Origin of the sequence: Candidatus Accumulibacter cognatus, from assembly GCF_000584975.1 — a bacterium.
Lineage (GTDB): Bacteria > Pseudomonadota > Gammaproteobacteria > Burkholderiales > Rhodocyclaceae > Accumulibacter > Accumulibacter cognatus.
On sequence record NZ_JDST02000031.1, the window covers coordinates 1 to 57,671 of the forward strand.

50 protein-coding genes (1 of these 50 running past the window's edge) are annotated in these 57,671 nt (G+C 61.2%); 26 read left to right on the forward strand and 24 right to left on the reverse strand.

Annotated features, from left to right (window positions below; genetic code table 11):
* The 5 genes from AW06_RS20040 to rpoS all read left to right on the forward strand — a co-directional run.
* Positions 1-200: hypothetical protein (locus AW06_RS20040; protein WP_273704447.1), on the forward strand; the 200-nt coding region annotated here is incomplete at its 5' end.
* Between the two features lie 157 nt (positions 201-357).
* Positions 358-1,101, forward strand: coding sequence for a 5'/3'-nucleotidase SurE (gene surE, locus AW06_RS06540; RefSeq protein ID WP_034947499.1), 744 nt, complete (start codon positions 358-360; stop codon positions 1,099-1,101).
* Positions 1,098-1,760, forward strand: coding sequence for a protein-L-isoaspartate(D-aspartate) O-methyltransferase (locus tag AW06_RS06545; RefSeq protein WP_273704448.1), 663 nt, complete (start codon positions 1,098-1,100; stop codon positions 1,758-1,760). Before surE ends, AW06_RS06545 begins: the two co-directional genes overlap by 4 nt.
* Positions 1,757-2,704, forward strand: a complete 948-nt coding sequence (locus AW06_RS06550) for a peptidoglycan DD-metalloendopeptidase family protein (protein ID WP_273704449.1) — start codon at positions 1,757-1,759, stop codon at positions 2,702-2,704. The genes AW06_RS06545 and AW06_RS06550 overlap by 4 nt, the downstream gene beginning before the upstream one ends.
* Before the next feature lie 2 nt (positions 2,705-2,706).
* The gene (gene rpoS, locus AW06_RS06555; RefSeq protein ID WP_273704450.1) at positions 2,707-3,663 is read left to right on the forward strand and encodes an RNA polymerase sigma factor RpoS; all 957 of its coding nucleotides are present in this window, start codon (positions 2,707-2,709) and stop codon (positions 3,661-3,663) included.
* 22 nt (positions 3,664-3,685) lie between these two features.
* Here rpoS and mltB read toward each other — a convergent pair whose 3' ends face one another.
* The 4 genes from mltB to AW06_RS06575 are packed head-to-tail and all read right to left on the reverse strand — an operon-like array spanning position 3,686 to position 8,605.
* Positions 3,686-4,681 carry a lytic murein transglycosylase B gene (gene mltB, locus AW06_RS06560; protein ID WP_034947502.1) on the reverse strand — a complete coding sequence of 332 codons (996 nt, stop codon included), beginning with the start codon at positions 4,679-4,681 and terminating at the stop codon, positions 3,686-3,688.
* Positions 4,682-4,727: 46 nt separating this feature from the next.
* The gene (locus tag AW06_RS06565; protein ID WP_034947505.1) at positions 4,728-6,692 is read right to left on the reverse strand and encodes a DUF3488 and transglutaminase-like domain-containing protein; all 1,965 of its coding nucleotides are present in this window, start codon (positions 6,690-6,692) and stop codon (positions 4,728-4,730) included.
* Entirely contained in the window at positions 6,689-7,651 is a 963-nt protein-coding gene (locus tag AW06_RS06570; RefSeq protein WP_034947508.1) for a DUF58 domain-containing protein, read from the reverse strand. The genes AW06_RS06565 and AW06_RS06570 overlap by 4 nt, the downstream gene beginning before the upstream one ends.
* 18 nt (positions 7,652-7,669) lie before the next feature.
* Positions 7,670-8,605, reverse strand: coding sequence for a MoxR family ATPase (locus AW06_RS06575; protein ID WP_273704451.1), 936 nt, complete (start codon positions 8,603-8,605; stop codon positions 7,670-7,672).
* Between the two features lie 110 nt (positions 8,606-8,715).
* Between AW06_RS06575 and AW06_RS06580 the strand changes: the two genes are divergently transcribed.
* The 4 genes from AW06_RS06580 to AW06_RS06595 all read left to right on the forward strand — a co-directional run bounded on the left by AW06_RS06580 (position 8,716) and on the right by AW06_RS06595 (position 12,673).
* The gene (locus AW06_RS06580; protein ID WP_034947512.1) at positions 8,716-9,642 is read left to right on the forward strand and encodes a histone deacetylase family protein; all 927 of its coding nucleotides are present in this window, start codon (positions 8,716-8,718) and stop codon (positions 9,640-9,642) included.
* 141 nt (positions 9,643-9,783) lie between these two features.
* The gene (gene dapA / locus AW06_RS06585; protein ID WP_034947514.1) at positions 9,784-10,662 is read left to right on the forward strand and encodes a 4-hydroxy-tetrahydrodipicolinate synthase; all 879 of its coding nucleotides are present in this window, start codon (positions 9,784-9,786) and stop codon (positions 10,660-10,662) included.
* Positions 10,663-10,674: 12 nt separating this feature from the next.
* The gene (gene bamC / locus AW06_RS06590; protein ID WP_034947517.1) at positions 10,675-11,811 is read left to right on the forward strand and encodes an outer membrane protein assembly factor BamC; all 1,137 of its coding nucleotides are present in this window, start codon (positions 10,675-10,677) and stop codon (positions 11,809-11,811) included.
* A gap of 94 nt (positions 11,812-11,905) precedes the next feature.
* The gene (locus AW06_RS06595) at positions 11,906-12,673 is read left to right on the forward strand and encodes an MBL fold metallo-hydrolase (protein ID WP_034947707.1); all 768 of its coding nucleotides are present in this window, start codon (positions 11,906-11,908) and stop codon (positions 12,671-12,673) included.
* A 65-nt stretch (positions 12,674-12,738) separates the two neighbouring features.
* On the opposite strand, the gene AW06_RS06600 is transcribed toward AW06_RS06595, so the two are convergent.
* From AW06_RS06600 to AW06_RS06640, 9 genes are all read right to left on the reverse strand, one after another.
* A complete protein-coding gene (locus AW06_RS06600) occupies positions 12,739-12,960 on the reverse strand; it encodes a hypothetical protein (RefSeq protein WP_034947523.1) in 222 nt (73 codons plus the stop codon).
* 214 nt (positions 12,961-13,174) lie between these two features.
* Entirely contained in the window at positions 13,175-14,380 is a 1,206-nt protein-coding gene (locus AW06_RS06605; protein WP_273704452.1) for an ABC transporter permease, read from the reverse strand.
* 12 nt (positions 14,381-14,392) lie between these two features.
* Positions 14,393-15,601, reverse strand: a complete 1,209-nt coding sequence (locus tag AW06_RS06610; RefSeq protein WP_034947526.1) for an ABC transporter permease — start codon at positions 15,599-15,601, stop codon at positions 14,393-14,395.
* 3 nt (positions 15,602-15,604) lie between these two features.
* Positions 15,605-16,306, reverse strand: a complete 702-nt coding sequence (locus AW06_RS06615; RefSeq protein WP_034947529.1) for an ABC transporter ATP-binding protein — start codon at positions 16,304-16,306, stop codon at positions 15,605-15,607.
* A gap of 3 nt (positions 16,307-16,309) precedes the next feature.
* The gene (locus tag AW06_RS06620) at positions 16,310-17,476 is read right to left on the reverse strand and encodes an efflux RND transporter periplasmic adaptor subunit (protein ID WP_034947532.1); all 1,167 of its coding nucleotides are present in this window, start codon (positions 17,474-17,476) and stop codon (positions 16,310-16,312) included.
* A 139-nt stretch (positions 17,477-17,615) separates the two neighbouring features.
* Complete coding sequence (locus AW06_RS20045) at positions 17,616-18,764, reverse strand: tetratricopeptide repeat protein (protein WP_273704453.1); 1,149 nt, start codon at positions 18,762-18,764, stop codon at positions 17,616-17,618.
* Positions 18,765-19,036: 272 nt separating this feature from the next.
* Positions 19,037-19,633, reverse strand: a complete 597-nt coding sequence (locus AW06_RS06630) for a hypothetical protein (protein WP_034947537.1) — start codon at positions 19,631-19,633, stop codon at positions 19,037-19,039.
* A 127-nt stretch (positions 19,634-19,760) separates the two neighbouring features.
* Positions 19,761-20,999: a pyridoxal-dependent decarboxylase, exosortase A system-associated gene (locus tag AW06_RS06635; protein ID WP_034947540.1), complete on the reverse strand. Its 1,239-nt coding sequence runs from the start codon at positions 20,997-20,999 to the stop codon at positions 19,761-19,763.
* Positions 20,992-22,599 carry an acyl-CoA ligase (AMP-forming), exosortase A system-associated gene (locus tag AW06_RS06640; RefSeq protein WP_034947543.1) on the reverse strand — a complete coding sequence of 536 codons (1,608 nt, stop codon included), beginning with the start codon at positions 22,597-22,599 and terminating at the stop codon, positions 20,992-20,994. Before AW06_RS06640 ends, AW06_RS06635 begins: the two co-directional genes overlap by 8 nt.
* A gap of 169 nt (positions 22,600-22,768) precedes the next feature.
* On the opposite strand from AW06_RS06640, the gene AW06_RS06645 reads away from it, so the two are divergent.
* Both AW06_RS06645 and AW06_RS06650 read left to right on the forward strand, forming a co-directional pair.
* Positions 22,769-23,083, forward strand: coding sequence for a DUF485 domain-containing protein (locus AW06_RS06645; RefSeq protein ID WP_034947546.1), 315 nt, complete (start codon positions 22,769-22,771; stop codon positions 23,081-23,083).
* A complete protein-coding gene (locus AW06_RS06650) occupies positions 23,080-24,807 on the forward strand; it encodes a cation acetate symporter (protein WP_034947549.1) in 1,728 nt (575 codons plus the stop codon). Before AW06_RS06645 ends, AW06_RS06650 begins: the two co-directional genes overlap by 4 nt.
* A 299-nt stretch (positions 24,808-25,106) precedes the next feature.
* Here AW06_RS06650 and AW06_RS06655 read toward each other — a convergent pair whose 3' ends face one another.
* The 6 genes from AW06_RS06655 to gap form a co-directional block, all read right to left on the reverse strand.
* A complete protein-coding gene (locus tag AW06_RS06655) occupies positions 25,107-25,625 on the reverse strand; it encodes a glutaredoxin family protein (RefSeq protein ID WP_273704454.1) in 519 nt (172 codons plus the stop codon).
* A gap of 19 nt (positions 25,626-25,644) precedes the next feature.
* A complete protein-coding gene (locus tag AW06_RS06660; RefSeq protein WP_273704455.1) occupies positions 25,645-27,738 on the reverse strand; it encodes a M3 family metallopeptidase in 2,094 nt (697 codons plus the stop codon).
* 56 nt (positions 27,739-27,794) lie between these two features.
* Positions 27,795-28,571 carry a DUF2189 domain-containing protein gene (locus tag AW06_RS06665; protein ID WP_273704456.1) on the reverse strand — a complete coding sequence of 259 codons (777 nt, stop codon included), beginning with the start codon at positions 28,569-28,571 and terminating at the stop codon, positions 27,795-27,797.
* Between the two features lie 62 nt (positions 28,572-28,633).
* A complete protein-coding gene (locus AW06_RS06670; RefSeq protein ID WP_034947729.1) occupies positions 28,634-29,572 on the reverse strand; it encodes a phosphoribosylaminoimidazolesuccinocarboxamide synthase in 939 nt (312 codons plus the stop codon).
* A gap of 144 nt (positions 29,573-29,716) precedes the next feature.
* The gene (pyk, locus tag AW06_RS06675; RefSeq protein WP_034947742.1) at positions 29,717-31,156 is read right to left on the reverse strand and encodes a pyruvate kinase; all 1,440 of its coding nucleotides are present in this window, start codon (positions 31,154-31,156) and stop codon (positions 29,717-29,719) included.
* 50 nt (positions 31,157-31,206) lie between these two features.
* Positions 31,207-32,205, reverse strand: a complete 999-nt coding sequence (gap, locus tag AW06_RS06680; protein WP_034947552.1) for a type I glyceraldehyde-3-phosphate dehydrogenase — start codon at positions 32,203-32,205, stop codon at positions 31,207-31,209.
* Positions 32,206-32,827: 622 nt separating this feature from the next.
* On the opposite strand from gap, the gene AW06_RS06690 reads away from it, so the two are divergent.
* The 4 genes from AW06_RS06690 to AW06_RS06705 all read left to right on the forward strand — a co-directional run bounded on the left by AW06_RS06690 (position 32,828) and on the right by AW06_RS06705 (position 40,165).
* Positions 32,828-34,207: a ribulose-bisphosphate carboxylase gene (locus AW06_RS06690; RefSeq protein WP_034947558.1), complete on the forward strand. Its 1,380-nt coding sequence runs from the start codon at positions 32,828-32,830 to the stop codon at positions 34,205-34,207.
* Positions 34,208-34,237: 30 nt separating this feature from the next.
* A complete protein-coding gene (locus AW06_RS06695) occupies positions 34,238-35,041 on the forward strand; it encodes a CbbQ/NirQ/NorQ/GpvN family protein (protein ID WP_034947745.1) in 804 nt (267 codons plus the stop codon).
* A gap of 20 nt (positions 35,042-35,061) precedes the next feature.
* Positions 35,062-37,359, forward strand: coding sequence for a nitric oxide reductase activation protein NorD (locus tag AW06_RS06700; RefSeq protein WP_273704457.1), 2,298 nt, complete (start codon positions 35,062-35,064; stop codon positions 37,357-37,359).
* Positions 37,360-37,828: 469 nt separating this feature from the next.
* Positions 37,829-40,165, forward strand: coding sequence for a S8 family serine peptidase (locus AW06_RS06705; protein ID WP_034947562.1), 2,337 nt, complete (start codon positions 37,829-37,831; stop codon positions 40,163-40,165).
* Between the two features lie 798 nt (positions 40,166-40,963).
* On the opposite strand, the gene AW06_RS06715 is transcribed toward AW06_RS06705, so the two are convergent.
* Positions 40,964-41,752 carry an IS982 family transposase gene (locus AW06_RS06715; RefSeq protein WP_273704458.1) on the reverse strand — a complete coding sequence of 263 codons (789 nt, stop codon included), beginning with the start codon at positions 41,750-41,752 and terminating at the stop codon, positions 40,964-40,966.
* Between the two features lie 191 nt (positions 41,753-41,943).
* Between AW06_RS06715 and AW06_RS06720 the strand changes: the two genes are divergently transcribed.
* The 4 genes from AW06_RS06720 (at position 41,944) to AW06_RS06730 (ending at position 47,390) form a co-directional block, all read left to right on the forward strand.
* On the forward strand, positions 41,944-43,059 hold the full coding sequence (locus AW06_RS06720; protein ID WP_034947568.1) for a phosphoserine transaminase: 1,116 nt from the start codon (positions 41,944-41,946) through the stop codon (positions 43,057-43,059).
* Positions 43,060-43,100: 41 nt separating this feature from the next.
* Positions 43,101-44,273 (forward strand): phosphoglycerate dehydrogenase, encoded by a 1,173-nt coding sequence (locus AW06_RS06725; protein WP_034947748.1) that lies wholly within the window; start codon positions 43,101-43,103, stop codon positions 44,271-44,273.
* A 166-nt stretch (positions 44,274-44,439) separates the two neighbouring features.
* Positions 44,440-44,598, forward strand: a complete 159-nt coding sequence (locus tag AW06_RS20050; RefSeq protein WP_273704459.1) for a hypothetical protein — start codon at positions 44,440-44,442, stop codon at positions 44,596-44,598.
* Positions 44,599-44,822: 224 nt separating this feature from the next.
* Positions 44,823-47,390 carry a glycogen/starch/alpha-glucan phosphorylase gene (locus AW06_RS06730; RefSeq protein WP_034947571.1) on the forward strand — a complete coding sequence of 856 codons (2,568 nt, stop codon included), beginning with the start codon at positions 44,823-44,825 and terminating at the stop codon, positions 47,388-47,390.
* 262 nt (positions 47,391-47,652) lie between these two features.
* On the opposite strand, the gene AW06_RS06735 is transcribed toward AW06_RS06730, so the two are convergent.
* Complete coding sequence (locus tag AW06_RS06735) at positions 47,653-49,614, reverse strand: alpha-1,4-glucan--maltose-1-phosphate maltosyltransferase (protein WP_273704460.1); 1,962 nt, start codon at positions 49,612-49,614, stop codon at positions 47,653-47,655.
* A gap of 145 nt (positions 49,615-49,759) precedes the next feature.
* Positions 49,760-50,971, reverse strand: coding sequence for a glycogen synthase (gene glgA, locus AW06_RS06740; protein WP_034947575.1), 1,212 nt, complete (start codon positions 50,969-50,971; stop codon positions 49,760-49,762).
* A 234-nt stretch (positions 50,972-51,205) separates the two neighbouring features.
* Between glgA and tsaB the strand changes: the two genes are divergently transcribed.
* The 6 genes from tsaB (at position 51,206) to AW06_RS06770 (ending at position 55,336) form a co-directional block, all read left to right on the forward strand.
* Positions 51,206-51,883 carry a tRNA (adenosine(37)-N6)-threonylcarbamoyltransferase complex dimerization subunit type 1 TsaB gene (gene tsaB / locus AW06_RS06745; protein WP_034947578.1) on the forward strand — a complete coding sequence of 226 codons (678 nt, stop codon included), beginning with the start codon at positions 51,206-51,208 and terminating at the stop codon, positions 51,881-51,883.
* Positions 51,880-52,359: a ribosomal protein S18-alanine N-acetyltransferase gene (rimI, locus tag AW06_RS06750; protein WP_034947581.1), complete on the forward strand. Its 480-nt coding sequence runs from the start codon at positions 51,880-51,882 to the stop codon at positions 52,357-52,359. Before tsaB ends, rimI begins: the two co-directional genes overlap by 4 nt.
* Positions 52,356-53,216: a uracil-DNA glycosylase gene (locus AW06_RS06755; RefSeq protein WP_034947584.1), complete on the forward strand. Its 861-nt coding sequence runs from the start codon at positions 52,356-52,358 to the stop codon at positions 53,214-53,216. The genes rimI and AW06_RS06755 overlap by 4 nt, the downstream gene beginning before the upstream one ends.
* An 87-nt stretch (positions 53,217-53,303) precedes the next feature.
* Positions 53,304-53,954, forward strand: a complete 651-nt coding sequence (locus AW06_RS06760) for a LemA family protein (RefSeq protein WP_034947587.1) — start codon at positions 53,304-53,306, stop codon at positions 53,952-53,954.
* Positions 53,955-53,960: 6 nt separating this feature from the next.
* Positions 53,961-54,839, forward strand: a complete 879-nt coding sequence (locus AW06_RS06765) for a TPM domain-containing protein (protein WP_273704461.1) — start codon at positions 53,961-53,963, stop codon at positions 54,837-54,839.
* A complete protein-coding gene (locus AW06_RS06770) occupies positions 54,839-55,336 on the forward strand; it encodes a TPM domain-containing protein (protein WP_034947593.1) in 498 nt (165 codons plus the stop codon). The genes AW06_RS06765 and AW06_RS06770 overlap by 1 nt, the downstream gene beginning before the upstream one ends.
* Positions 55,337-55,417: 81 nt before the next feature.
* On the opposite strand, the gene AW06_RS06775 is transcribed toward AW06_RS06770, so the two are convergent.
* Positions 55,418-55,939 carry an Lrp/AsnC family transcriptional regulator gene (locus AW06_RS06775; protein ID WP_034947596.1) on the reverse strand — a complete coding sequence of 174 codons (522 nt, stop codon included), beginning with the start codon at positions 55,937-55,939 and terminating at the stop codon, positions 55,418-55,420.
* A gap of 84 nt (positions 55,940-56,023) precedes the next feature.
* Positions 56,024-57,286 (reverse strand): lysophospholipid transporter LplT, encoded by a 1,263-nt coding sequence (lplT, locus tag AW06_RS06780; protein ID WP_034947599.1) that lies wholly within the window; start codon positions 57,284-57,286, stop codon positions 56,024-56,026.
* A 167-nt stretch (positions 57,287-57,453) separates the two neighbouring features.
* Here lplT and AW06_RS06785 point away from each other — a divergent pair, with 167 nt between their 5' ends.
* On the forward strand, positions 57,454-57,671 hold the 5' portion of the coding sequence (locus tag AW06_RS06785; protein WP_034947601.1) for a LysR substrate-binding domain-containing protein. It continues 685 nt past the right edge of the window; only the first 218 of its 903 coding nucleotides appear in the window; the start codon lies at positions 57,454-57,456; the stop codon falls past the right edge of the window.

Consider the following 57,671-nt stretch of genomic DNA (forward strand, 5'->3'; position numbering starts at 1 on the left):
AGGCAGCTCCCGGAAGGTGGCACGAATCCGTTCAATTAGGACGCTCGTCGTCAAGAGCGGCCATTCACTCGTCACTCCAGCAACCAACGGGGCTCTCCAGTCAAATCCAAAAGACCTTTCATATCATGACGGGCTTAAATTTGGAATTGCTGACTGTGTGCGCTGAAGTGTTCAGCGAGGTGCCGGGCGGTTATAATTGACGCCTGCTTGGCCATGCCAGGAGTTCTGGCGGCAGGTGCCGCAAGGCACTGTTTGCCGGCAGACTGGTGAGGAGCTGCAGCGCAGTTCCATCGATGCTGAAAAGGCCTGCCCCTAGCCGGGTTATTTCCCCGTGTTCGTTGATGTTCGTGGAGTGCCATGCGGATCCTGCTCTGTAACGATGACGGTTATTTTGCTCCGGGGATCGAGCATCTGGCGCACGTTCTGGCGGATGTCGCTGAAATTACCGTCGTCGCTCCCGAGCGCGACCGCAGCGGGGCGAGCAATTCGCTGACGCTTGATCGACCCCTGTCGCTCAAACGCGCTGCCAATGGCTTCTATCACGTGAACGGCACTCCCACCGACTGTGTTCACCTTGCGGTTACCGGCATGCTCGACGGGCTTCCGGACATGGTGGTGTCGGGAATCAACATGGGCGCCAACATGGGCGACGACACCATATATTCTGGTACCGTCGCAGCAGCGACCGAGGGTTTTCTGCTGGGCATTCCGTCCCTGGCAATTTCGCTGTGCGGAACACCCGGCGAGTATTTCGCGAGTGCGGCGCGGGTCGCCCGCGAACTGGTCGAAATGCTGCGGCGACAGGCGCTGAGAGAGCCGGTCTTGCTCAACGTCAATGTTCCCGATATACCCTACGCACAACTGCGCGGCACCGTTGTCACCCGCCTCGGCAAGCGCCACAAGGCCGAACCGGTGGTGCGCACGCTGTCGCCGCGCAACGAAACCGTGTTCTGGGTCGGTGCCGCTGGTGCCGCGGCGGATGCCGGCGAGGGCACCGATTTTCACGCGGTGCGCAACCATCTGGTGTCGGTGACGCCGCTGCAGGTCGATCTGACCCACAACGCGCAGTTGCCACTGCTGCGTGGGTGGCTGGCACGATGAACAAGCCAGGGACTCATACCGGTTTTGGCATGACCTCGCAGCGCACGCGCACGCGCATGATCGAGCGTCTCCGCGAACAGGGAATTGTTGACGAAGAGGTGCTGGCGGCGATCGCCGCCGTGCCACGGCATGTTTTTGTCGAAGAAGCGCTGGCCTCAAGGGCTTATGAGGACACGGCATTGCCGCTGGGCTACTCGCAGACGATCTCGCAACCCTATGTGGTGGCGCGGATGATCGAAGCGTTGCGCGCCGGTCGCGAACTTGGCAGGACGCTGGAGGTCGGCGCTGGCTGCGGCTACCAGGCCGCGGTGCTCGCGCAACTGACCAAGGAGGTCTATGCGGTCGAGCGGATCGCGCCGCTGCTCGACAGGGCCAGGCTCAATCTACGCGCGATCAAGGAACTCAAGGTGCGCTTGAAGCACGCCGACGGGCAACTCGGCCTGCCCGAGGCCGCCCCTTTTGATTCGATCATCGTCGCGGCCGCCGCGGCCAGGGTGCCGCGCGCACTGTTGCAGCAACTCGCCCCTCAAGGCAGGCTGATTCTGCCCTTGGGTGCGGCGACACAGCAACTGGCCCTGATCGAATTCAGACCGGAGGGTTTTGTCGAAACCCGCCTGGATGCCGTGCGTTTCGTCCCGTTGCTATCAGGAGTCGAATGAAGGATCAAGGGATTTTCCGTTGTCACGCTGCTGCTCTGGCCTTGCTGCTCGTTCTCGCTGGTTGTGCCAGCATCACGCCAGCGCCGCTGGATGAACGCAGTACCGCCGCCAAGCCACAGGTGGCCATTGCCAGCAAGGACATGTACCTCGTCAAGAAGGGGGACACGCTGTATTCCATCGCGCTCGATCATGGGTTGGACTACAGGGATCTGGTAACGTGGAATGCAATCGAGAATCCGAATCGCATCCTGATCGGACAAGCGTTACGGGTCAGGGCGCCAGGTTCTGCCGTGGCGGGCGAAACGGCCGTGGTGCGGCCGATTGGTACCGTCGCAGTGGTCGAGCAGCGCCCGCTTGGTGCGGGTGCTGCTGCGGTCTCTGCGGCTGGCGACGCCGTCGTTCTCAAGCGAGAACCGAAGGCGGGCAAGGAAGCTTACTCGGAGCAGGCGCTGGCGCGGGCGCAAGCGCAGCCGAAACCGGCCGAGCCGGCCGTGGCCATGGCTACCGTGACCAAGGCCGAAGCCAAACCGGAAGCTCAAGGTGAGGCCAGGCCCGGCGATACGGTTGCCGGCGGCGAGGAAATCACCTGGACATGGCCGGCCAGCGGCAAGCTGATCGGCACTTTCAGCGAGGGCGGCAACAAGGGGATCGATATCAACGGCAAGGCCGGGGATGCCGTGCTCGCTGCCGGTGGCGGCAAGGTCGTGTATAGCGGTACCGGGTTGCGCGGTTACGGCAAGCTGGTGATCGTCAAGCACAACAACACCTACCTGACCGCTTACGCGCATAACCAGAGTGTGCTGGTGAAGGAAGGCCAGAGTGTCAGCAAGGGACAGAAGATCGCCGAAATGGGCAATACCGACGCCGATCAGGTCAAGCTGCACTTTGAAATCCGGCGCCAGGGCAAGCCGGTCGACCCGCTCAAACACTTGCCGCAGCGTTGACCATGTCCGGCGCTTTCGATTCTGATGCTGATTCCTTCGGCGACGATCTGGAGCAGCCGGATTTCTTTTTGGAGGAACCGGTATTGGCGCCCGACCTCGTATCGGAGGGAACATCGCCCGAGGCCGAGTTGCTCAATGACGTCACCCAGCATTACCTCAACGAGATCGGTGCCAAGCCTCTGTTTTCTCCGGCCGAAGAGGCGGTCTGGGCGCGGCGGGCACGCGCGGGTGATTTCCTGGCCCGCCAGAAAATGATCGAGCACAATCTGCGGTTGGTGGTCAATATTGCCAAGCACTATTTCAACCGCGGCCTGCCCTTGCTCGACATGATCGAGGAGGGAAATCTCGGCCTGATCCACGCAATCGAAAAATTCGACCCCGAGCGCGGCTTCCGTTTTTCGACGTATGCCACCTGGTGGATCCGGCAAAGCATCGAGCGCGCGATCATGAATCAGTCACGAACGATTCGCCTGCCGGTGCATGTGGTCAAGGAAATCAACCTCGTGCTGCGTGCCATTCGCCATCTGGAGTCGGCCAATGGGCGGGAAATCTGCGTCGAGCAGATCGCCCATCTGATCGATCGGCCGAGCGACGATGTGCGCCGCGTGATGGCCCTCAACGAGCGTATTGCTTCGCTCGACGCCCCCTTGCAAGTCGACCCGAGCCGATCGTATGGTGATGCGTTGGCCGACGAGAGCCTGCTCGACCCGGATGAACTGTTGCAGTCCAACGAGCTTGGCGACTTGTTGAACAAGTGGGTCGGGCAGCTCTCCGAGAAGCAGCGACAGGTTCTGCAACGTCGTTATGGGCTTGCCGGCAAGGAGGCCTGCACCCTTGAAGAAATTGCCTTCGACCTGAATCTGACACGCGAGCGCGTTCGTCAGATCCAGATCGAGGCACTCGATCACCTGCGCCGTGTCATACGGCGCGAAGGCGGCACCGCCGACAACCTGCTCTGATCGTATGGTTAAGGCCCGCAGATCAGCGCGTGCCGATCAGTTTATCGTGCGCCGTACGTAGCGCCTCGGCGAGTTGAAAGACCGACATCGCGTAGAAGCTCGATCGGTTGTACCGGGTGATTACGTAGAAATTGTCGAAGCCGAGCCAGTATTCGGTGGTCGCTCCCGGAGTCACCAGGTCGATCAGAGCCGCCGTGCGATCGCCGTCAACCGTGGTGACTGCGACCACCCCCTCGGCGGCCATCTCGCGTACCGTCAGCGCGGGTTTGATCCCGGCCGCGAGCAATCCCGCCGGATCGCCGCTGACACTTGCCGGTACGGCAACCGGAGCGCCGCTCTGCCAGCCATGCTGCTGCAGAAAACGGGCAACACTGCCGATGGCGTCACTGCTGCTGCTGCGCAGGTCGATGCGGTCGTCACCGTCGAAGTCGACGGCAAAGCGCCGCTGGCTGCTGGGCATGAACTGCGGGATGCCGATGGCCCCGGCGTAGGAACCCTTGATATCGAGCGGGCTGACGCCGTTCTCACGCGCCAGCAGCAGAAACTGCTCTAGTTCACCGCGGAAGAACTCTGCGCGCGGTGGGTAATGGAAGGCGAGCGAAGCGAGCGCTTCGAAGACGCCAAAACTGCCCATGTTCTGGCCATACACGGTCTCGACGCCGATGATCGACACGATCACTTCAGCCGGTACGCCGTAGGTCGCTTGTGCGCGTTGCAGGGTGGCGGCATGTTTTTGCCAGAACGAGAGGCCGCCACCGATGCGTGAGCTGTTCAGAAAGCGCTCGCGATAGCGTTGCCAGGAGCGCTGCTTTTCGGGAAAGGCCGGCGGGCGGATGGCGCGCAGCACCGTAGCATTCGGACGGATGACGGCGAACTGCCGTGTCAGGTGGGCGACATCAAAACCGTGCTGTTCGTGCATGCCGATAATGAAAGCCTGGACCTCCGGTTCCTGGCTGAACCCGGTGCCCGACTGACCGTGGCCAGGCAGGGACAGCAGGCAGCCGAGCAGCCCGAACATCGCGAATGATTTGTTCAAATCTCATTTCTCCTTGCGCCAGGCATCATCATGACCGTTGTGGTGGCAGGCGGCGCACGCATTGCTGCAGCTGCTCCAGCAGATCTTCGCCGCCATGGCGGCCATAGCGCAGTTGGGCATAGCAGCCGGCGGCTTCGCTGGTGAGTGCGGCCAGGTCGGGGCGTTCGCGCGCGACCCTTCGTGCGAAGGCCAGTGGCCCTTCCCATGCCGCTCGGCCGACGCCCCGGCGCGCCAGCTGCGTGCAATAGCGTTGCCAGGCGCGCTGTGCCGGATCGGCGCGACGCCGCCGGGGCAGCGTCCACCACGTGATGATCAGAAGCGCCAGACCACAGAGTATCGCCAGCGTCGCCGTCATGCTCTGCCAGTCGGGATCGCTCAAGCCGGCCCGTGACAGCAGTTCGCGCTGGCGTTGCGGATTGTAACCGAGCACCCACTGATTCCAGCTATTGTTTGCCGCCTCCCAACGATTGCGTAACTGGCGCAACCAGGTCGCGTCGAGCCGGACAATGCCTGGCAGAGGCTCACCTTCAGGCAGTGCGGCGACGATTCCCTGTTCAATGCGCGATGGTGCGACGGCAGCCGTTGGGTCGATACGCACCCAGCCCTTGCCGGCCAGCCAGATTTCGCTCCAGGCGTGGGCGTCGGACTGGCGGACGGTAAGATAGCCATCGACCGGATTGATTTCGCCGCCCTGGTAACCGGCGACCACCCGTGCCGGAACCCCGGCCGCGCGCATCAGGAATACGAACGCCGATGCGTAGTGCTCGCAGAAGCCGCGCCGGGTGACGAACAGGAATTCATCGACGGCGTCTGCGCCGAGCAGCGGCGGGCGCAGGGTGTAGTGGAAATCTTCCTGGCGGAACATCGAGAGCGCGGCCGCGGCGATTTTTTCCGCGGGCAGCGATTGCCAGCTGCTGGCCAGGGCGCGCGTGCGCGGATTGATCCGTGCCGGCAGTGCCAGTGCCTGTTGCAGAATGGCCGGCGCCTCGATGCGGTTGGCATGGTAATCAACCGCAGAAACAAACGACATGCGGGTGCGGACACGCAGCGGTTCGCGGGCCAGGACTTCGAGGGTGGGTGCCAGCGAACTTTCGGGCGGCAGGCTGGTCGCCACATCGAGCGCCAGCAGCCAGCGCTGGTTGTGCGCTTCGAGAATGCTGGTGTAGGCGTAGGCCGTACCACTGGCCTCGATCACCGGTGCCGGCCTCGGTAGCCTGGCGGGCGGCGTTGCGGTTCGCCAGGTGACTCCGTCATAGCTGTCGAAGACCGGGCCACGCCAGTAGAGATCGGCCTTATCCGGCGTCTCACCAGCAAAGTGGCTGCGAAAGGCGATTGCGCCCGACTGGATCAGATGGCTGATCGATCCCGGCGACATCTGCTCGGACAAGCCGCTCAGACTGGCGCGGGATTCTTCCGGCAAGCCCCATAGCGGCCCCGTGACACGCGGGAAAAGCAGATAGAGAATACACATGAAAGGCAGGGCCTGCAGCAGCAACAGGGCGGCTTGCCGGGCAATCGTCATGACTGGCTGGGCACCGCCGCCATGCAAGCCGATCAGGGCGCCCGTCAGTAGGGTCGTGGCGACCAGCAGCCAGAGGCCGGTGGGGATGCTCTGCGAGTAGAAATAGTGGGTCAGCAGGAGGAAATAACCGAGCATGACGATGACCAGAGCATCACGCTGGTGGTGCGTTTCCATCGGTTTGAGAGCCATGAACAGGACCAGCATGGCAACACCGGATTCCTTGCCGAAGAGGCTGTGGAATTGCCAGGCGATGCCCGCGACGCCAGCCATCACCAGCAAGGCCAGCGACCAGCGTGGCGGCAGCGGGCGACGTTGTTGCCACAACCAGGCGCGCCAGAGCAGGCTGCTGGCGACCAGCAGCGACAGCCACGGCGGCAGGTGTTCGGCGTGCGGGCCGGCGGTCGCCAGCGCACCGGTCAGCAGCCAGGGTACGGCGCCGTGTTCGAGTGCGCGTGGCGGTTGGCGGCTCATGATGCCGTTTCACCGTACAGCGCCAGCGCTTGCAGGCAGTGGGTGCGGTGCAGGCTCCCCTGCGCTGGCGCGATCCGCTGCCCCGGCAGCGTCAGACCGTAGCGTGCCTGCTGTTCGTCGGCGGCCATCACCCAGCCGGCCAGGATCGACAAGCGGTCTTCGTGGCTGCGCTCGGGTGGTGTCAGAGACCAGTCGAGCCACAGTTCATCGCTGGCCCCACCGGCGAACTGCTTGACCAGCAGCCTCTGTTCATCGGCGCAGCGGGCGACCGCTTTCCAGGCAATGTGCCGGGTCGGATCGCTTGGCTGGCGTGGCCGCAAACCGGCGAAGTCCTCCTGGCCGCTATCGCCGTGGTGGTGATCAGCTTGCGCACCCGGCGATGGCCTTGGCAGGGGGGTGCGTAATGGCCTGGGGTAGACCACGCACGACCAGCACGGGTGCGGGTAGCTCCAGGCCTGAAACAGGCCTAGCGGATAGCGTGTGGCGAGCGTTACTCGCCCCGGGTCGAGGCGGCCACGTTTGCTCGTGGTGTAGGGGATGGCCACGGTCACGTCCCCCCGCGCCGGGACGTCAATCGTGACCAGCGGCTGCCCGTCAAAGGAAAACTCGAGGGCACGACGCGGCTCCTTGCGGGCGTTATCCAGTTGCAGCGGAAAACTCGCCAGATCGCCGGCAAAAACCGCTTCGGTGCGTCCCGGAGTCAAACGCAGGCCGAACAGATTGTGAAAGGTGTATACCATGGCCACCAGACCGAGGCCGGCTAGCAGAAAGATCAGCGCGTGTCCGAGGCTCAGGTTGTAGTTGATGGCGCCGATCAGCATCACCGCGAGCACGCCGGCAAACAGGATGCCGGCGCCCGTCGGCACGATGAAGATTCGGCGTTGCCCGAGCACGATCGGCAACTGCTCGTCACGCGCCAGGCGGAACAACCAGCGCTGCAAGGCGGCGAACAGAGGCATCTTGGTGACCCGTGGCCGTCAGGCAAGCGGTAGTGATCGAATCAGGGCGGCGATATCTTCGTTCCCCGCGTAGCCGCCGCTGACCAGTCGCAGGCGATGGCGGGCGACGGCCGGCAGCACCGCCTGCACGTCTTCCGGCAGGACCATCTGGCGACCATCGCTGAATGCCCAGGCGCGCGCCACCGCGAGCAGTGACAGGGCAGCGCGCGGGCTCAGGCCATGCACCAGCCGGACGTCCTGGCGCGTTGCCTCGACCAGCGATTGCAGGTAATCGAGCAAAGCCGGCGAACTGTAGACCGCGGCCACCTCTTGCTGCATTGCGGCAAAGTCGCCGGGGCCAAGACAGGTCGCCAGCGTCGGCAACTGTTCGCGCCGGCCACCGCTTTCAAGCAGCGCCCGTTCGGCGTCGTGGTCCGGGTAGCCGAGTTCGATGCGCAGCAGAAAGCGGTCGAGTTGTGATTCGGGCAAGGGGAACGTGCCGATCTGGGTTGAAGGGTTCTGCGTGGCGATCACGAAGAAGGGTTCGGGCAGCGGCCGCGTTTCTCCCTCGGTCGTGACCTGTCCCTCTTCCATGGCTTCGAGCAGGGCACTCTGCGTCTTCGGAGTGGCGCGATTGATTTCGTCGGCAAGCAGAACCTGCGAGAATACCGGGCCGGGAAGAAACTGGAAATGGCCGCTCTCACGGTTGAAGATCGAGACGCCGAGGATGTCGGCTGGCAGCATATCGCTTGTGAACTGGATGCGCGAAAACTGGAATCCGAGTACCCGCGCCAGGGTGTGCGCCAGGGTGGTCTTGCCGACGCCCGGCAGATCTTCGATCAGCAAATGACCTTTCGCCAGAAGACAGCACAGTGCGAGGCGGGTTTGCACATTCTTGCCGAGGATCACCGCGTTGGCGGCGGCAAGAATTCTGGCGACCGGGGAGGGTCTCGTCGTCGGGAGCATGGGTGGCATGGCTTGTCGTAGTAGCGCAATTGGGATGATAATAAACCATCAGCCGACAACTCGATTTCCCACAGTATCCATCGCCCGTGGCGGGGATCCTCTGCGGCAGAAAGGCCATAGTGACCAGCACTGCATATATCACCCATCGCGACTGCCAATTGCACGACATGGGTTCGTATCACCCGGAAGCTCCCGACCGGCTGACCGCGATCAGCGACCACATGATCGCGCAAGGTCTGGATTCATATTTCGTTTATCACGATGCGCCGTTGGCCACTTTCCAGCAACTTCATCGGGTTCATTCTGCCGCACATCTGGAACGGTTGAAGCGGGCCTCGCCCGAGTTGGGCATCGTGCATCTCGACCCGGATACGGCCATGAACCGGCATACCTGGCAAGCGGCACTGCGTGCTGCCGGGGCAGGGATCAAGGCGGTCGACCTGGTGATGGCCGGAGAGGTCGAGAATGCCTTTTGTGCCGTGCGTCCGCCAGGACACCATGCCGAACGGGCGGCGGCGATGGGCTTCTGTTTCTTCAACAATATCGCCGTGGCAGCCGCCCATGCGCTGGTAGCGCATCAATTGTCGCGCATCGCGATCGTTGATTTTGACGTCCACCACGGCAATGGGACCGAGGACTGCTTCAAGGGCGATTCGCGCGTGCTGATGGTCGGCACCTTTCAGCATCCGTTCTACCCCTACAGCGGTACCGAACGGCCGGCCTTCAACATGGTGAATGTGCCCCTCAGCCGGGGAACCGACGGTGAGGAATTCCGCAGTGTGGTGAGTGATATCTGGATGCCGCGCCTGCGCGAGTTCCAGCCGGAGATGATCCTGATCTCGGCGGGTTTTGATGCCCACTACGAGGATGAGATGGGCGGCTTGAAATTTCTCGAAAAAGATTACGCCTGGGTTACCGTACAACTGAAGCAGCTTGCCGAAGAATGCGCCCAGAAGCGGATCGTGTCGATGCTTGAAGGAGGTTACTCGCTGTCGGCGCTGGCGCGCAGCGTGGTCGCTCATCTTCGGGTTCTGGCCGAGATCTGAGAACGGCGTGCAAGTCGTGGGGCATGCTGTGTGCGGCTATTGTTTTTCATCGCCAAGGCCTTTCCTTTCGGTTAAAATCGAATGTTCTATTTCCACCGGGAAGACTTCCCGGTAAGTAATTGTCAGGGCGCCCCAAAGACCATGATTACCGGATCGATTGTAGCGATTGTCACCCCCATGCATGCCGACGGGAGTCTTGACCTGCCCGGCCTGCGCCGTCTGATCGATTTCCATGTCCAGCAAGGTACCGACGCCATTGTCATTGTCGGTACGACCGGAGAGTCGCCGACGGTCAACTTTGAGGAACACTGTGAACTGATCCGTATCGCCGTTGACCAGGCTGCCGGTCGTATCCCGATGATTGCTGGCACGGGCGCCAATTCGACCGCTGAAGCGATTGAACTGACGCGTTTTGCCCGCCAGGCCGGCGTCGATGCCGCGTTGTCGGTAGTACCGTATTACAACAAGCCGACCCAGGAAGGGCTGTATCGCCATTTTCGGGCGATAGCCGAGGCCGTTGATCTCCCGGTGATTCTCTATAACGTACCGGGTCGGACGGTCGCCGATCTGAGCAATGAAACCGCGCTGCGCCTCGCTGAAATACCGAATATCGTCGGTATCAAGGATGCTACGGGTAACATGGATCGTGGCTGCGAGTTGATCGCCCGCGCGCCTGCCGGTTTTGCCGTCTATAGTGGTGATGATGCAAGTGCCTGTGCCCTGATTCTGATGGGTGCAAGCGGCGACATCTCGGTGGTCGCCAATATTGCTCCACGCCTGATGCACGAGATGTGCGCTGCTGCGCTGGCTGGCGATGCCATCCAGGCGCGTACCCTGAATGCCCGCCTGCTCGATCTGCATCGACAACTGTTCTGCGAAGCGAACCCGATCCCTGTCAAGTGGGCGTGCCAGCAACTGGGCTTGATTGACGGTGGGCTGCGGCTGCCGCTGACGCCACTTTCGCCGGATTTTCACGCACGTGTCCGTGCCGCCATGCAGCAGGCGGGCGTATTGGTCTAGTCAGGTGGTCAAATGAGTCCTGCCGTATCGCGCTGCCTCGCCGCGCTTCTGCTGCTGGCTGGTTGCAGCGGTTCCCTGCTTGAACCCAAGCGAATCGAGTACAAGACGGCGTCGGCCACCAATGTGCCGTCGCTGGAAGTACCTCCTGACCTGACTTCACCTGCGCGTGATGACCGTTATGCCGTACCGGATACCCTGGGCAAGGGGACGGCTACCTACTCGGCATACTCCGCCGAGCGTTCACCACAGGCCCGCGCGCAGCAGAAGAGCGAGGTCCTGCCGGCAGTCGACCGGGCGCGCATCGAGCGTTCCGGCAATCAGCGCTGGCTGGTGGTCGCAGGGGCGCCGGACAAACTCTGGGGGCAGGTCAAGGACTTCTGGCAGGAAACCGGTTTTGTGATCAAACTTGAACTGCCAGATGCCGGGGTGATGGAAACCGACTGGGCCGAGAACCGTGCCAAGATCGAGCAGGATTTCATCCGCAACCTGCTCGGCAAGCTGATCGACTCGGTCTATTCGACGGCCGAGCGCGACAAGTTCCGAACTCGCCTGGAGCCGGGGAGCATCCCGGGGACTACCGACATCTTTGTCAGTCATCGCGGCATGTACGAGATTTACGTGACCGAGGGCAGGGATCAGACCAAGTGGCAGCCACGTCCGGCTGATCCGGAACTCGAAGCGGAGATGCTGCGTCGTTTGATGATTCGTCTTGGAAGCGACGAGAAGCGTGCTACCGAGGCCATGCGGGTTGCGCAGGAGAAACCCGTCGAGCGAGCCCGTCTGACTCGCGGTGCCGACGGTGCCGGAACCCTAGAGGTCGAGGAAGCGTTTGATCGTGCCTGGCGTCGAGTCGGTCTGGCGCTGGACAGGGTTGGTTTCACGGTTGAAGATCGGGATCGTTCCAGGGGCCTTTACTTCGTGCGTTATGTCGACCCAGAAAGTGACAATCAGAAGAAGGAAGACACCTTCTTGTCGAGGCTCAACCCTTTCAAAAGCAGTTCTGTCAACAAGACACAAATCCAGTACCGCATCTTCATTCGTGAAGCCGGCAGCCTGTCGACAGTCCAGGTGCTTTCGCCCGAGGGGGGGGGCGACCAGTCCGAGACGGCGAAGAAGATCCTTAATCTGCTTTACGATCAGTTGAAGTAGGGGTCAGTATCATCGCATACTGACCTGGATTCCTCCGAGCAATAGCGAATGTTGGACATCATCATGTCGCGAGGCTCCGTGACCCGTGCAAATGATCCGTTTCGCATCGCTGGGTAGCGGCAGTCGGGGTAACGCCCTGCTGGTCGAGGCTGGCAAGACGAAAGTGTTGCTCGACTGCGGCTTTTCAGCACGCATGACGACCGCCAGGTTGGCCAGACTGGGTACTGTTCCCGATGATCTGGCCGCGATCGTGGTGACGCACGAGCATGCTGATCATGTGGCGGGTGTTTTCGCCCTTGCCCGCCACTACCAGCTCACGGTTTATCTGACGCACGGCACCTATGCCGCGGCGTCGCAAGGCAGGGCCACCTTACCCGCATGCAGGCTGATCAACGGCCATACCTGCTTTGCAATCGGCGGCCTTGAAGTGTGGCCCTTCCCGGTGCCGCACGATGCTCGCGAACCCGTTCAGTATGCGTTCAGAGATGGTCAGCACTGCCTTGGCGTGCTCACCGATAGTGGCTCGATTACGCCCCACATCGTTGAGGTTCTGGGTGCCTGCGACGGGCTGGTACTGGAATGCAACCACGATCATGCGCTGCTGGCTGCATCGAGATATCCGGTGCGGCTCAAGCAGCGCATCGCCGGGCGCTTCGGTCATCTGGAGAACGGCCAGGCGGCAGCCTTCTTGCGGCAGGTCGATACCCGGCGCTTGCAGCATCTGGTCGCGGCACACCTGAGCCAGGAGAATAACCGGCCAGAACTGGCTGCCAGAGCCCTGGCATCGGCTCTGGGCTGCAGCGAGGATTGGATCGCTGTGGCCGACCAGGATGCCGGTTTCGACTGGCGGCAACTGCGCTGATCGTGTTCTGTCCGGGCAAGAAAAAGCCGGCGCAAGCCGGCTTTTTCTTGCCCGGACAGAACAGATTACTTCTTCATTGCGTCCTTGGCTGCATCGGCAGCACCCTGAGCGGCGGCGCCAGCCACTTCCTTGGCCTTGTCTGCGGCGGCTTCGGCTGCTGGTTTGGCCGCATCTGCCGGTTTGGCTGCATCGGCAGCCGGAGCAGCAGCCGGCTTGGCTTCTTCCTTCTTGCCACAGGCGGTAACAGCGAGAGCGATCAGCGCAGCAACGAGGAGGGAATTTTTCATAATGGGGGTTCCTTATCGACAATAAAAAGATTACAACGAGCCAGAAGCTTAAGGGTTGACCGGCGAGCACGTCGACCAACTCATAATTTTAACATCGATCCGCCGGGCTAACGCCCAATCTTCCAAAAACGCATTCAGTGTCACTCATACCGTCGATACGTCGGATAAGGAGTGGAATTCGCCGCGCGGCAGCTGATCCGATGGTCAGATGATTTCATTCCGCACGCAGCGCATCTACAGCGTTCAGCCGTGCTGCGCGCCGGGCCGGCAACACGCCGGCGAGCAGGCCAATTGCGATCGCGATGTTTTCGGCGAGGACGATGAAACTGAGTGGCGTATGCACAGGCAGTGTCGGCAGCAGCAGGTGCAGCAACTGCGCGCCCCCGATGCCGATGAGCAGTCCGAACAGCCCGCCGAGTGCCGAGAGCATGACCGCCTCGCCCAGAAACAGGCTGAGGATGGTGCGGCGTGGTGCCCCAAGAGCGACCAGCAGGCCGATTTCGCCGGTACGTTCGGAGACCGCGATGGTCATGATGGTGACGATGCCCACGCCGCCGACGAGCAGCGAAATGCTGCCCAATGCACCAACCGCCATGGTCAGGACATCAAGGATGTTCGACAGCGTCTGCAGCATATCTTCCTGTGTCGTAATGGTGAAATCCTCGCGTCCGTGACGTGCCGTGAGTGTTGCCTTGACCAGTGCGCTGACACTAGCGGCTGGCATCCCTTCATCGTATGACATGTCGATCTTCATCAACCCGTCGCGGTTGTAGAGTTCGAGCGCGCGGGCCGTCGGGATGTAGGCAGCGTCGTCAAGATCGATACCGAGAAATTGCCCCTTGGCCTCAAGGATACCGATGACGCGAAAGGTCAGGCCGCCCACGCGGACCCGCGCACCCAGGGGATTACCGTTGCCAAATAATTCTTCCTTGAGCTTCGCACCAAGAACGATGAAGGCGCGTGCGTGATCGGCATCCTCGGCCGGCAGGAACTGGCCGCTGCTGACCCGGATGCTGAACACCTTCAGCATTTCGGCGCTGACTCCGTTGACGGTGGTGCGGCGCAGGCGGCCGTTGGCATTAATCTCGGTGTTGCCCCATACGGTTGCGGTCATGCCTGTGATATGTGGCAGGCGTCCAAGAGCGTGGGCATCCTCCAGGGTCAGCGGCCGCACCGAGGTCGGGATGCCGGTCGGCGCAGGGCCGGAGGTCTTGACCTTGCCCGGCGCAACGCTGATCACGTTGGTGCCGAACTGCGTGAATTCGGCCAGAACAAATCGATGGATTCCTTCTCCGATCGAGGTCAGCAGGATCACCGCGGCGATCCCGACGGCGATCTCGAGGAGGGTCAGAAAGCTGCGCAGGCGGTGTGCAGTCATGGCACGCAAAGCGAGTTGTAGTCCGTCACCAGGGCGAATCATGCCTGCAGCAGCTCAGCGTTTCGACAGCGACTGTACGGGATCGAGCCGCGCCGCTTGCCGTGCCGGCAGTACACCAAACAGGATGCCGGTAGCAAGCGCGGTGCCGAGTCCGGCCAGTACCGCCCAGTCTGGCGGAAAGGCAGGAAATTCGGGATAGAGCTGGCGGATGATCGCCGCCATGGCCAGCCCAAGCACGCAGCCGAGCAGGGCACCTGTTACCGACAACATCGCCGCCTCGGTCAGAAAGGCGTTGCGGATCGTTGCGCCAGTGGCACCGAGTGCCTTGAGCAGGCCGATTTCCGTGGTGCGCTGGGTAACCGAGACGAGCATCACGTTCATCACCAGGATGCCGGCAACGGCCAGGCTGATCGCTGCAATTCCGGCAACGGCGATGGTCATGGTTCCGAGCAGGCGGTCGAAGGTGGCGAGAACGGCATCCTGGGTGATGATCGTGACGTCCTGTTCGCCCTCGTGGCGGAGTTGGATGATTTCAGCCAACTGTGCCTTGGCCTGGTCGATACTGTCCCGGCTGCTGGCCTCGACGAGGATGCGGAACAGGGTGTTGCTGTTGAACATGGCTTGCGCCAGTGACACCGGTACGATCACCAACTCGTCGGTGTTCATGCCCAGCCCCTGGCCGGTCGACGCGAGAACGCCGACGATGCGGAAACGCCGGTCACCGATACGTACCATCTGGCCGAGCGCCTCCTCGCGAGCAAACATTTCATTGCGTATCTTGGCTCCGATGACAGCTTCGGATACTCCCCGCCGCCAGTCGCCCTGTGGCAGGAAACGCCCTTGCGCGAGCGTCAGGCGGCGAACCTCGATGAATTCGGCGGTGGTTCCGGCCACCATGACTTCGCGCAGCTTGCCGCCGAAGCTGATCTCGGAAGTGCCGACCGTCAGTGGCGCCACGCGGTGCACGGCGCTGGCGCGCCGCAGTGCCTGGGCATCGTCGATGGTCAGATCGCGTGGCGTGCTGGTGATGGCGTTACCGGGGTTGAAGCCGCCGGTTTGCGAGCGGCCGGGCAGGACGATCACCAGATTGCTGCCAATCGAGGCGAATTGGTTCAACACGTAGCGGCGTGCGCCATCGCCGAGCGCCGTCAACACCACCACGGCGGCGACGCCGATGGCCATGGCCAGCACCAGGAGAGAGGTGCGTAGAGGGTTACCGGTGGCTGCGTCGCGGGCGAAACGGATCAGGTCGGGAGCACGCATGCGTCAGTCAACCCTGGGGCTGCGCCATCGATCCTGTTCCAGGACACCATCCGCCATCAACAATTGGCGTCGCGCGCGTGCGCCAAGGTCGCCATCGTGGGTGACGACGATCAGCGTGACGCCCTGATCGTTGAGTCCTTCGAGCAGACGCATCACTTCTTCTCCGGTGTTGCGATCGAGGTTCCCGGTTGGTTCGTCGGCGAGGATCAGCGCCGGTTGCATGATCGTCGCACGGGCAATCGCGACGCGCTGGCGCTGTCCACCCGAGAGTTGATCCGGACGATGGTTGGCACGGTTCTCCAGGCCGTAGTCTCGCAGTGCGCGGGCGACACGCTCGGCACGCCGGGGGGGGGCGATGCCCGCCAGGATCATTGGCAGCGCGATGTTTTCAGCGGCGGTAAGGCGTGGCACCAGATGAAAGCTCTGAAAGACGAAGCCGATCCGCTCGCTGCGCACGCGTGCCTGTTCTTTGGCGGAGAGTGTGGTGACGTCGCAACCCTCAAGACGATAAGTCCCTGCATTTGGGCGGTCGAGGAGGCCAAGCAGGTTGAGCAACGTCGATTTGCCCGAGCCGGATGGACCCATCACGGCCACGTATTCGCTCGCAGCAACGCGGATGTCGAGATGGCGCAAGGCGTGCACTTCACTATCGCCGAGGTGAAAAACCCGCTCGATCCCGGAGAGTTCGATCAGCGCCGCGCTCATCAATTACTTGCCGGCTGCGGCTGGCCTGGTTTCGACCGAGTAATGCGCACCTGCCTTGACGCCCGCACGCTCGAGCGAGGTCACCACGCGTTCGCCGGTCGCCAGGCCTTCGATGACCTCGGTAAACTCCCAGTTGGCGAGACCGGTCCTGATCCGGCGTTCATGGAGCGTGCCGTCTGCGTCCGCGACCAGCACCCGACTGCCTTCGAACAGCGCCGGGGTGGGAACGCGCACGGCCTGATCGCGAACCGCCAGAATCACTTCGACATCGGCGCTATAGCCGACCAGAAGCTTTCCCGGTGCGCTCGGGTCATCGAGGGTGGCCTCGATATCGACGGTACGTGCCTGTTTTTCAACGGCTGAGACGTACGGTGCGACGCGCCTGACCCGGCCTGGAAAGGATTGCCGCGGCAGCGCGTCGAGACTGATGCGAACCGGCTGCCCAGCGCTGATCCTGGGCGCATCGACTTCGTCCATCGGGGCCTTGATGTACAGGCAGGAATCGTCGATCAGGTCAATCGCCGGTGGTGTCGGCACGCCGGGCGGCGATGGCGTCGAGAACTCACCGACCTCGCCGACAATCTTGGCGATGGTACCGGCAAATGGCGCATAGAGTACCGTCCGCCCCTGCTCGACGCGCGTCAGGTTGACCCTGGTCTCGGCTTGTGCCAGGTCGGCGCGGGCGGCCTCGCAGCCGGCACGTCGGGCGAGCGCTTCGGTGCGCGCGCTGTCCTCCCTGGCGCCCGAGACAAAACCTTTGGCGTGCAGTGCCGACTGCCGTTCGGCTTCGCGTTCGGCATTGATGGCTACGGCGCAGGCCTCGTTGATGCGGTGGCGGGCCGTCGCGGCCTGCGCGACGGCCAATGCGCTCTGCGCCTGCTGGTCGTCGTTCCACAGCTTCATTAGCAGTTGGCCCTTGTTGACACGGTCTCCCTCCTTGACCGCCAAAATCTCGATGCGGCCACCGGTAATCGTCGATAGGCGGGTGCGCTGACAGGCTTCAATCGTTCCGGCGCGGGTATTGGCGATCGTCGATTCAACCAGGCCGCGCTCGATCTCCTTGAGCACCACGGCAACCGGTTTGGGGCGGTTTGCCCACCAGATACCGGACGCAAACAGCAGCAATATCAGAAGCGCGATCAGTAGGCGGCGGAGCAAGGGTGACAGCATGGCAAGACTCAAGATCGGGAAGCGAACGCGATTACCAGGCAGACTGGGGAGCGACTAAAGCATTGGACTGGCAAAGGCAACGAGCATTTTCGCACCAGGTCTTGAGGTCTTGTGCTACAGGCGCAGCATCGGCGATGGCTCAGGGCCAGTCCTTCGGCAGCGGGGCGACCACGGTGAACATCAGTCCCGCAGCGCCCAGGATGTCGAGTTCGCCATACACGTACTTGTTGAACCGGTAGCCGATACTGGGCACCAATCCCGGTGAGAAGCCCTTGTAGTTCAGCGGTACCTTGTCCTCGTACTCTCCGACATAACCGTAAAGGAGACCCGCTGTCCACTGCAGGTACCAGTTCTCGAAGCCGAAGGGCTCGACGTAGCGTTGCCCGGCGTAGATGTAGGTGCTTGGTTGCCCGAAGGAGTTGGAGAACACGACTCCACCGGCAAACCAGCGCCCTTCCAGTGCTTTGTTGAGGCCCAGCATGACTACTGGTTTATGATCCTTGTCGGGATTGTAATGGAGCGTGTAGGGGCTGAACAGCAAATCCCAACCCCCGGCCTCGACCCCTCGTCCCGAGTCCTGGCGCACAGAAGTCCGCTCGGTGATGACAGCGGTCGAGGAGTGCTGGGGAGGATCGACTTTAGCCTCCGCAGGTTTCTGTGCCGGCCTTTCCGGCAGTATTTCGGCCGTGGCGATTGGTGTTACCTTTGTCACGGGCTTGGTTGCGGCCGTGTTGGAGGTGGGCAGCGGCGCAGCAGACCCTCTGCTTGGCGCGGCGCCGGTCGTTCTCGATGATCCAGCGGCTGGTTGCAACGTCGTGCCCGGTCTGCCGGTATCGCTGCCTGACGCGCTGAGGTTGAGTTCCCGCAGTCTGGACAGCTTGGACTTCGCCAGTTTGTTGGCAGGATCAAGTTGCAGCGCCTGACCATAAGATTCGCTGGCAAGCCTGGCGTAGACGTCACCGAGGTTTTCGCGGGCGATCGCATAGCCTGGATCGGTCCTGATCGCCATCTCGAGTGCTGTACGAGCTTTGTCGTACTGCTTTTCCCGGGCGTACAGAACAGCCAGGTTGTTATAGGGCTCCGGCAGTTCCGGATAGTCCTCGTTGAGCTCGCTGAACACGACAAAGGCTTCGCTCGGACGGTCCATCTCCACGAGGATCAGTCCCTTCAGGAATCGCCCCTGTGCCTCTCTCGGCCGGCTTGCAAGGTAGGCATCAACCTTTGCGAGGGCTTCTGCCGGCTGCCCCTGTTTCAATAGACGCCGCACATCAGAGATCTCGTCTGCCATGGCCGGGACGACTGTGCAGGCCAGGAGGAAGCCGGTCATCAAGACAGAGAAGGGCGCCCGTAAAGGCTTGGGAGAGTTCGAGCGCATGGTTATGGTTTGCCTTGCCGCGGTTGGGTGTCACTTAACCGGTCGATTCTAACAAGAAGTGCGTGCAAACCAAACAGATACCGTACTCCGGGCAATTCAGATCGATCCTGGTCCGTACGGACAGCTGGCCGGAGCCGGGCCACCTGTACGGCGAGGTTCTTCTCCAGCCAGTCAGCCAGTACGTCTCATGCTGGAAACAGTGGTCGCCGCTTTTGTGGCTTGCCTGGCCTGCCCTGCAGTTGCGCGTATCCCAGGCCGCCAAGGAGTAGCACGACGATGGCCAACGCTGTTGCAGACGAGGATTCGCCGTCCTGACCACTGCCCGGGATGACCTGGTGCTGCATGGTGATGTCGAGGGTGTTGTGGAGGCCGACATATTCCGCATGCGAACTGTCGATGTGGCCCGGCGCTGGCGTCGAGAAGTCGGCCTGACTTGGTTCGATATCGCTCTGCCGGGTGTGCACGCGCTGTCCGTCGGTGGCATTATCGTCTCCCTGCCCAGGTTTGCTGTCGAAGGGTACGCTCTCACGGTTGATCTGGGTGGAGACGGGTTCGCTGGCCAGCAGGGAGAGCTGACCGAGGAAGTTGGCACGGTCGCCCGCTATGTGGGTGCCGGAGGGGATAGCAGCGGCTTTCACAGGACTGGGCAGATAGAGCGTCAGTCCTTTGTCTACACGCGCACTGCTCGGCAGGAAACTGGCCGCAGCGACGCTGTTGACCACGAGGAGGGTGGTTCCGACAATCATCAGTCGCTGGCAAAGAGAAGCGAGAGCGGATTTCATGAGCGTTTCTCCTGTTTATCCTGATCGGGTAAACGTCGCCTGGAGCCGTTTCTTGAGGGTCTCCCTGAATATTTCGATAAGAAATACGTTCTTGATTGACGGATTGCCGAGCTTCTCTCACGGGTTCTCAGACCAGCAATTCGATACCGGCGGGATGCCCGAGAAAGGCCTGCGGGCTGGCCGTAATCCCATAGGCGCCCGACTGGAAGATCACGACCAGATCTCCGGCTTGTGCTGTGGCCAGTGCCATTCGGTCAGCCAGCAGGTCGAGTGGCGTGCACAACGGACCTACCACCGATACCGTTTCGAGTTCGGTCGGCGTCATCCGGTTGCCAATGGCGACGGGGTAGTTCTTGCGGATCACCTGGCCGAAGTTGCCCGATGCAGAGAGATGGTGGTGCAGTCCGCCGTCGCAGACGAGGAAGGTGTGACCGCGCGAGACCTTGCGATCGACGATGCGGGTGACGTAGATGCCGGCCTCCCCCACCAGATAACGCCCCAGTTCGACGACCAGCTCGGCCGCCGGCAATTCATGGCCTGCGCGTTCGACGATATTGGCGAGATTGGCGCCGATTGGTGCCAAGTCGAGCGGCTGCTCGCCCGGGAAGTAGGGGATGCCAAACCCGCCGCCGAGGTTGAGGAATCGAACCGTTGATGGCGCAGCCTGTGCCAGGCGCAATGCCAGCTCATAGCTCTTGCCCTGCGCTTCGACGATGGCTTCCGGTCTGAGGTTTTGTGAGCCGGCAAAGAGGTGGAAGCCTTCAAAGGCCAGGCCGCTGCGGCCGATCTCGGCCAGGAGTCCGGGGACTTGTTCGGCATCCACACCAAATTGCTTGGCGCCGCCGCCCATTTTCATTCCCGAACTCTTGAGTTCGAAATCGGGATTGACGCGTACGGCAATGCGTGCCGTGTAACCCGTCGCGTCGCCAATGGCTGCCAGTTCCACAACCTCACGAAACGATTCGATATTGATCAGGATGCCGGCCGCAACCGCCTGTTGCAACTCGCTGCGCCGTTTGCCCGGGCCGGCAAAGCTGATGTCGCGCGGATTGGCCCCGGCGTCGAGAGCGACCTGTAGTTCGCCGGCCGATGCCACGTCGATGCCATCGACCAGGCCGGCCATATGGCAGACTAGCGCCGGCATCGGGTTGGCCTTCATCGCGTAGTGCAGTTTCAGGGTTGTCGGCAGAGCAGCCCGCAGTTCGCCGACTCGTTGCGTCAGCAAATGCCGGTCGTAAACGTAAAACGGCGTTTGCCCGACACGCGCGGCGAGTCGCGACAGCGGCAGGCCACCGACGATGAGTTCACCGTTTTGTACCGGGAACGGATTGATCACTGCATGTACCGGAGAGCTTCGATTATTCATCTGCAGCCACTTTCATCGCGAGAAACTCACTGGCCAGCGCCTTGCGGTCGATCTTGCCGTTGGGGTTGCGCGGCAAGGGGCCCGACCGCACGATGATGCCTGCCGGCACCATGTACGCGGGCATGCGGTTACGGCATTCGGCAAGCAGGGCGGTGGTATCGAGGCTGTCGCCAGCGGCGGGCGTGGCAATCACCTGGATGGCTTGCCCGAGCGTTGCGTGCTCGACGCCAAAGGCAACGCATTCGCCGACCAGGCGAGTGGCGTAGATCACTTCCTCGACCTCGGTGGGACTGACCCGGTAGCCCGACGTTTTCATCATTTCGTCGCGGCGACCGATGAAATAGAGAAAACCCTCTTCATCCCTGCGCACGGTGTCACCCGAGAACACGGCGATCTCGGGCAGCACCAGACCGGCATCGCGACCCGGCGTATTCGTGGGAAGCGGTTTGTAACGCTCGGCGGTTTTTTCGTGGTCGTTCCAGTAACCCATGCCCACCAGTGCGCCGCGATGGACGAGTTCGCCTGGTTCGTTGGCCGCGCAGGACGAGCCATCTTCGCGCAGGACGAGAATTTCGGCGTTTGGGATGGCTTTGCCGATCGAATCCGGGCGTCGGTCCACCTCCTCCGGCGGCAGGTAGGTCGAACGGAAGGCTTCCGTCAGGCCGTACATCAGATAGGGCTTGCTTGCTGGCAGGCGTGCGCGCAAGGCGGCCAGCGTTTCGCGTGGCATGCGCCCACCGGTATTGGCGAAATATCGCAGGTGCTGGTTAATGGTCGCTGGCCAGGCGAGCTGCGAGAGCTGAATGTAGAGCGGCGGTACCGCGGTCAGTCCGGTCACCCTTTCTTTCGCCAGAGCCTTGAGCACATCCTGGGGCAGAAGGTAATTGAGCAGCACGACGCGCGCACCGGCGTGAAATGCCGTCGTCAACTGGCTGAAGCCGGCATCGAAAGAGAGTGGCAGGGCAGCCAGCAGCGTGTCGGCAGCGCTGTTTTCGAGATAGCTCGCAACGCTTTTGGCACCGGCGACCATGTTGCGGTGCGAGAGAACCACCCCTTTCGGTTTGCCCGTACTCCCCGAGGTGTAGAGGATGGCCGCCATGTCGGTGTCGATGACCCGGTGGCCGGCGGCAGAAGACGCCTGCAGCAGATCGTCCCAGCCCAGGCAGGCGAGTGGGCCGGTACTGGTTGGCCAGGAGTCGGCGTTGACCAGGATGACATGCCGCAGATCATGGCATGCAGAGAGCGTTGCAGTCAGCAGCGGCAGGCGTTCGGGCGAGGTGACAAGCGCTCGTACATTGCAGTCGCGCATGATGTAGGCCACCTGCTCCGCCTTGAGCAGGGGGTTCAGCGGTACGAAGACGCAACCGGCAGCAGTGGTGCCAAAACTCGCAACGACGGTCTCCATCCGCTTCTCGAGGTAGATCGCCACCCGCTCGCCGCGTTGCAGGCCGAGAGCGATCAGACCGCCGACGAAACCAGCGATCGCTTGCTGGAGCTTGGAGTAGCTCATCGACTGTTTGCCGTAGGTCAGCGCGACGGCGTCTGGTTGGCGATTTGCCGAGTTGGCGATCAGTTCGGGGAGCAGGCTTGCATCAATCATTCTTATTCAGGAGGGCCGGGTCAGGGGGATGGGGACGGATTTTAACAAGCTCTCGTGGTTTCGGGGTTCCTTTGCTGGCGTAAGCAGGAAGTAAGTATTGACCATTATGATGTGCTGGAAGTCATGATAAGTGACTCGATAGTAGGAACTTTTTGAGGAGGAGACAATAGTGAGCGAAGACGTCGTTGCACGGATTGAGGCCAATCCGAAGTATCACGATCTGGTACATAAGCGCAATTCATTCGGCTATATCCTGTCTGTTTTGATGGTCATTGCCTACTACGGCTACATCCTGTTGATTGCTTTCAACAAGGAATGGCTGGCTGGCAAGCTGGGTGCCGGGATGGTCACGTCGATCGGAATTCCACTGGGGGTAGGCGTGATCATCTTCACGATCATCCTGACCAACATCTATGTTCGCCGTGCCAACACTGAATTTGACGACATGAATGCCGAGATCCTCAGGGAGGCCAACAAGAGATGAGCAGCCAATCCATACGCAACATTTTCGGCCTAACCTTGGGCCTGCTCGCCACTGGCGGCGTTCTCGCGGCGGGTGCCGACCTTGGCAATACCACGAAGCAGGCCACCAACTGGGTGGCGATTGCCATGTTCGTCGTCTTCGTCCTGATTACCCTGGGGATCACCCGCTGGGCGGCGATGAAAACCAAGACGGCTGCCGACTTCTATACGGCCGGCGGCGGCATTACCGGCTTTCAGAACGGTCTGGCGATCGCCGGTGACTACATGTCCGCGGCGTCCTTCCTCGGCATCTCCGGGCTGGTCTTCGCCAACGGCTTTGACGGGCTGATCTTCTCGATCGGCTGGCTGGTCGGCTGGCCGGTGATCACCTTCCTGATGGCCGAGCGGCTGCGCAATCTGGGCAAGTTCACTTTTGCCGATGTGGCTTCCTATCGCTTCGCACAAACACCGACGCGGACCTTTGCCGCTTGCGGGACGCTGGTTGTCGTGGCTTTCTACATGATTGCCCAGATGGTCGGCGCCGGTCAATTGATCAAGGTGCTGTTCGGCCTCGAGTACATCTATGCGGTGATGATCGTCGGTGTTCTGATGATGTGTTATGTGCTCTTCGGCGGCATGACGGCCACCACCTGGGTGCAGATCATCAAGGCCATCATGCTGCTCTCCGGTGCCACCTTCATGGCGCTGGCCGTGCTCTGGCAGTTCAATTTCAACCCCGAGGCACTGTTTGCCAAGGCCGTCGAAATACACGCCAAGCACGACGCGATCATGTCTCCGGGGGTGCTGATCAAGGACCCGATCTCCGCGATTTCGGTCGGTATGGCCCTGATGTTCGGAACGGCGGGCCTGCCGCACATCCTGATGCGCTTCTTCACCGTTCCGAGTGCCAAGGAAGCACGCAAGTCGGTCGGTTGGGCGACGACCTGGATCGGCTACTTCTACATCCTGACCTTCATCATCGGCTTTGGCGCCATCGTCATGCTGACGCAGGACCCAGTAGCCTACTACGTGCCGAAGATGGTCGATGGGGTGCAGGCGGTCGGACCTGATGGCAAGCTGGTCTGGGATGGCCTGCGGGGCGGCGGCAACATGGCGGCCATCCACCTGTCGAACGCCGTCGGTGGCAATGTCTTCCTCGGCTTCATCTCGGCGGTGGCTTTCGCGACCATCCTGGCGGTGGTTTCCGGCTTGACGCTGTCGGGTGCCTCAGCCGTGTCGCATGACCTCTATGCGACGGTGTTCAAGAAGGGCAAGGCCGATTCGGCGCACGAACTGCGGGTTTCCAAGATCACCACGATCTGTCTCGGCATCGTTGCGGTGGGTCTCGGGATCGCATTCGAGAAGGAAAACGTCGCCTATATGGTGATGTTGGCCTTCGTGATCGCCTGTTCGGCAAATTTCCCGATCCTCTTCATGTCGGTGCTCTGGAAGGACTGCACGACCAAGGGGGCCGTGGCCGGTGGCGTCGTAGGCCTGATCAGCTCGGTTGTCCTGACCATCTTGTCGGCATCGGTGTGGGAAGCCGTCCTGAAGAATCCCAAAGGCAGCGCATGGTTCCCGTACTCTTCACCGGCCATCTTCTCGATGACCGCGGCGTTCGTGGTGATCTATGTGGTTTCCAAGCTGGACAACAGCAAGCAGGCTCAGCTTGAGCGTTCGCTGTATCCGGCTCAGAAAGTTCGTTCGGAAACCGGATTTGGCGCGTCTTCGGCATCGGGTCACTAAGGGCTGCTTCGGCAGCAGCAAGTAGTATCAGTATCGGCCAATCGGCCCGGGAGTCTCAGCACTCCCGGGCCGTTTTATTGTGGCCATCAGTCGCCGGAGATGTTGAGGGGAGGATGGGGAATTCGCAGGAGCGCATGCCATGCCCATCGAGCGATGCCGGTGTGCCAGCCGGAATGCACACTCCGCAAGGGAAGGCGCTCCTCGCTTGCAGGATCGAGGGCGCGGTGCCTGTCTGCAACAGCCATGACCGTGTTGGGGTCGGGCGTCCGCGCGAGATTCCTGTCAGATTGCGCTTCGCCTCATTCGGCCGCGGCACCGCTGGAGGGCTTGATGCGCTGGGGATTATTGGCCGGATAACCGGCGGCGTCGAGCAATTCGTTCCAGGTGGTCGGGGCAAAACCCCGCGCGCTTTGCCGGCCGACGCTGATGCTGGGTAACAAGGATTCTCCACCGAGTTGACGGCCGAGTTCGGCGATTTCTTCTTCGCTGGTGAGCATCTTTTCAGTGAATGGAATGCCGCGACCATTGAGCAGACCGCGTGCCTGCTTGCAGGTAACACAGCCGGTGCTGGTATACAGGATGACCGGGAATTTTTCACTTGCCTGGCGAACCGCATAGGGCAGCTGCTGTTCATCCACTCCGGTCGTACTGGAATATTTCATGACCTGACGGGCTCCCGGCGGCGGGGGAAGATCAGAGATGATGGTGCCGCCGCTTTTCGGATCGATCCAGCGGTAGGTGGTCTGGGCACTGGCCGTGCCGGCGATCAGCAGCACGATGGCGGTGGCGCGACCAAGGCGCCGGGCGGTGGTGGGCATGTTCCAGGTCCTCAAAGTCTTACGTCGCGATCATGCCACGGTGCCGCAGCAGGGCGTCGACCTGCGGTTCGCGGCCGCGGAAAGCGCGGAAATTGTCGATCGCCGAACGGCTGCCGCCGGTCGACAGGATTTCGTTGAGGAAACGCTGTCCGGTGGCCTGGTCAAAAGGGTTGCCGGTTTCTTCGAAAGCGCCGTAGCAATCGGCCGAAAGCACCTCGGCCCATTTGTAGCTGTAGTAGCCGGCACCGTAACCGCCGGCGAAGATGTGCGCGAAGCTGTTCGGGAATCGATGCCACTCGGGTGGGACGAACACTGCTACTTCGCGGCGCACCTCGTGCAGCAGTTCGAGCACGCTGCCACCAACAGCCGGGTCAAAGTCGCTGTGCAGCAACAGGTCGAACAGCGAAAACTCTATCTGCCGCAGGGTCTGCATGCCGCTCTGGAAGTTTCTTGCCGCCAGCATCTTGTCGAACAGCGCGCGTGGCAATGGCTCGCCGGTGTCGACATGGGCGCTCATTCCCTGCAGCACGCTCCATTCCCAGCAATAGTTCTCCATGAACTGCGATGGCAACTCGACTGCATCCCATTCGACGCCATGGATGCCGGCGACGCCGATCTCGTCAACGCGAGTCAATAGATGGTGCAGGCCATGACCGGTCTCGTGGAAGAGGGTGGTCACATCGTCATGGGTGAAGGTTGCCGGCCGCAGTTTTCCATCCTGGTCGCAGACTGGTCGGGGAAAGTTGCAGTTGAGGTAGGCGACGGGCTTCTGGATGCCGTCACGGGTCAGCGTTGGCGACACCTTTGGCAGCCTGCGGCGGCTGATTGCCTCGTCCATCCAGGCGCCACCGCGTTTGGTCTCGCGCGCGTAGAGGTCGAGGTAGAACTGGCCGATCAGTTCACCCGCCGGCGTCTCGATCCGGTAGAAGCGCACATCCGCGTGCCATCGCGGTGCACTGTCGGGTTGGATGCGAACGCCGAACAGCGTTTCGATGACCGTGATCAGACCGGCGAGAACCTTGTCCTCGGTAAAATACTGCTTCACTTCGTGTTCCGAGAAAGCATAACGCGCTTGCAACAACTTTTCGGAAACGTAGGCGACGTCCCAGGCTTCCATGCGATCGAGACCGAGTTCGGTGCGGGCAAAGGCGCGCAGGTCGGCAACATCCTGCTCGGCAAAAGGCCTGGCCTTGACCGCCAGATCGCGCAGGAAGTCGAGCACCCGGGACACCGATTCGGCCATTTTCGGTACCAGTGAAACCTCGGCGTAGTTCTGGTAGCCGAGCAGTTGCGCCTGCTCGCGGCGGAGTTCGAGGATGCGTCGAATCAGTGGCGTATTGTCGAGTTCGGCGGCACCGAATTCGGCGGCGCGTGTGGCGTAGGCGCGATACATCACGGCACGCAGGCGGCGGCTGTCGGCGTATTGCACCACCGGCAGGTAGGAGGGCATGTGCAGGGTGAACTTCCAGCCGCTCTTGCCGTCTCGTTCAGCGGCTTCGCGGGCAGCTTGTCGAGCGTCGTCAGGCAGTCCGGCTAGTTCGCTCTCGTCGCTCAGTACTTCGGCAAAGGCGTTGGTGGCGTCGAGAAGATTCTGCGAAAACTTTGCCGAGAGCTGTGCGAGTTCCTCGGCAATCGCCTTGAAGCGCGGCTTGTCCTCTGCCGCCAGCTCCGCACCGCCGAGACGAAAATCGCGAATTTCGTGGTCGACGATTCGCCGCTGCGCCACTGACAGGCGCGCGTATTCGTCGCTGGCGGCGATTGCTTTGTACTTGTTGAAGAGCTGGAGGTTCTGCCCGACTTCGGCATAAAAACGTGAAACCTCGGGCAGCATGCCGTTGTAGGCGTCACGCCAGGCAGAGATGTCATTGACCGAGTGGACATGTCCGACCACTCCCCAGGCCCGTGACAGTTGTTCGAAACCGTCGAAGAGCGGTGCGGCGAAATCGGTCCAGGTGGCGGCGATGTCGTCGGTGGTCAGTCGCTCGATCAGCGTCCGGCAGCGCCCGAGCAGCGTACTGATCGCGGGTTGCACATCGGCCGGCTTCAGCACATCGAAGCGAGGCAGGCCGGAGAAGTCGAGCAGCGGGTTGTCTTGCAGGGTATGGTCAGGCATCCGGGATTCCGTGGTGATAAGGGGGAACGCGGTTTACAGTGAAGTGCTCAGCATGGCTAATATTCTACAAGGTCCCGATATGCATGCCACGAGGCATGGCCGAGCAGCGGCATGAAAACGATCAGACCGAAGAAGAGGGTGAGAAAACCGAGCCCGGTCAGTATGACCACAATCGTACCCCAGAGGATCATCAGCAGCAGATTGGCATCGACGCTTCGCAGACTGGTTCGGATGGCAATGCCGCAGGGGAGCTGGCGATCGAGCAGCATCGGTACCGAGACGACGGTGATGGAAAATACGAACAGGGCCAGCGCTCCGCCGATCATGATCCAGATCAACAGCAGATCGCGATGGTCGGCCGACAGGTGGATTTCTGCCAGCAATTCGAGAAGATCCGGGGTAATCGTCGGCGCCAGCAAGGCGAACAGCCAGGTCGTGATTCGTTCCCAGGTCAGCCCGATCATTGTCAGAAGCAGGCCCATCATGGCGAGTTCAGGCGCATTGCGCCGGCCACCGGCGAATGAACTGAAGAAAGTCGAAGTCTGGCCGGCTGCGCGGCGGCGGCTGATCTCGTACAACCCACCAGCGAGAAACGGGCCGACCAGAAAGAAGCCGGAAGTTGCGATGATGAACAGTTGCCCTTTGTGCCACGCAAAAATCGTGATCACGTCGCCAGCAATCGCAAACAACAGACCATAGGCAAGGCTGGCGATCGGGTTGGCGCAGAGGTCGGCCCAACCCGCCTCCAGCCAGGCGAACGGTCGGCCGACGGAGACGCTGCGGACTTGCGGCAGGATGTGGCTGCAGTCAGGGGGGCTTGGCTCCAGATACATGCGTTCTCCTCGCTGAGGTGGGCGTAGACGGACGTGTCTTGCTGCGGGTCTCCGTGCTTCGGTCAATCGACAAATGCTTCGCCGGTCAGGCGCTCGCATGCCTCTACGTATCTGGCGCGAGTGGCGGCGAGCACCGCTGGTGGCAGGCGGGGACCCGGCGCCTGCTTGTTCCAGGCCAAGGTTTCAAGATAGTCGCGGACGTACTGCTTGTCGTAGGACGGCGGATTGCTGCCGTCGTGATAGGCGTTGGCCGGCCAGAAGCGTGACGAGTCGGGGGTCAGTGCTTCATCGATCAGGTGCAGCGTGCCCACAGCATCGACGCCAAATTCGAATTTGGTATCGGCAATGATGATCCCGCGTGCCGCCGCGTATTCTGCGGCGGTGAGGTACAGCGCGATGGCCGCGTCGCGCGCCTGCGTGACGATTGCTTCCCCGCTCTGACCGGTTGCCGCCAGCAGTGCGGCGAGCGCCAGCGTACAGTCTGCCTGGGCGCGTTCGAACGAAACGTTTTCGTCGTGATTGCCGACGGCTGCTTTGGTCGCCGGAGTGAAGATCGGCTGCGGCAGCCGGCTCGCGAGCCGCAGACCGGGCGGTAGCCGGATCCCGCAAACACAACCGCTGGCCTGGTAATCCTGCCATCCCGAGCCGATCAGATAGCCGCGCACCACCGCTTCGATCGGTAGTGGTTGCAGGCGCTTCACGACCAGCGAACGGCCTCGTACCTGCGCTCGCTCGCTGGCGGCTACGACCGTTTCGGGGTCAATGCCGGTCAGTTGGTTGGGGATGATGCCGGCGAGTCTGGCGAACCAGAAGCCGGCCAGCCGCGTCAGCACCTTGCCCTTGTCGGGCACCGGGTCCGGCAGGATGACATCAAAGGCCGAAAGGCGATCGCTGGTCACGATCAGCAGCTTTTCGGTATCGATGGCATAAATGTCGCGCACCTTGCCGCGGCCGAGCAGCGGCAAACTGGTGATCGTCGATTCAAAGAGGGCTTCGGTCACGTTGTTGATCCATTGATTGAGTGCCATGACAAAGGAATGAGCCGGCGAGTGGATGGCGGGCAGCGTCCGCCGATCTGCCAAGAACTCTCGGTCGCCAAGCGACCGCCTGCAGGCGGGACACCCCCGAGCCCCGGTCCTGGGGGGTCAGATCATGTACGGCTGTGGATCGCCGACACGGACGATCTTCAGCGTATTGGTACCGCCGCTGGTCCCCATCGGATCGCCGGCGCTGAGAACGATCAAGTCTCCATTTTCCACGATTCCCTCATTCCTCAGCAACTGCTCGGCGTCGTAGAGCAGTTCATCGCGAGTTGCCGGCCGTTGTTTCATGAACAAGGGAAATACCGACCGGTAGAGGCTCATCCTGGTGACTGCGTCGGCTTGCGGGGTCAGAGCATAGACCGGAACCCCGCAGTTCAGGCGGCTCATCCACAGGGCCGTCGCGCCCGTTTCGGTGAGTGCGGCGATCGCCTTGACCTTGAGATGGTGCGCCGTCCAGAGGGCAGCCAGGGAAATCGTCTGATCGATACGCGTGAAGACCTGATTCAGGAATTCGTGGTCGAGTGTCACGGCGGCAGACTTTTCGGCTTCCAGGCAGATGCGGGCCATCGCCTCGACGGTTTCGACCGGATACTTGCCGGATGCGGTTTCGGCCGAAAGCATGACCGCGTCGGTCCCGTCGAGCACCGCGTTAGCGACGTCGGAGACCTCGGCACGCGTTGGTGCCGGCGAGGAAATCATCGACTCCATCATCTGCGTTGCCGTGATCGCCAGCTTGTTCTTCTCGCGTGCCAGGCGAATCATGCGCTTCTGCAGTGCCGGAACGGCGGCATCTCCGACTTCGACAGCGAGGTCCCCGCGCGCGACCATGATGCCATCTGAGGCGGCGATGATCTCTTCGAGAGCGGCAACAGCCTCGACCCGTTCGATCTTGGCGATGGTCTGTGCCTGCCCACCCGCTGCGTGGATCAACTGTTTTGCCATGTACATGTCGGCCGCACTCTTGGGAAAGGAGACGGCCAGGAAATCGACTTCGATGCTTGCCGCAGTGCGGATGTCTTCCATGTCCTTGGCGGTCAGTGCAGGCGCCGAGAGGCCCCCTCCCTGGCGGTTGATCCCCTTATTGTCGGATAGCTCGCCACCGTGGCGAACGACAGTGAAGATCTCCGAACCGACGACGCGCTTGACGTCGAGGACGATGCGGCCATCGTCGAGCAACAGAACGCTACCGGCTGAAACGTCACGGGTCAGCGCCTTGTAGTCGAGGCCAACACGCTCGGCATTGCCCAGTTCGCATTGGGCGTCGAGGATGAAGCGTTCGCCGTTCTCAAGCTTGGCCTTGCCGTCAGCGAATTTTCCGACTCGGATCTTGGGTCCCTGAAGGTCAGCGAGAATCCCGACCGGGCGCCCAACGCGGGCGGCCACCTCACGCACCATTTGGGCACGGGCAACATGGTCTTCCGGTTTGCCATGCGAGAAGTTCAGGCGCACGACATCGACGCCAGCGAGGATCATACGCTCGAGTACTTTGTCATCAGATGAGGCCGGACCGAGGGTGGCAACAATCTTGGTATCGCGTGACAACATGGAGTTTCCTTGCGAGAGGGGCGCCCGAAAGCGCCCCTGATGGTCGGTTAGCGGGCCATTACCCGGACCATTTCCAGCACCTTGCAGGAATAGCCCCATTCGTTGTCATACCACGAAACGACCTTGACAAAAGTGCTGTCGAGGGCCATCCCGGCTTCGGCATCAAACACCGATGTGCAACTCTCGCCGCGGAAATCGGTAGCCACCACCTTCTCGTTCGTGTAGCCGAGAATACCCTTCATCGGGCCTTCGGAAGCCGCCTTCATGGCTGCACAGATTTCTTCGTAGGTGGCGTCCTTGTTCAGCTCTACGGTCAGGTCGACGACCGAAACATCGGACGTCGGCACGCGGAAGGCCATGCCGGTGAGCTTCTTGTTCAGCTCGGGAATGACCTTGCCGACTGCCTTGGCCGCACCGGTCGAGGACGGAATGATGTTCTCGAGGATGCCGCGGCCGCCGCGCCAGTCCTTGTTGGATGGGCCATCGACTGTTTTCTGGGTGGCCGTGGCGGCGTGCACGGTGGTCATCAGACCGCGCTTGATTCCCCAGTTGTCATGCAATACCTTGGCGACGGGCGCCAGGCAGTTGGTGGTGCAAGAAGCGTTCGAGATGATCGTCTGGCCGGCATAGGTCTGGTCGTTGACGCCGAACACGAACATCGGTGTGTCGTCCTTGCTGGGGGCGCTCTGAATGACCTTCCGGGCGCCGGCGGCGATATGCTTCTGGCACGATTCGGTGGTCAGGAAGAGGCCGGTCGAGTCGACAACGATGTCGGCGCCTACTTCATCCCACTTCAGCTCGGCCGGGTCCTTGACTGCAGTCAGGCGAATCTTCTTGCCATTGACGACCAGGGTGTTGCCTTCAACCGCAATGCTGCCCTGGAAGCGACGATGCACTGAGTCATACTTGAGCATGTACGCCAGGTAGTCGGGTTCGAGCAGGTCGTTGATGCCGACCACTTCGATGTCCGGGAAGTTCTGTACGGCAGCGCGAAACACCATTCTGCCGATACGGCCAAAGCCATTGATCCCTACTTTGATTGTCATGAAACGATCTCCTTGAGAAATTACAACAGTGATCTCACGGTGCTAACTGGGTGGGTCACCGTGAGACCGAGAAAGTCAAACCACTGGCCGGCAGGTGCCGACACTCCAAAGCGATCGATGCCGACCACGGCACCGTCGCGTCCAACATATTCAGTATTGATCCGTGAGCCTTCGAGAGAGCGAAACGATCGCGATCCGGCCAGGGGATAGGCCGGGTTGTGGCGCAGGTGGCGACGCGGGAAGAGTGTTGCAACATCGGCCATCTCATCGGCATGCCAGGATGGCCGGAGCTGGCTTGGTGGACCGTGCCCATGGCAAAGGCGCGGACGACGCTGGTCAGGGGGGGAAGCGCAGTAGGCACGATATTTCGCTGGTTCGGGGCAGGGGGGTCAGTCGCATGAGCAAATTATCCGCCAAAATGGAAGGCTGTGCCACTGTCCGTTACGAAGCATGGGTGGGCATCGGGCGGGGACTGGTTCCATTCTCTGGCGAGTGCTCAATAAGAAAGTAAAAACTAACTATAAATAGAAAAAAGTTTAACTTTTAATAATCAATATGGCCGCCTAAACTTGTCGCACATTATCCAACACGGCATCTACCCCCTATCGACACGGAGACAAGCATGGACCAATCGAATCGTTACGCCGACCTCAGCCTGAAGGAAGAAGAGCTGATCAAGGGGGGCAAGCACCTCCTAGTGGCGTACAAAATGAAGCCGAAAGCCGGCTATGGCTATCTTGAGTCGGCCGCTCACTTTGCCGCAGAATCTTCCACGGGCACGAATGTCGAGACCAGTACCACCGATGACTTCACCAAGGGAGTCGATGCACTGGTCTATTCCATCGACGAAGCGACCGAAGACATGCGCATTGCCTATCCGCTGGATCTGTTCGACCGCAACATGACCGATGGCCGCATGATGATGGTATCGGTTCTGACGCTGATCATCGGCAACAACCAGGGCATGGGCGACATTGAACACGGCAAGATTCATGATATCTTCATTCCCGAGCGCGCCATTCAGCTCTTCGACGGCCCGGCCAAGGACATCTCGGATCTGTGGCGGATTCTCGGACGCCCGCTCAAGGATGGCGGTTACATCGCCGGCACGATCATCAAGCCCAAGTTGGGGCTGCGTCCGGAGCCGTTCGCCAAAGCTGCCTACCAGTTCTGGCTGGGTGGCGATTTCATCAAGAATGATGAGCCGCAGGGCAATCAGGTGTTCTGCCCGGCGAGGAAAGTGTACCCCCTGGTCTATGACGCCATGAAGCGTGCCATGGATGAAACCGGACAGGCCAAGATTTTCTCCGCCAATATCACCGCCGATGACCATTACGAAATGCTCCATCGCGCCGACTTCATCCTGGAAACCTTTGGCCCCGATGCCGACAAGGTCGCTTTCCTGGTCGACGGTTTCGTGGGCGGCCCGGGCATGATCACCACCGCCCGCCGGCAATACCCCAACCAATATCTGCACTATCACCGTGCCGGTCACGGCATGATCACCTCGCCGTCCGCCAAGCGCGGCTACACGGCATTCGTGCTGGGCAAGATGGCGCGTCTGCAGGGGGCATCCGGCATCCATGTCGGTACCATGGGCTTTGGCAAGATGGAAGGCGAGAGCTCGGACAAGAACATCTGCTACATGCTGGAGCGTGACGAGTGCCAGGGTCCGGTCTATTACCAGAAGTGGTACGGCATGAAGCCGACCACCTCGATCATCTCCGGTGGCATGAATGCACTGCGTTTGCCGGGGTTCTTCGAGAATCTCGGCCACGGCAACGTCATCAACACCTCCGGAGGCGGTTCCTATGGCCACATCGACAGCCCGGCGGCTGGCGCGCTTTCGCTGCGGCAGGCTTACGAGTGCTGGAAGGCTGGCGCCGATCCGATCGAGTGGGCGAGGGAGCACCGGGAGTTCGCACGTGCCTTCGAGTCCTTCCCAGGTGACGCCGACAGGCTCTATCCGGGTTGGCGCGAGAAGCTCGGCGTTCATCGTTGAGATCGGATGAGCGAACACGAGGGACAGGAAATGACCGACAAGGAGCAATTCAGGGTAATCGAGGAACCTTTTTACCAGCCGCAAGGAAACGAGCTGGCTCTGTACGAAGCCGCTTACGCGGCGCGCCTGCCGGTGATGGTCAAGGGGCCGACCGGCTGCGGCAAGTCCCGCTTCATCGAATACATGGCCTGGAAGCTTGGCAAGCCGCTGATCACCGTTGCCTGCAACGAAGACATGACTGCTTCCGATCTGGTCGGGCGTTACCTGCTCGAAGCCAACGGCACACGCTGGCTCGACGGGCCGCTGACCATCGCCGCGCGCATCGGCGCGATCTGTTACCTCGACGAAATTGTCGAGGCGCGTCAGGACACGACAGTGGTGATCCATCCATTGACTGACCACCGGCGTACTCTGCCGCTCGACAAGAAGGGCGAGTTGATCCACGCGCATCCCGATTTTCAACTGGTCATTTCGTACAACCCTGGCTATCAGAGCTTGATGAAAGACCTCAAGCAGTCGACCAAGCAGCGTTTTACGGCTTTCGAGTTCGACTACCCCGATGCCGATCTCGAGGCCGCCATCCTTTGCAGTGAAAGCGGTATCGATAGCCGCATTGCCGGGCAACTGGTGAACATCGGCGCCTCCGCCCGCCGGCTCAAAGGTCATGGTCTCGATGAAGGGATCTCGACGCGTCTGCTGGTCTACGCGGCAACCCTGATCAAGGGCGGAGTCGCGCCCCGTGACGCCTGTCGAATGGCTCTGGTGCGACCGATCACCGACGACCATGATATCCGCGACACCCTGGATCACGCGATCGACGTGACCTTTGCCTGATCGTAATGGAATGTAAAAGCATGCCAGCAAACTCCTGCACAGACGAGCAGGCGGGTGCCGCCTGGGACGAACGCCTGCGCCTGTACCGCGAGCAACTCGACTGCCGCTTTCCGCAGGTCAATGAGGTCTTCGAGGACTGTCTGGTCGAGGCCTTGCGCGTGCTTACCGCCGAGGGCGTCAGCGCCTACCTCGACTACGCACGTTTTCTGAGTCGCATGGGGCGTGGCGTCGAACCGGTCCTGGCATTCCTCGAGAAGTGGCCAGCGATTGCTGCCATCCTTGGGGAAGACGCCTTGCCGCTGCTCACCCGGACCGTGCACAGGCTCTGGAAATCACCGAATGGCAAGGCCATCCTCCCTTTCCTGCAAAGCCTGGCAGCGGTCTCCCGACGGCTGGGGGCACGCGAGCAGATGCAACATTACCTGGACCTTGCGGTGGACTTCATGGAGCGCACCACCGGTTCAATCCATGGTATCCACCAGACCTTCGCCAGCCCAGGGCTCCCGGAGTTTTTCGCCCAGGCGCCGCGGCTGCTCAATGCGCTGACCATCACCGGGCTAAGAAACTGGCTTGACTACGGCATCCGCAACTACCACAACCATCCCGAACGCCAGCGTGCCTACTTCAGCCTGCAGTCGGCCGACAGCCGCGCCGTGCTGCACCGCGAGCGGCACGGCACGCTCCTGCTCGACAACGAACGCCGGCTCGATCTCTACCTGCGTGCTCTGTGGCAAGACAGCGCGCAACTGGTTCCTTACGCCAGCGACATCGACCAGGCACGGCCGTCGGTTCCCTACGACGACCCATCGGGAATCCGTCTGCCCGACGTGCTCGACGACGCCGGTGGTGTTTCCGGCATCGACCGCTACCGCGTGACACTGGCCCATATCGCAGCGCATCGGCGCTGGAGCCAACCGATGTTTGCCGACAACTTCAGCCCCATGCAGCGCATGGCGATCGAGTTCTTCGAAGACTGTCGCATCGAAACGCTGATCCTGCGCGTCTATCCTGGCCTGCGTGGCAGTTTCCTGGCGCTGCATCCGAGGCCGGTGGAGGGTGCCTGCAACCCCGAGACGCATTCCTGCCTCCGCCATCGTCTGGCGATGCTGTCACGCGCCGTGCTCGACCCCGAGCACGGCTACCAGGACGTGCTCCTGCTGGAGTTCGTGCGGCGCTTCCAGGAAACGCTGCAGCAAGGCGATTCGAGCAGCGAAGAAATCGCCCGGCTCGCACTCTCCTACGTCGCACGCACCCGACGTCAGAGCGACCAACTGGCCAGCGTCTTGTTTACCGATAGCGAGGTCAGCTATCGCGACGACAATCGCCATCTCTGGCGCTTCCACGAGTTGAGCGACGACGAGGAAATGTTCGACGAGCCGCGTTCAACGACCGCCGCCACCGAAGTCGAACGCCTGCCGCCGCGCCACTACCCGGAGTGGGACTACCAGAGCCAGAGCTACCGGCCGGATTGGGTGAGCCTCTACGAATCGCTGCACCCGAGTGCTGATGCCCGTGACATCGAACGCCTGCTGGAAAAACACGCAGCGCTGGCTCGGCGGCTGAAGCGCCTGCTGGATCTGCTGAGACCACAGGAACGAGTCCGCATCCGCTATCAGGAAGAAGGCAGCGAACTCGATCTCGACATTGCCATTCGTTCGCTGATCGATTTCAAGGGCGGTGCCCATCCCGACCCGCGCATCAATATGAGCCACCGCAGCAGCGGCCGCAATCTGGCGGTGCTGCTCCTGCTCGACCTCTCGAAGTCGCTGGCCGATAGGATCACGGTAGGCAAGAACGGTGGCCAACAGAGCATTCTTGAACTCAGTCAGGAAGCAGTATCGCTGCTCGCCTGGTCGATCGAGCAGCTCGGCGACCCCTTCGCCATTGCCGGTTTCCACTCCGACACCCGTCACGATGTCCGCTACCTGCACCTCAAGGGTTACAGCGAAAGCTGGGGTGATCCCGTCAAGAGCCGCCTCGCCGCGATGCAGGCTGGCTATTCGACACGCATGGGCGCGGCGATGCGTCATGCCGCGCACTACCTCGGCGCACAAAAAACCGGGAAGAAACTGCTGCTTGTCCTGACCGACGGCCAGCCTGCCGACGTCGACGTTCATGATCCGCGCCTGCTGATCGAAGACGCCCGCAAATCGGTCGGTGAACTCGACCAGAAGGGCATCTTCACCTACTGCATCAGTCTCGACCGCAAGGCCGACGACTACGTCAGCGACATCTTCGGTCGGAGGTTTTCGGTGATCGACCGCGTCGAGCGTTTGCCGGAGCGACTGCCCGAATTGTTCATGGCGCTGACCCGGTAGCGGGGAATTTGCCTGCCGATTCCTTCGACGCCGAAACAGGAATCCCGGAGAGGGATCACAACCTCGGGTTATTATCAGAGGCGTCCATTCGGTTTCGCCGGTAGTTTCGAGGCTGACGAGCACGTCTCCTGGTGACGGCTCGTTCAGCGGACCCCGGTGGGCGAGAAACTCGGCCGCTGCCCGAACCTCGAGATCGCGGAGACGAGCTGCGATTGCTAACTCCTGGTCGCCGCGGGACGAGTTTGAGCCAGTCCTCGGCTGCTCTTCCGCGTGTTCTCGCAATCCGATCCAAGTTTGACGACCATTCATCGGGTGTCATACACTTCCCACAAGCCGTTCGATTACCTATCCATTGAAATGTGCAAGGTTAAATCGGCCGAAGAAATTCGTTTGTCGCCGTTGTTCATCGCAAGTTCTTTGCTTCCCCGCCTGAATATTTCATTCAACCTACGTTTTGGAGAGAGCGCACATGTCGATCACGTTCAACGATCCCTTGTTCTCGTCGCAGTGGTACCTAGTCAACACCGGCCAGCGCGGCGGAACTTCGCGCCTCGACATCAATGTGAAGTCGGCTTGGGACAAGTACACCGGCAAGGGTGTGATCGTGGCCGTCAACGACGATGGCATGGATCTTACCCATCCTGATCTAGTGGGTAATCTGCTGACCAACCTCGCCTACGACTCGGGGCGCGACACCGTCGGGCAGGGATTCGTCGGTGCGGCCAACTCGCATGGCACCGTGGTGGGTTCCATCGTCGGAATGGTCGCCAACGACGGCATTGGTGGTGTCGGTGTTGCATACGAAGCCAAGATCGTTCCGGGGCTTGCTTTTGGCGCGGCCGGCACCAATACTGCCAATCTGTTTCTGGCCAATCTGGCCGCGGGCGCGGGTGTCAGCGTCAACTCCTGGGGGTTAGATCCCGCGTTCGCCGAGAATTTCGGGGCTTCTGGGTCACTCTCCGACCAAGCATGGGGCGCGGCTCTGCTTCGCGCCGCGAGCGAAGCCCGTGGCGGCAAGGGAATGGTGATTGAAGTGTCGGGCGGGAACGAGCGTGGCAACAATGCGGACGCCGCCATGTCCAACTTCACCGGGAACAAGCTAACGATCGCGGTCGGAGCAATCACGGAGACTGGCGCGCCCACGCCCTATTCAACTCCGGGTGCGAGCTTGCTGGTAACCGCGCCGGGGGGCGTGTCCAGCGGCGACCAATCTTTGAATGAGGGTTTTGGCATCTCATCGGCGGACGTGCAGGGCACCGCCGGCTATAACACCACCGCCGGCGCGGCCGGCGACTATGCCTATCAGAACCAGGGTACCTCTTACTCAGGACCGATGGTGGGCGGCGCAGCGGCCCTGATGCTGCAGGCGAATCCGACTCTGGGCTTTCGCGACATCTCGACCATCCTGGCGCTCACGGCGCGCAAAGTGGATGCGACCAATGCCAGCTGGTTCCAGACGCACGCAAGCGACTGGAACCTGGGCGGTATGCATTTCTCGCGCGATTTCGGCTATGGCCTGATGGACGTATCGGCGGCCGTGCAACTTGCGGAGTCCTGGACCTTGCCGGCAGGTACGGTCGCCAACTGGCAAAATGCAGAAGGAGTATCGGCGACCGCTAGCGCCGCCATCCCCGACATCAGTCCGGCCGGGCTCACGGTGACGGCCAGCGTGGCCAGCAACGTGCGCATCGAGCGCATGGAGTTCGACCTCAATCTCACTGCCACCAACCCCAGCCAGCTGAGCGCCACTATCACTTCACCCAGCGGCACCACCGTGACGCTGTTCGATCAGCCACTGACCCGCAATCTGGTCAGTGGCGTACCCGACATGAGCACGCCCGAGCCCTCCTGGCCGTCCACCTTCACCATCGGATCGACGGCGTTCCTTGGCGAACCCAGCTCCGGAACCTGGACGCTGAAACTCACCGACAAGGTCGCAGGCGAGGTCGCAACGTACAACAGCCTGACCGTGCGTGCCTGGGGCTCGGCAATCACGGCAGACTCGCAATATGTGCTGACCGATGAGTTCTCCGTAGCGAACACCACGCTGACCGACTCAAGCGGCACGGATACGCTCAATGCCGCCGCTGTGACCGGCGCGGTGCGGCTGGATCTGATTGCGGGTGACCAGTCCACGGTGGGCGCGGGTCAATTCGCCATAGCTTCCGGCTCGGTCATCGAGAACGCGATCGGCGGTCTTGGGAACGACACGCTGATCGGCAACGCCGCCAACAATGTCCTGCGCGGCAATGCGGGCAACGACACCATAGACGGCAGTACCGGCATCGACACGGTGGTGTTCGGCAGCGGCCGGACCAACTACGCGCTGACCAAGACGGGTTCCGGCTTTACCGTCCTGGCGATAAGCGGGACAGACGGGACCGACACCATCAGCGGCGTGGAACGCCTGCAGTTCTCCGATGCCAAGCTTGCGCTCGATCTGGACGGCAACGCGGGCAAGACCGCCAAACTACTGGGCGTCGTATTTAGTCCTGCCTCGGTGTCAAACAAGCAGTTTGTCGGCATTGGTCTGAGCCTGCTTGATGGCGGGATGGCATACCCGGACCTGATGGGGGCGGCGCTGAGGGCTGCGGGCGCGACCAGCAATTCCGCAGTGGTCAATCTGCTATGGAATAACCTGTTTGGCTCTGCACCGACTTCAGAACAAGCCAAGCCGTTCGTCGATCTACTTGATAATGGCACCCTTGGTGCAGGCGCGCTGGGCGTCGCTGCCGCGGAATTGCAGCTGAATCAGAGCAACATCAACCTGGTCGGCCTGCAGCAGACGGGAATCGAATACGCGTAGTGTTTTCGATTCATCTGTCTTACAAGCCTGCGTACTTCACAAGTCGGCGCCGGCGAGGCGGCTTCCTCAAGCCACGCGGCACGCCAGCTCCGCTTCGCGCTTGGCGGGGGCGTCTCTGCGATGAAGGCGATGATTCGAATCTCGACGCCGCACTTGGGGCAGGTGAGCGGGAACACTTCGTCGATGCGCGCGAGCAGCAGCGCCCAGGCATATCGGGCTACCCAGCGGACGACGCTTCCTCCGCCACGGCATCCGCCATCGGCTGATGGCGGCTTGGGTGTCGCCGCCAGCGCTGTGACGGCTGATCAAAGCGGCGCATTGGGCGCCAGTACGCCATAGGTACGATGCAGGTGGAGATTGAGAGGCGGAATGGCGGAATCAGCGTGGCGAGGCGGTTCAGCAGTTCGAGGGGTGTCAGGATCTGGCTGACGCATCCGCCCGGCTCCGGCTTGCGGCTCTCATAGACGAGGTGCTTCGCATCGATCTGGCGCAGCCGTTTCTGCGCGAAGGCCGAGCGGGTGTAATAGCGCAGCAGGCGCTTCCGCCCTTGACCCGGCTCCAGGTCGGCAATTTTTGTGCCCGATTTATTGGCTGCGCCGGATTTCCGGGGTTATTGGCCGCTATTGACACGCGCCGGACGGAATAACTGACGATCCGTTTGCGCAGCGTCGCCTGCCATCGTGCCAGCGTTTCCGCTGTGAGGTGCATATCCTCAAAAGTTCGAGTTGCGAATGTTGGCGGTGAAGAACTCGACGAGGCGTCGGCTGCAGGACAAATTTGTTACGCGAAGTGCAACTTTTACACCGTGACCCAGCCTTCAAACTCTAGCAGTGGCCGGCCCAAGGACTGGTTGATCAGGACGCCCAAGGTATGCGCGGCCACCTTCCTGTAGATGCGGGAAACCAACGGCAAGAGTTTTCGCGCACCGTTACGTTCCATGGAAAAGCTTTCTGCCAGTTGTCCGATGACCGTTTCGATACGGCGGCGCACCGAGACGATTTGCGCCACGAACGATTTCGGACGGGAGTCCTTCATGTGGTCGCGCCAAGGCGTAGGGAGCGCGATCCCCATTCCGGACAGATCCTCGGTCAGGACGGGACGTATGAAGCCCTTGTCGCCGAGCAATGCCCCGCGAATGCGCTCCAGCAGGGGCAGGTCGAAGACGGAATCGCGTTCATCCATACTGGCCGCGGTCAGGGTGACGCCCGCAATGACGCCTTCCGCCGTCGTGAGAAGCATGGCGTGGAAGCCGAAGTCATACGGGTCTTGGGAGGCGCAGAATCCCCAATCCGCTTCCCCGCGGAAGAGCGTGTGGCGACTCACCCGTTTGGGGGGGCACACGGGTACCGGGAATCCGTCCACCAGAGGCACGGGAGCCTCGAACGCCCCCAGCGTCCCGGCCCAGTGTGGATGCAGGAGGGCTTTGATCTGCCCAAGGTTGGCCAGTTGCCGGACGAAGGTCGAACGGTCGCCCCAGTGGGGAAACCCGGTGGCCCCGTGTCGGCGCCAGTACTCCCCGATAGCCTTGTCACCGTGATACCCGAAAAACGCGCCGACAAACTCCATCATCAGACATGGATCAGACATGATCTGCAATTCACTGATTCAATGCTGCATTAGAATTTCTATATGCGACTGCCCTGGGGGGGCTGGCCTGCCTGCTGCCTGCGACGTGCCCCTCTGTTACAATTCCATGCTTGTCCAATGCTGGCTGGTGGACCTTCGGGGAGGCGCCAGCTCCCCCCGGTTTCTTTTCCCTAGATAGAGTAGAGGCAATCATGCAACCCACAGCGAAACCCAAAAACCCCAATTTTTCATCAGGTCCTTGCAGCAAGCGCCCGGGCTATGATGTCAGCGCCCTGGCACTAGACACCCTGGGCCGCTCGCACCGCTCGGCACTGGGCAAGAAAGCCCTTGCGCTGGCGTGCTCGGAAACCGCTCGCATCCTCGGTTTGCCGGAAGGCTATCGCGTCGGTGTCGTGCCGGGGTCGGACACGGGTGCGGTGGAAATGGCGATGTGGTCCCTGCTGGGTCAGCGCGGTGTCGACGTTCTGGTCTGGGAATCCTTTGGCGCGGGTTGGGCGACGGATGTGGTCAAGCAACTGAAACTTGCCGACGCGCGCGTCCTGAAGGCCGATTATGGTGACATCGTCGATCTCGCGCAGGTGAATTTCGATCATGACGTAGTGTTTACCTGGAACGGTACGACTTCCGGCGTCAAGGTGCCCAATGGTGACTGGATTCCGGATGAGCGCGCCGGCCTGACGATCTGCGATGCCACTTCGGCGGTTTTCGCCATGGACCTGCCCTGGGACAAGCTCGACGTGGTGACCTTCTCCTGGCAGAAGGTCCTGGGCGGTGAGGGCGCTCACGGCATGCTGGTCCTCGGCCCACGCGCGGTTGCCCGTCTGGAAAGCTACAGCCCGCCGTGGCCGCTGCCCAAGGTGTTCCGCCTGACCTCCGGCGGCAAGCTCAGCGAAGGCATCTTCCGCGGGGAAACGATCAACACCCCGTCGATGCTCTGCGTTGCCGACTATCTCGACGCCTTGCAATGGATCGAGGCGATTGGCGGTGTCCCGGCGGCGATCGCGCGCAGCGAGGCCAACCTGGCGGTGATCGCCGAGTTTGTCGCCGCCAACGACTGGATCGCCTTTTTGGCCAAGGATCCGGCAACGCGCTCGAACACCAGCGTCTGCCTGAGTGTGCAACTCGACGCTGAGCAGGTGAAGAAGCTCGTCAAGCTGCTCGACAGCGAAGGTGTTGCTTTCGACATCGGTTCGTACAAGGACGCTCCGGCAGGAATTCGCATCTGGTGTGGGTCAACCGTCGAGACTGCCGACCTGCAGGCGCTGATGCCATGGCTGGCCTGGGCCTATCAGCAGGTCGCCGCCTGATTCCCGTCATTCCACCGATCACCTATCCGGGTCACATTGCCATGTACAAGGTCAGAACCTACAACAAGATTTCGATCAAGGGTCTCGATCGATTTCCGCGTCAATCCTATGAAGTCGGTAGCGACATCGCTCACCCCGACGCTTTTCTCCTGCGCAGCCAGAAGTTGCAGGGTATAGACGTTCCCGCCTCGCTGCTGGCCGTCGCCCGCGCCGGCGCCGGGGTCAACAATGTTCCCGTCGCCGAGTACAGCAAGCAGGGGATCGTGGTGTTCAACACCCCGGGAGCCAATGCCAACGCCGTCAAGGAACTGGTGATGGCCGGCATGCTGCTGAGCGCGCGCGGCATTGTCGACGGCATGAACTATGTGCAGTCGCTCGCCGATCTGAAGGATCCGGCGGAGATGTCACCGCTCGTCGAAAAGGCCAAATCCCGCTTTGCCGGCCACGAGATTCGTGGCAAGACGATCGGTATCGTGGGTCTCGGAGCCATCGGCTCGATGGTCGCCGACATGGCGCTGGCGATGGGCATGACGGTGATCGGTTTTGACCCGGTGTTGTCGATCGATGCAGCCTGGCGCCTGTCGAACGAAGTCAGCCGCATGGAAAACCTGCAATCCCTGCTTGCCCGTTCCGACTACGTTTCGCTGCATGTGCCGGCGGTCGATGCCACCCGGCATATGCTCAACGACGACACCCTGGCAGTCATCAAACCTGGCGCCGTGCTGCTCAACTTTGCCCGGGACGCGATCGTGGATTCGGCGGCGGTCCTGCGCAGTCTTGACTCCGGCCGGCTCGGCAAATACGTCTGCGATTTTCCCGAGCCCGCTCTGCTCGGACACCCGCGAATCATTGCCATGCCGCACATCGGCGCCAGTACCGAAGAATCCGAGGAGAACTGTGCGGTGATGGCTGCCAACCAACTGGTCGACTATCTGGAAAACGGCCACATCGTGAACTCGGTGAACTTTCCGAAGATCAGTATGGAGCGCAGTCCGGGCACCTCGCGGATCACTTTCTCCAACGACAATGTTTCCGGTGTTCTCGGCCATGTTCTGTCCATTCTTGCCAACCACCAGGTCAATGTCGTGGACATGATGAACAAGAGTCGCGGCGAACTGGCCTTCAACATCGTGGACGTCGAGAAAAAGCCTTGTGAAGAGGTGATCAACGCCATCAAGGCGGTCGAACGCGTGATTCGCGTACGCGTGATCTAAGGTTCTCCCCGAAACGGCGAGCTGGGCCGACTCGCCAGTCGGACTTCATGTACAGCAGCCACTCCCTGTGGCTGGAACCAGGTCGATCGAAAGCGGGTCATAGGCCGGTCAAGGCGGTTTGGCGTCGACCTTCGCCGGCCCACCGCATCGATGAATGGAGGAATCCATGCCGCTTCAACTGCTCGCAAACCTGGGCTGGCACGAGGTCTCGGTCCTGCTCTTCGCGCTGTTCCTGGCGCTGGTCTTCTTTCTGGTCCTCCGTCAGAATCAGAAGGATTTTCTCGAAATCGAGGCCTGGGTGACTGAAGAGGAACCTGGGTTCTAGTCCCCGCGCGAGCGGCAACCCGGCGCTCTCCGGAGCATCTGGATGCCTTGGCCAATCGTCAGTGCATTACTCGGAACGAGAACGGTTGCGTTTGCACGGCGCAGCGTGCGCGGCTGCCCGCAATGTTATAGACTGGCCACGGGCGTGGATCGGAGGACACGAATTCACGGTCTCTTACACATCGATGAACAGGAAGGGTACAAGGGGCTGACATGAACGTTGAAATGGAAAAAGAAAATGCGCCGCCGGTAGAGGCGGTCGGCGATCTGCTGGTGGGGCGCGAAGAACGGCGTACCGGACTCAGTGTGGATGCGCTGCGACGAGCCATCCTCGACAAACTGGTCTATGTGCAGGCGCGCTTCCCGCAGGTGGCAACGCGGCGTGACTGCTTCATGGCGCTCGCGCAGGCAGTACGCGACCGCCTGCTGCAACGCTGGGTACAAACTGCGCGTACCTATCGCGATCGGGGCAGCCGTACCGTCTGTTACATGTCCGCCGAATTCCTGATCGGTCCGCAACTCGGCAACAACCTGATCAATCTCGGGATCTTCGACAAGGCCCGGCAGGCCACCCAGGAATTCGGGCTTGATCTGGAGATGCTGCTCGACCAGGAAGAGGAGCCGGGGCTTGGCAACGGCGGTCTCGGACGTCTGGCAGCGTGTTACCTTGACTCGCTGGCAACCCTCGAAATTCCCGCCATCGGTTATGGCATCCTGTATGAGTTCGGAATCTTCACACAGGCGATTCGCGATGGGCAGCAGGTCGAGCTGACCGACAAGTGGTTACGTGCCGGGAGCCCTTGGCTGATCCACCGTCCGAGCATCGCTTTCGATATCAAGCTCGGCGGCCATACCGAATTTCAGTTCGAGGCAAACGGCGAACGCCGCCTGCGCGTGCAATGGATTCCGGCAAAGGTGGTTCGCGGTACTGCCTGGGACATGCCGGTGCTGGGTTACGGAGTGAACACCCCGAACCGGCTCCGGCTGTGGAGCGCAGAGGCGCCGGAGAGTTTTGATTTCGCGGCCTTCAATGCCGGTAACTACTATCAGGCAGTCGATGCCCAGATTCGCTCCGAGACCATCACCAAGGTGCTGTATCCGAACGATGAAACGGAAGCGGGCCAGGAACTCAGGCTCGAGCAACAATACTTCTTCGTGGCTTGCTCGCTGAAGGACATGATCCGCCTGCAACTGCAGCGCGAGAAGAACCTCGATCATTTCGACGAGAAATTTGTTATCCAGCTCAACGATACGCATCCGTCGATCGCTGTGGCGGAACTGATGCGCCTGCTGGTCGACGAATATATGATGGAGTGGGACCCGGCCTGGGCGATTACCCGCAAGACCTTTGCCTATACCAACCACACGCTGCTGCCGGAGGCGCTCGAAAAGTGGCGACTGGCCTTGTTCAAGCGCGTGCTGCCGCGGCATTTCGAGATCATTTGCGAGATCAACCTGCGTTTCCTCGACGAAGTCCGGATTCGCTATCCGGGCGACGACGCGCGACTGAGAAGGATGTCACTGATCGACGAGGATGGTGCGCACTACGTGCGCATGGCGAATCTGGCGGTCGTCGGCAGCTTCGCGGTGAATGGCGTGGCCAGGCTGCATTCCGAGCTGCTCAAGTCGGATGTCCTCAAGGATTTCTACGAGATGTGGCCGGAGAAGTTCAACAACAAGACCAATGGAGTCACGCCGCGCCGCTTCGTGGTCCTGGCGAATCCGACGATGTCCGGGCTGATCGAGGAAACCATCGGTCCTGGCTGGGTGACCGACATGAAACGGCTGCGTGAACTCGAACCGTATGCCGACGATCCCGCCTTCCGCGAATCCTGGCGGCGGATCAAGACCGGCAACAAGAGCCGGCTGGTCGGCGAGATCAAACGTTTTGTCCATGTCGATGTCGATCCGGCGTCGATGTTCGACGTCCAGGTCAAGCGTTTGCATGAGTACAAGCGGCAGCATCTCAACATTCTGCACGTGGTTTCCTTGTACAAGCGCCTGAAGGACAATCCCGACCTCGTGATCGCGCCCCGCACCGTGATCTTCGGGGGCAAGGCGGCGCCGGGTTACTTCATGGCCAAGCTGATCATCCGGCTGATCAACGCCGTTGCTGACGTGATCGGACGCGATCCGGCGATGCACGGCAAGCTGCAGGTGGTTTTCTTTCCGAACTACAATGTCAAGCATGCCCAGTCGATCTTTCCCGCAGCCGATCTGTCCGAACAGATTTCACTGGCCGGCAAGGAAGCTTCCGGGACCGGCAACATGAAGTTCCAGATGAACGGTGCGCTGACCATCGGCACGCTCGACGGCGCCAACGTTGAAATCCGCGAGGAAGTCGGCGACGACAACTTCTTCCTGTTCGGGATGAGCACGCCCGAGGTCATGGAACTGAGAAGGACGGGCTACCGACCACGGACCTACTACGACGCAAACCCGCACCTGCGCGAAGTAATCGACCTGATCGCTAGTGGCTTCTTCACCAAGGGAGACCGCGAGATCTTCCGGCCCCTCATCGATCACCTTCTCAACCATGATGAATACATGGTATTGGCCGACTTCCAGTCGTACATTGATTGTCAGGCCAGAGTCTCGGAGGCCTATCTGGATGTCGATCGCTGGACGCGAATGTCGATTCTCAACGTTGCACGCTCAGGTTTCTTTTCTTCCGACCGGGCGATCCGCGAGTACTGCGACGAGATCTGGAATGTGAAGCCAGTGCGTATCGAACTCAGTCACCTGTCAGGCGAAGACATGCAGTTTACGCGTGCCATTGCCGGAGCAGATTGAGGGATCGCAGCCGGGGGGGCCGGTCTGCCCGGTTGCAATTAATGTGAAAATCGCGTCAGCAACGCACGAATCTCCCCCTCCCCCCACTTGCGGGGGAGGGGCGGGGGAGAGTGAATCGGCCATGACTTTCATGATCGGGGGGTGCCTGGAAAAGTCATGACCGGTTGCTTGCCGTGCAGGTCGCAAAAGCCGTTACCACCGCCCTGGCCAGCAGCGCCTGGTCGTCGGCCGGACTGACCGCCGGCAGATTGGCGAACAGCCGCTACCAGCGCCGGACCTTGATGATGTGCGCCATCTTCGTGGTCGGAGCGAGCTCGACATAGGCCGTCGGACCATGCCAGCGATAGCGCTCGCCGGAGAGCAGGTCGTGTGCCTGGTACTGCTCGTCCTCCGGAATTCCGAAGGTGCCCAGTGGCACATGCAGGATCGAGTGGTGCGCGTGGAAGGGGTCGAGATTGACCACGCAGATGACAATGTCCGAACGGTCTTCGGTCATTTTGGCATAGGCGAGGATGTTGGGATTGTCGGCATTCAGGAAGAGCACATTGTTATAGGTCTGCAGGGCAGGGCATTCCTGGCGGATCTGGTTGATCCGGGTGATGATGTCGACGATGTTGCCTGGGGCTTTCCAGTCGCGCATCTTGATCTCGTATTTCTCCGAGTCGAGGTATTCTTCCTTGCCGGGAATCGCCTCGTTCTCGCACAGCTCGTAGCCGCTGTAGATGCCGTAGACGCTTGACAATGTCGCGGCCAGCACGGCACGCATGATGAATGCCGGGCGGCCGCCGAACTGCAGGATCGGAGGCAGGATGTCGGGGGTATTGGCAAAAAAGTTGCCGGTAAAGTACTCCTTCATCTCGCCACTGGTCAGTTCGCTGACGTACTCGGTCAGGTCATGCTTGTGGTCGCGCCAGGTGAAGTAGGTGTAGGACTGGGCGAAACCGACTTTCGCCAACAAGCGCATCATCTTCGGTTTGGTGAAGGCTTCGGCCAGGAAGATGACTTGTGGGTGCTGCCGGTGCACTTCGCCGATCACCCATTCCCAGAACGGTACCGGTTTGGTGTGCGGATTGTCGACCCGGAAGGTGGTAACGCCCTTGCCGATCCAGAACAGGAAAATCTCAAGCATTTCCTGCCACAGCCCGGCGCGGTCGCTGGTCCCGAAATTCAGCGGGTAGACATCCTGATACTTCTTGGGCGGGTTTTCGGCGTACTTGATCGATCCATCGGGACGATGGAAAAACCAGTCCGGATGCTCGGCGACATAGGGGTGGTCGGGTGAACAGTTCATCACATAATCGAGTGCAATCTCGATTCCCAACTCACGGCAGGTGGCGACAAACTGGTTCCAGTCGTCCCAGGTCCCGAGTTGCGGCTCCAGCGCCATATGGCCGCCGTGTTTGTTGCCGATCGCCCAGGGACTGCCAACGTCGCCCGGCACGGCCACCAGACTGTTGTTCTTGCCCTTGCGAAAGCTATGGCCAATGGGGTGGATCGGCGGCAGATAGACGACGTCGAAGCCCATCGCCTTGATGTCGTGCAGTCGACGGATGCTGTCCTGCAGCGTGCCATGACGGTACGGCAGATTGCTTTGCGAACGCGGGAAGAACTCGTACCAGGCGGCAAAACGGGCAATGGGCCGATTGACCATGATCGTCAAGGGCGGTGTCATTTGATGGCCCTCGCTGCGATCAGGGTAGCTGGCCATCATGCTGTGCATGACTTTGCCGATGCCGAGGTCGATGGCACCACGCTGCTCACCGGCAGCCAGCGCAGTTTCAATGGCCGCGATGATGCCCAGCATCCGGCTGAGATCCTCGCCTTGTGCCACGGCGGCCGATTTCTTGAGAATCACCAGACCCTCCAGCAGTTCGCTCCGGAGGTCGGCACCGGGCACACTTTTCTTGGTGATTTCGTCCACCCACGACAGATAGATTTCGGCGTAGGCTTCGATGGTGTACTCCCAGCGGCCGATCGCGGTGACGATAAATTCCCCGAACCAGCGGTCGTTGTCACCCTGCGTCATCGCGCTTTCCTGCCACTCATCGTCCCCGACCTGGCGTATCTTGAGCACGGCCGCCAGCTTGAAGTGGCCCTCCTTGTAAATGTCGGCACTGACGGTGATTTTTTCGCCGACAACGCGCTTGATGGGGAAGCGGCCGCCGTCCACTTTCGGCTCGACTGCTTCGATGACTACACGAGGGTATTCTTTGGGAATCATCATCCTGCTCCTAAATCCTGAATCCTGGACCGGCGAGGCCGGACGCCTTGGGTCTGTAGGGGTGACGGCTGGTGCGCGCCGACAGCATGCACATGCAGGTTGACGGTCGCAAGCCGGTTGTCGACGTGGCCGTCGACAACCGCCGACATCACTTCAGCAGCGAATCGTAGAGTCGTTTCGTTTGTTGTGCGATGCTCGACCAGCTGAAAACTTCGCGCGCCCGCTGCTGGCCTGCTTCGGCCATCGATGCGGCGAGTTCCGGGTTGTCGAGAAGCTTGTTGATCGCCGCCGCCAGATCGCGCGAAAAGACATCCGGATTGACCGGCTCGAAAGGGGCTACATGCAGTTGCTCCAGTGGCACCAGGTAGCCGGTGACGCCGTCGATGACGACCTCCTTGATGCCCCCCACGGCACTCGCCACGACCGCGGTGCGGCAGGCCATGGCCTCAAGGTTGATGATCCCGAAAGGCTCGTAGATCGACGGGCAGCAAAATACCGTGGCATGCGAATAGAGCTGAATCGCTTCTTCCTTGCTCACCATCTCCTGTATCCAGACTACATTCTTGAAACCCTCCTGGCGAACACGCTTGACCGCAGCCTTCATCTCGGCCAGGACTTCGGGGGTATCGGGGGCGCCGGCGCAGAGTACGACCTGCGCGTCGGGATTGATGTAATGAATGGCATTGACCAGGTGGACGATGCCTTTCTGACGCGTGATCCGGCCGACGAAGAGGACCATCGGCTTGTCAGGGTCGATACCAAACTTTTCGAGGGCAGCGGTTTCGTCCGTCGGGTGGTACTGGTCGACATTGATGCCGTTGTAGATCACCGTGATCTTCGCCGGGTTGATGTCGAAATGCTCAAGGATGTCGGCCTTGGTTCCCTGCGAGACGGCGATCACAGCGTCGGCCATGCTCAGCGAGGTCCGTTCGACCCATGACGACATGTCATAGCCACAGCCGAGCTGCTCGCGTTTCCATGGGCGCAGCGGTTCCAGCGAATGCACCGTATGCACCAGCGGAATGCCATAGAGGGTTTTTGCCAGGATGCCGCCCAAATGTGCATACCAAGTGTGTACATGCACCAGGTCAGCGTCGACCTGGTCGCTCAGCGTCTGGAGGTTGGTTTCGAAGGTATCCAGCGCGCCGCTCAGTTTCTTGTCTACATGCGCGAAACTTCCCTTCCCGAAAGGGTAGCCCTTGATGCGCACGCCATCACTGCTGACCGCATCCTGATCACCGAAGGAGCGGACTTCGACATGCATCAGCTTGGCGAGTTCGCCAGACAGATACTCAACGTGAACTCCGGCTCCGCCGTAGACGTGGGGAGGGTATTCACGCGTCAATAGGAGTACTTTCATTGCGGTACTTTCTATGCTGTGGTTATGAGGTGGACGTGCTCTGGGCGCGTTGTATGAAGGCCCTCTCATTGTAGCGGGAAAGGCGTTGGCCGGCCATGTCGGCAGCGCTATCGGGCGTCGAATTGGCCTGCCTCGGGAGAAAGATCAGCGGTCGCATCCTGCCGGGGCCAAACCGCAGAGGGTGTCCTGACGTTCGATGACGACGGCTGCGAGCAGGACGGGTAGAATAGACTCATGAATCTGCTGGCCATCGAGACCTCGACCGATCTCGGCTCCATTGCCCTATGGTGCGATGGTGTCGTGCTGCGGCGTTTTTGTCCGGTCGGTATGGCGCATTCGGAAACGCTGCTGCCACTGATTCGCGCGACGCTTCGCGAGGCCGGGCTTGGCTTTGCCGATCTGGACGGGATCGCTTTTGCCTCCGGTCCCGGCTCATTTACTGGTCTGCGTGTCGCTTGCGGAGTCACTCAGGGTCTGGCTTTCGCCCATCGGCTACCGGTCATTCCGATCGGTACTCTCGATGCCATGGCGCTGGCCAGTGGGGGGGAACAGGTGCTGGTACTGCTTGACGCACGCATGGGTGAGGTCTATTACGGTTGGTATTCTGCGGCGGTGCCGATCGCTGCGGTCGGGGTTTGCCAGCCATCGGCCTTGCCGCTGCCTGACTCGACGGGTTGGCTGGCTTGTGGTAATGGCCTCCGTGCCTATCCATCGCTGCGTGCACGGCTGGCTGGCTGCGTGCACCTCTGGCAGCCCGAACTGATGCCCTCTGCCGACGCTGTCGCCGGTCTTGCCGCACCACGCCTGGCGCGTGGTGAGGGGATCGATGTAGCTGCTGCGACGCCGCTGTACGTCCGTGACAAGGTCGCATTGACGGTCGCCGAGCGCCTGGCGATGGGTGGCAAAGCGTGAGCGCCGTGCTGGCAGCGAAGCTCTCGATGCTGCCGATGTACCCTGCCGACCTTGACGAGATCATCGAGATCGAAAATCGCGTTTATCCGTTTCCCTGGTCGCGGGCCAATTTCGTCGATTCGATCGCTGCTGGCTACAGTGTCTGGGGGGGGCGTCTCACGGACGAGTTGGTGGGCTACTATGTCCTGATGATGGTCGTGGACGAGGCGCACTTGCTCAACATCAGTGTCGCTGAGCAGCACCAGGGAAAGGGGATTGGTGCTTGCCTGCTGCGCCACGCCATGCGCCTTGCCCGGCAGGCGGGGGCGTGCAGTGTTTTGCTCGAGGTCCGCCCGTCGAACGCGCAGGCGCTGGCGATCTATCAGCATTTCGGTTTCCGACAGATCGGCGTGCGACGTGGCTACTATCCGGCAGAAAAGGGGAGCGAGGATGCACTGGTAATGCGGCAGGTACTACTGCCTGGGGGGGCGAAATGATGGCCAAGAAGCCAAGCGGTGGGCCGTTGACGCACGTGCAACTGTTGCGCGAGATCGGACTGTCGCCGCAGTGGCAGTTGCGCGAGCAGCGCGCGGTGGCGCTGGCGGCGCAGGGTGTTCCGGTGACCCTCCCGGACGAACGGTGTCCCGCTATGGCAAACGCGATCGCCGCCATCACCGAACTCCCGCCGCCTCCAGTCGCAACCGCTGTCCCTGCCTTTGCGCGGTCGCAGGCTATCGCCGGCATGTCCTGGGAGCAGTTGCAGCACAGCGTCGCCGCTTGTCGGGCATGTGTACTCTGTCAGCAGCGGCGGCAGGCGGTGCTCGGCGTAGGCGATGTCGCCGCCGGCTGGCTGTTCATCGGCGAGGGGCCAGGCGCTGAAGAAGATGCACGTGGCGAGCCTTTCGTTGGTCCGGCGGGCCAGTTACTCGATGCAATGCTCGCAGCGATCGGCCTGCAGCGGGGCAAGGATGTCTATATCGCCAACGCCGTGAAGTGCCGTCCACCCAACAATCGAACGCCGGAGGCTACCGAGATCGCGACCTGCGCGCCCTATCTGCAGCGACAGATCGCGCTCATCCAGCCACGACTGATCGTTCTTCTGGGCCGCGCAGCAGCGCATGCGCTGCTCGGTGAGGTTGGCTCGCTGGCCAGCCTGCGCGGCCAGACCTTCGCTTATCCGGCGCCGCAAGCCGGTGGACATGCCATTCCGGTGGTGGTCACCTACCATCCGGCTTACCTGTTGCGCACCCTGACGGACAAGGCTAAAGCCTGGGAAGACTTATGCCGCGCACGCAGACTGATGCGTGCGATCCAGGCCACCGGTTCGCAAGCCGCTCAGTCACTGCATGCGTAGCTTGCTGAAGCGGCTTGTCCCCTTGAGAAATCAGCGAAAGTCGCCAATTGGGCAGTACCCTGTTCACTCTCCATCAAGGAAAATATCATGCGACTGCGAATTCTGATCTTTCTGGCCCTGCTTGCCGGTCTGCTTTCCGGCTGCGGATACAATACCTTTCAGAGCGGCGACGAGGCGATCAAGTCGGCTTGGTCAGAGGTGCTCAACCAGTATCAGCGGCGAGCTGACCTGGTACCGAACCTGGTGGCTACGGTCCAGGGCTACGCCAGCCACGAAAAGGACGTGCTGACCCAGGTCACGCAGGCGCGCGCACGGGTGGGTGCGATCCAGGCGACGCCGGAGCTGGTCAATCATCCCGAGGCCTTTGCCAAGTTCCAGCAGGCGCAGGCCGGTCTCAAGAGCGCGTTGTCACGTTTGCTGGTAGTTTCCGAAAATTATCCCCAGTTGAAGGCAGATGCCGCTTTCCGCGACCTGCAGGCACAGCTCGAAGGCACCGAGAACCGGATTACCGTGGCCCGAAACCGTTACATCAAGGCGGTCGAGGGCTACAATGTTTCGGTGCGTACCTTTCCGAACAATCTCACGGCGATGATTTTCGGCTACACCGTGAAGCCGAATTTCAGTGTCGAGAACGAGGCGTCGATTTCGACGGCGCCGAAGGTTGATTTCGCCAGACCAGCGCCTGCCTCTGCCGCACCGACAGACGCCGGCAGGCCTGCGCCGGCGGCCAGTTACTGAGCGGCCGTGCCAAGCCTTCCAGCCCGTCTTGCAGTCTGGCTGATGGGCCTGTGGCTGCTGGTCGGTGCAGGTTTTGCCGGTGCCGACGAACAACAGGCGATTCCCCGGCTGGCAGCGCGGGTGACCGACCTGACCAGCACGCTTGACGTCGAGCAGCGCCGGCGGCTCGATGACAGGCTGGCTGCGTTTGAGAAGGCCAAGGGATCGCAGATTGCCGTTTTGATCGTTCCAACGGTCCAGCCGGAAAGCGTCGAGCAATACGCGCTACGCGTCGTCGAATCCTGGAAACTGGGTCGCCGCGGTGTCGATGACGGTGCGCTGCTGCTGATCGCCAAGGATGACCGGAAACTTCGCATTGAGGTGGGCTACGGTCTGGAGGGCGCGCTCAACGATGCGACGGCGAAGCGAATCATCAGCGAGACGATCGCCCCACGTTTTAAGAAAGGCGATTTCTACGGTGGTATCGATGCCGGGATCGCCGCGATGATGCAGGTGATCGCCGGCGAAGCACTACCACCTGCGGCACGCATCGAAGGCGCTCGGCGTGCCGATGTCGACGATCATTTCGAGATGCTGCTGTTGAGCGGGTTCGTCCTGGTCTTTGTGGTTGGCGGCGTTCTGCGAGCCATCTTTGGGCGTTTTCTGGCGGCTGGCATGGTCGGTGTCGCCGCCGGGGCGATCGCTGCGATGCTGATCTCGTCGCTGCTGATCGCCGCTGTCCTGGGTGTCGCGGCCGCCATCGTTTCACTGTTTCTTGGCATGCGTGGCGGGACCGGCTGGTCATCCGGGGGCATTTCCTGGGGCGGTGGTGGCGGGCGTAGCTCCGGTGGATTTTCAGGGGGCGGCGGCAGCTTCGGCGGCGGCGGTGCTTCGGGAGACTGGTGATGCGATTGCAGAGAATATGTCGCCATCTGGTACTGCCGCACTGGTGGGTGTTGCGCGCGCTTCCGGAGGCATTGTTGCAGCGAATCGAGCGGGCGGTTGCTGCCTCGGAATCGACGCATCGTGGCGAGTTACGCGTGGTGGTCGAGGCCAATCTGCCCCTGTCCGGCCTGTGGCGCGGTCAGTCGGCACGAGCGCGAGCGATTGAACTGTTTTCGCAGTTACGGGTGTGGGACACCGAGGAAAACTGCGGCGTGCTGATCTATTTGCAGTTGATCGACCGGCGTGTGGAGATAGTCGCTGACCGCGGCATCAACGCCTGCGTTGGGCAGGAATTCTGGGAGGGTGTCTGCCGCCACATGGAAAGTGCTTTCCGGAGCGGGGATTTCGAGGGCGGTACTCTGCTCGCATTGCGCACGATCACCGCAGCGCTGGCTGAACACTTCGCTGCCACAGGCGAAAAGTCCAACGAGTTACCCAATGCTCCGCTGGTGCTGTAATGTAAAAGCCGTGAGAGCCGCGCCAGCGACTCACCCCTCAACCCTTCTTCCGCAGGCGGGTGAGGGTTTGGGGGTGAGGAATCAACTTTCGGCATAGCGCACGCGCTGGCGTGGCTTGCTCGGCTGGGTGAGGTGATCGAGAGGCAGGACATGCGTCTGCTTGATTGTCTGCAGGGCAATGCTGGTCTTGATGCGGGCAACGCCAGGCAGGCACAGCAGGCGCTTCATCATCAATTGGGAAAACACCGCCAGATCGGGAACCACGATTCGCAGCATGTAGTCGGCGTCGCCACTGACGGAGAAGCAGTCCGTCACTTCCGGTATGGCCGCGATGGCGTTCTCAAAGGCTCCGCTGGCCTCATCGTTGTGCCGTTCGAGGATCACCTGAGCAAAAGCGGTGACCCCCAGGCCCAGCGCCGTGGGGGCAAGCAGTGCGACATAGCCGGCGATGATGCCATCTTCCTCGAGCCGCTGGATGCGGCGACTGATCTGTGATGCGGAGAGACGGATCTGCTCACCGAGCGTTGCGTTGGTGGCGTTGCCTTTGCGCTGTAACGCATCGAGTAATGCAAGATCGTAACGGTCAATGGTGATTTTGGACATGATCGGTACTTTTTGTGCATGAAATATGCACAGTATAGCGGCTTTTGCCTATAGATCAATCAGCAGGAAATGGCTCTGGCCAGTTCAGAGGGCGCTGTCGTCGAGTTGGCTGACGTCATCTCGGATTTCCTGATTGGCTTCATGGCGGCCCTTGACGAGCCACATCGCGCCGCTGACGAACATGCCGAACAGGGTAATCACCACGTAGATCGAGATGTTGGCGCGCATCATCAGGAAATAAAGACCGGTCATGGCCAGGATAGACAGGTTCTCGTTGAAGTTCTGAACGGCAATCGAGTGTCCGGCACCCATCAGGATGTGGCCGCGGTGCTGTAGTAGGGCATTCATCGGCACCACGAAGAAGCCGGAGAGCGCGCCGATCAGGACCAGCAGGGGAATGGCGAGCCACAGGTGATGGACGAAGTTCATCACCAGCACGATGATCCCCATCGCGATGCCGAGCGGAATCACGCGCACCGACTTGCGCAGGGTAATCATTCTTGCCGCGCCGGCGGCACCTAGTGCCACGCCCACGGCGACCACGCCCTGCAGCATGCTCGACTTCGAGAGGCCGAGGCCAAGCGCGCTTTCGGCCCATTTGATGACGATGAACTGGAGGGTAGCACCAGCGCCCCAGAACAGGGTGGTCACTGCCAGCGACACCTGGCCCAAGCGGTCACGCCAGAGGAGTGCCAGGCAATGATTGAACTCGCGCAGCAGATACCAGGGATTCTTGTGCAGCACGCGGTGATCGACGCCGGTGTCGGGAATATAGAGGTTGAACAGCGCCGCGAGCAGGTAGAGGGCGGCGACAAAGCAGAGCGACATTTCGCCGATGGTATCGACACCGGTATCGATCACCGGGAAATCCAGGCTGAGCAGATGATAGGCGACATCTGGCTGGATCAGGGTGCCGCCGACGACGACGCCGAGAATGATCGCCCCGACCGTCAGCCCCTCGATCCAGCCATTGGCGATCACCAACAGACGGTGCGGCAGGTATTCGGTGAGGATGCCATACTTGGCCGGCGAGTAAGCGGCTGCACCGAGACCGACGACGGCGTAGGCCAGCAAGGGGTGAGCATCCCAGAACATCATCGCGCAGCCGAAGATCTTGATCCCGTTACTGATGAACATGACCCGCCACTTCGGCATCGAGTCGGCAAAGCCCCCCACAAAAGCCGCGAGTGCGACATAGGAGACAGTGAAGAAGGTCTTGAGCAGCGGTTCGTACTCGCTCGGCGCGTGCATTTCGCGCAGGAGCGAGATGGCAACGATGAGCAGGGCATTGTCGGCCAGCGCTGAAAAGAACTGCGCAGCCATGATGATGTAGAAGCCGAAAGGCATTGGATATTATGATGCCCTGTGGGTTGGGTGTTGGCCTTATACCATGAAAGGCGCCAACTTGTTAGCTGTACCGCTGGCCGGGTGCTGTGCATTGGACCGGCACAGATCTGGCTCGCCGGGCTGTTTTGTGTTTGAATCTGGTTTAAAGGAAAAAGGAGAGATGGCTGGTGGCTGATCGTCGATTACAGGTATTTCAAGCGGTGGCCAGACATCTGTCCTTTACCAAGGCTGGCGAGACGTTGTACATGACGCAACCGGCCGTGACCTTTCAGATCAAGCAACTTGAGGAACACTTCAACACCCGTCTGTTCGAGCGCGGTGGCGGGCGGATCTCGCTTACGCCGGCCGGGGACCTGGTGCTTGATTATGCGGAGCGCATCCTTGG

Bases quoted from the DNA above. Each gene is read 5' to 3' on its own strand.
- bamC (WP_034947517.1), top strand. From the start codon at position 10,675: ATGAGTCCTGCCGTATCGCGCTGCCTCGCCGCGCTTCTGCTGCTGGCT.
- AW06_RS06760 (WP_034947587.1), top strand. From the start codon at position 53,304: ATGCGACTGCGAATTCTGATCTTTCTGGCCCTGCTTGCCGGTCTGCTT.
- AW06_RS06550 (WP_273704449.1), top strand. From the start codon at position 1,757: ATGAAGGATCAAGGGATTTTCCGTTGTCACGCTGCTGCTCTGGCCTTG.
- AW06_RS06775 (WP_034947596.1), bottom strand. From the start codon at position 55,939: ATGTCCAAAATCACCATTGACCGTTACGATCTTGCATTACTCGATGCG.
- dapA (WP_034947514.1), top strand. From the start codon at position 9,784: ATGATTACCGGATCGATTGTAGCGATTGTCACCCCCATGCATGCCGAC.
- AW06_RS06660 (WP_273704455.1), bottom strand. From the start codon at position 27,738: ATGCCTGACCATACCCTGCAAGACAACCCGCTGCTCGACTTCTCCGGC.
- gap (WP_034947552.1), bottom strand. From the start codon at position 32,205: ATGACAATCAAAGTAGGGATCAATGGCTTTGGCCGTATCGGCAGAATG.
- surE (WP_034947499.1), top strand. From the start codon at position 358: ATGCGGATCCTGCTCTGTAACGATGACGGTTATTTTGCTCCGGGGATC.
- AW06_RS06575 (WP_273704451.1), bottom strand. From the start codon at position 8,605: ATGCCACCCATGCTCCCGACGACGAGACCCTCCCCGGTCGCCAGAATT.
- AW06_RS06705 (WP_034947562.1), top strand. From the start codon at position 37,829: ATGTCGATCACGTTCAACGATCCCTTGTTCTCGTCGCAGTGGTACCTA.
- AW06_RS06695 (WP_034947745.1), top strand. From the start codon at position 34,238: ATGACCGACAAGGAGCAATTCAGGGTAATCGAGGAACCTTTTTACCAG.
- AW06_RS06725 (WP_034947748.1), top strand. From the start codon at position 43,101: ATGTACAAGGTCAGAACCTACAACAAGATTTCGATCAAGGGTCTCGAT.
- AW06_RS06635 (WP_034947540.1), bottom strand. From the start codon at position 20,999: ATGAATAATCGAAGCTCTCCGGTACATGCAGTGATCAATCCGTTCCCG.
- AW06_RS06665 (WP_273704456.1), bottom strand. From the start codon at position 28,571: ATGTATCTGGAGCCAAGCCCCCCTGACTGCAGCCACATCCTGCCGCAA.
- AW06_RS06650 (WP_034947549.1), top strand. From the start codon at position 23,080: ATGAGCAGCCAATCCATACGCAACATTTTCGGCCTAACCTTGGGCCTG.
- AW06_RS06640 (WP_034947543.1), bottom strand. From the start codon at position 22,599: ATGATTGATGCAAGCCTGCTCCCCGAACTGATCGCCAACTCGGCAAAT.
- AW06_RS06620 (WP_034947532.1), bottom strand. From the start codon at position 17,476: ATGCTGTCACCCTTGCTCCGCCGCCTACTGATCGCGCTTCTGATATTG.
- AW06_RS06545 (WP_273704448.1), top strand. From the start codon at position 1,098: ATGAACAAGCCAGGGACTCATACCGGTTTTGGCATGACCTCGCAGCGC.
- lplT (WP_034947599.1), bottom strand. From the start codon at position 57,286: ATGCCTTTCGGCTTCTACATCATCATGGCTGCGCAGTTCTTTTCAGCG.
- glgA (WP_034947575.1), bottom strand. From the start codon at position 50,971: ATGAAAGTACTCCTATTGACGCGTGAATACCCTCCCCACGTCTACGGC.
- AW06_RS06610 (WP_034947526.1), bottom strand. From the start codon at position 15,601: ATGCGTGCTCCCGACCTGATCCGTTTCGCCCGCGACGCAGCCACCGGT.
- AW06_RS06655 (WP_273704454.1), bottom strand. From the start codon at position 25,625: ATGCCCACCACCGCCCGGCGCCTTGGTCGCGCCACCGCCATCGTGCTG.
- AW06_RS06720 (WP_034947568.1), top strand. From the start codon at position 41,944: ATGCAACCCACAGCGAAACCCAAAAACCCCAATTTTTCATCAGGTCCT.
- AW06_RS06565 (WP_034947505.1), bottom strand. From the start codon at position 6,692: ATGAGCCGCCAACCGCCACGCGCACTCGAACACGGCGCCGTACCCTGG.
- AW06_RS06690 (WP_034947558.1), top strand. From the start codon at position 32,828: ATGGACCAATCGAATCGTTACGCCGACCTCAGCCTGAAGGAAGAAGAG.
- tsaB (WP_034947578.1), top strand. From the start codon at position 51,206: ATGAATCTGCTGGCCATCGAGACCTCGACCGATCTCGGCTCCATTGCC.
- AW06_RS06700 (WP_273704457.1), top strand. From the start codon at position 35,062: ATGCCAGCAAACTCCTGCACAGACGAGCAGGCGGGTGCCGCCTGGGAC.
- AW06_RS06630 (WP_034947537.1), bottom strand. From the start codon at position 19,633: ATGAAATCCGCTCTCGCTTCTCTTTGCCAGCGACTGATGATTGTCGGA.
- AW06_RS06715 (WP_273704458.1), bottom strand. From the start codon at position 41,752: ATGTCTGATCCATGTCTGATGATGGAGTTTGTCGGCGCGTTTTTCGGG.
- AW06_RS20050 (WP_273704459.1), top strand. From the start codon at position 44,440: ATGCCGCTTCAACTGCTCGCAAACCTGGGCTGGCACGAGGTCTCGGTC.
- AW06_RS06730 (WP_034947571.1), top strand. From the start codon at position 44,823: ATGGAAAAAGAAAATGCGCCGCCGGTAGAGGCGGTCGGCGATCTGCTG.
- AW06_RS06615 (WP_034947529.1), bottom strand. From the start codon at position 16,306: ATGAGCGCGGCGCTGATCGAACTCTCCGGGATCGAGCGGGTTTTTCAC.
- AW06_RS20045 (WP_273704453.1), bottom strand. From the start codon at position 18,764: ATGGCAGACGAGATCTCTGATGTGCGGCGTCTATTGAAACAGGGGCAG.
- mltB (WP_034947502.1), bottom strand. From the start codon at position 4,681: ATGTTCGGGCTGCTCGGCTGCCTGCTGTCCCTGCCTGGCCACGGTCAG.
- AW06_RS06600 (WP_034947523.1), bottom strand. From the start codon at position 12,960: ATGAAAAATTCCCTCCTCGTTGCTGCGCTGATCGCTCTCGCTGTTACC.
- AW06_RS06605 (WP_273704452.1), bottom strand. From the start codon at position 14,380: ATGATTCGCCCTGGTGACGGACTACAACTCGCTTTGCGTGCCATGACT.
- AW06_RS06735 (WP_273704460.1), bottom strand. From the start codon at position 49,614: ATGATGATTCCCAAAGAATACCCTCGTGTAGTCATCGAAGCAGTCGAG.
- AW06_RS06770 (WP_034947593.1), top strand. From the start codon at position 54,839: ATGCGATTGCAGAGAATATGTCGCCATCTGGTACTGCCGCACTGGTGG.
- AW06_RS06755 (WP_034947584.1), top strand. From the start codon at position 52,356: ATGATGGCCAAGAAGCCAAGCGGTGGGCCGTTGACGCACGTGCAACTG.
- rpoS (WP_273704450.1), top strand. From the start codon at position 2,707: ATGTCCGGCGCTTTCGATTCTGATGCTGATTCCTTCGGCGACGATCTG.
- AW06_RS06570 (WP_034947508.1), bottom strand. From the start codon at position 7,651: ATGCCTCTGTTCGCCGCCTTGCAGCGCTGGTTGTTCCGCCTGGCGCGT.